51 protein-coding genes and 1 riboswitch (1 of these 52 running past the window's edge) are annotated in these 57,671 nt (G+C 63.0%); of the genes, 21 read left to right on the forward strand and 30 right to left on the reverse strand.

Annotated elements, in window-relative coordinates:
* Positions 1–1,419: hypothetical protein (locus HPY64_09960; GenBank protein ID NPV67456.1), on the reverse strand; the 1,419-nt coding region annotated here is incomplete at its 3' end.
* 274 nt (positions 1,420–1,693) lie between these two features.
* Between HPY64_09960 and HPY64_09965 the strand changes: the two genes are divergently transcribed.
* Complete coding sequence (locus HPY64_09965; GenBank protein NPV67457.1) at positions 1,694–3,547, forward strand: ATP-dependent zinc metalloprotease FtsH; 1,854 nt, start codon at positions 1,694–1,696, stop codon at positions 3,545–3,547.
* 90 nt (positions 3,548–3,637) lie between these two features.
* Here HPY64_09965 and HPY64_09970 read toward each other — a convergent pair whose 3' ends face one another.
* The gene (locus HPY64_09970) at positions 3,638–4,093 is read right to left on the reverse strand and encodes an FHA domain-containing protein (GenBank protein ID NPV67458.1); all 456 of its coding nucleotides are present in this window, start codon (positions 4,091–4,093) and stop codon (positions 3,638–3,640) included.
* Positions 4,094–4,225: 132 nt separating this feature from the next.
* On the opposite strand from HPY64_09970, the gene HPY64_09975 reads away from it, so the two are divergent.
* On the forward strand, positions 4,226–5,533 hold the full coding sequence (locus tag HPY64_09975) for a hypothetical protein (protein ID NPV67459.1): 1,308 nt from the start codon (positions 4,226–4,228) through the stop codon (positions 5,531–5,533).
* A 238-nt stretch (positions 5,534–5,771) separates the two neighbouring features.
* Entirely contained in the window at positions 5,772–6,719 is a 948-nt protein-coding gene (locus tag HPY64_09980) for a ribokinase (GenBank protein NPV67460.1), read from the forward strand.
* Positions 6,720–6,751: 32 nt separating this feature from the next.
* Here the strand turns inward: HPY64_09980 and HPY64_09985 are convergent, their stop codons facing one another.
* Positions 6,752–7,327 (reverse strand): FHA domain-containing protein, encoded by a 576-nt coding sequence (locus tag HPY64_09985; protein ID NPV67461.1) that lies wholly within the window; start codon positions 7,325–7,327, stop codon positions 6,752–6,754.
* A 17-nt stretch (positions 7,328–7,344) separates the two neighbouring features.
* Positions 7,345–8,943: a fused MFS/spermidine synthase gene (locus HPY64_09990; protein ID NPV67462.1), complete on the reverse strand. Its 1,599-nt coding sequence runs from the start codon at positions 8,941–8,943 to the stop codon at positions 7,345–7,347.
* A gap of 226 nt (positions 8,944–9,169) precedes the next feature.
* Between HPY64_09990 and HPY64_09995 the strand changes: the two genes are divergently transcribed.
* From HPY64_09995 to HPY64_10010, 4 genes are all read left to right on the forward strand, one after another.
* Positions 9,170–11,062 (forward strand): WecB/TagA/CpsF family glycosyltransferase, encoded by a 1,893-nt coding sequence (locus HPY64_09995; protein ID NPV67463.1) that lies wholly within the window; start codon positions 9,170–9,172, stop codon positions 11,060–11,062.
* An 80-nt stretch (positions 11,063–11,142) separates the two neighbouring features.
* Positions 11,143–12,033 carry an NAD-binding protein gene (locus HPY64_10000; GenBank protein NPV67464.1) on the forward strand — a complete coding sequence of 297 codons (891 nt, stop codon included), beginning with the start codon at positions 11,143–11,145 and terminating at the stop codon, positions 12,031–12,033.
* A 71-nt stretch (positions 12,034–12,104) separates the two neighbouring features.
* Positions 12,105–13,289 (forward strand): aminotransferase class I/II-fold pyridoxal phosphate-dependent enzyme, encoded by a 1,185-nt coding sequence (locus HPY64_10005; protein NPV67465.1) that lies wholly within the window; start codon positions 12,105–12,107, stop codon positions 13,287–13,289.
* Between the two features lie 108 nt (positions 13,290–13,397).
* Positions 13,398–14,876, forward strand: coding sequence for a glycosyltransferase (locus tag HPY64_10010; protein NPV67466.1), 1,479 nt, complete (start codon positions 13,398–13,400; stop codon positions 14,874–14,876).
* Between the two features lies 1 nt (position 14,877).
* Here HPY64_10010 and HPY64_10015 read toward each other — a convergent pair whose 3' ends face one another.
* Positions 14,878–15,906, reverse strand: coding sequence for a flippase-like domain-containing protein (locus tag HPY64_10015; protein NPV67467.1), 1,029 nt, complete (start codon positions 15,904–15,906; stop codon positions 14,878–14,880).
* 240 nt (positions 15,907–16,146) lie between these two features.
* Between HPY64_10015 and surE the strand changes: the two genes are divergently transcribed.
* Positions 16,147–16,977 (forward strand): 5'/3'-nucleotidase SurE, encoded by an 831-nt coding sequence (gene surE, locus HPY64_10020; GenBank protein NPV67468.1) that lies wholly within the window; start codon positions 16,147–16,149, stop codon positions 16,975–16,977.
* A 91-nt stretch (positions 16,978–17,068) separates the two neighbouring features.
* On the opposite strand, the gene HPY64_10025 is transcribed toward surE, so the two are convergent.
* A complete protein-coding gene (locus HPY64_10025; GenBank protein ID NPV67469.1) occupies positions 17,069–17,419 on the reverse strand; it encodes a hypothetical protein in 351 nt (116 codons plus the stop codon).
* 186 nt (positions 17,420–17,605) lie between these two features.
* A riboswitch (SAM riboswitch) is annotated at positions 17,606–17,720 on the forward strand.
* Between the two features lie 114 nt (positions 17,721–17,834).
* Here HPY64_10025 and HPY64_10030 point away from each other — a divergent pair.
* Complete coding sequence (locus HPY64_10030) at positions 17,835–19,034, forward strand: methionine adenosyltransferase (protein ID NPV67470.1); 1,200 nt, start codon at positions 17,835–17,837, stop codon at positions 19,032–19,034.
* A gap of 58 nt (positions 19,035–19,092) precedes the next feature.
* Here HPY64_10030 and HPY64_10035 read toward each other — a convergent pair whose 3' ends face one another.
* Positions 19,093–20,223, reverse strand: a complete 1,131-nt coding sequence (locus HPY64_10035) for a hypothetical protein (protein ID NPV67471.1) — start codon at positions 20,221–20,223, stop codon at positions 19,093–19,095.
* A 174-nt stretch (positions 20,224–20,397) separates the two neighbouring features.
* On the opposite strand from HPY64_10035, the gene HPY64_10040 reads away from it, so the two are divergent.
* The 3 genes from HPY64_10040 to HPY64_10050 are packed head-to-tail and all read left to right on the forward strand — an operon-like array spanning position 20,398 to position 24,193.
* The gene (locus HPY64_10040) at positions 20,398–21,333 is read left to right on the forward strand and encodes a MoxR family ATPase (protein ID NPV67472.1); all 936 of its coding nucleotides are present in this window, start codon (positions 20,398–20,400) and stop codon (positions 21,331–21,333) included.
* 2 nt (positions 21,334–21,335) lie between these two features.
* Positions 21,336–22,706: a DUF58 domain-containing protein gene (locus HPY64_10045; protein NPV67473.1), complete on the forward strand. Its 1,371-nt coding sequence runs from the start codon at positions 21,336–21,338 to the stop codon at positions 22,704–22,706.
* Entirely contained in the window at positions 22,703–24,193 is a 1,491-nt protein-coding gene (locus HPY64_10050) for a DUF4129 domain-containing protein (protein ID NPV67474.1), read from the forward strand. The genes HPY64_10045 and HPY64_10050 overlap by 4 nt, the downstream gene beginning before the upstream one ends.
* Positions 24,194–24,273: 80 nt before the next feature.
* Here the strand turns inward: HPY64_10050 and HPY64_10055 are convergent, their stop codons facing one another.
* The 7 genes from HPY64_10055 to HPY64_10085 all read right to left on the reverse strand — a co-directional run bounded on the left by HPY64_10055 (position 24,274) and on the right by HPY64_10085 (position 32,807).
* Positions 24,274–26,349, reverse strand: a complete 2,076-nt coding sequence (locus HPY64_10055; protein ID NPV67475.1) for a tetratricopeptide repeat protein — start codon at positions 26,347–26,349, stop codon at positions 24,274–24,276.
* A 260-nt stretch (positions 26,350–26,609) separates the two neighbouring features.
* Positions 26,610–27,050 carry a hypothetical protein gene (locus HPY64_10060; protein NPV67476.1) on the reverse strand — a complete coding sequence of 147 codons (441 nt, stop codon included), beginning with the start codon at positions 27,048–27,050 and terminating at the stop codon, positions 26,610–26,612.
* 33 nt (positions 27,051–27,083) lie between these two features.
* Entirely contained in the window at positions 27,084–28,055 is a 972-nt protein-coding gene (locus tag HPY64_10065; protein NPV67477.1) for a hydroxyacid dehydrogenase, read from the reverse strand.
* A 142-nt stretch (positions 28,056–28,197) separates the two neighbouring features.
* Entirely contained in the window at positions 28,198–28,608 is a 411-nt protein-coding gene (locus HPY64_10070) for an FHA domain-containing protein (GenBank protein NPV67478.1), read from the reverse strand.
* Between the two features lie 165 nt (positions 28,609–28,773).
* A complete protein-coding gene (locus tag HPY64_10075; protein ID NPV67479.1) occupies positions 28,774–30,549 on the reverse strand; it encodes a GTP-binding protein in 1,776 nt (591 codons plus the stop codon).
* 65 nt (positions 30,550–30,614) lie between these two features.
* Positions 30,615–32,456, reverse strand: coding sequence for a hypothetical protein (locus tag HPY64_10080; protein NPV67480.1), 1,842 nt, complete (start codon positions 32,454–32,456; stop codon positions 30,615–30,617).
* Positions 32,457–32,528: 72 nt separating this feature from the next.
* Entirely contained in the window at positions 32,529–32,807 is a 279-nt protein-coding gene (locus tag HPY64_10085; GenBank protein ID NPV67481.1) for a 4Fe-4S binding protein, read from the reverse strand.
* Between the two features lie 215 nt (positions 32,808–33,022).
* Between HPY64_10085 and HPY64_10090 the strand changes: the two genes are divergently transcribed.
* A complete protein-coding gene (locus HPY64_10090) occupies positions 33,023–34,174 on the forward strand; it encodes a phosphofructokinase (protein ID NPV67482.1) in 1,152 nt (383 codons plus the stop codon).
* Positions 34,175–34,242: 68 nt separating this feature from the next.
* On the opposite strand, the gene HPY64_10095 is transcribed toward HPY64_10090, so the two are convergent.
* The 6 genes from HPY64_10095 to HPY64_10120 all read right to left on the reverse strand — a co-directional run bounded on the left by HPY64_10095 (position 34,243) and on the right by HPY64_10120 (position 42,240).
* Positions 34,243–35,805 carry a glycosyltransferase gene (locus HPY64_10095; protein NPV67483.1) on the reverse strand — a complete coding sequence of 521 codons (1,563 nt, stop codon included), beginning with the start codon at positions 35,803–35,805 and terminating at the stop codon, positions 34,243–34,245.
* Positions 35,806–35,947: 142 nt separating this feature from the next.
* On the reverse strand, positions 35,948–37,120 hold the full coding sequence (locus tag HPY64_10100) for a hypothetical protein (GenBank protein ID NPV67484.1): 1,173 nt from the start codon (positions 37,118–37,120) through the stop codon (positions 35,948–35,950).
* Positions 37,121–37,217: 97 nt separating this feature from the next.
* Entirely contained in the window at positions 37,218–38,408 is a 1,191-nt protein-coding gene (locus HPY64_10105) for a D-alanine--D-alanine ligase (GenBank protein ID NPV67485.1), read from the reverse strand.
* Positions 38,409–38,485: 77 nt separating this feature from the next.
* Complete coding sequence (locus HPY64_10110; GenBank protein NPV67486.1) at positions 38,486–40,105, reverse strand: UDP-N-acetylmuramoyl-tripeptide--D-alanyl-D-alanine ligase; 1,620 nt, start codon at positions 40,103–40,105, stop codon at positions 38,486–38,488.
* Between the two features lie 2 nt (positions 40,106–40,107).
* Positions 40,108–40,902, reverse strand: coding sequence for an alpha/beta hydrolase (locus HPY64_10115; GenBank protein NPV67487.1), 795 nt, complete (start codon positions 40,900–40,902; stop codon positions 40,108–40,110).
* A gap of 60 nt (positions 40,903–40,962) precedes the next feature.
* The gene (locus tag HPY64_10120; protein ID NPV67488.1) at positions 40,963–42,240 is read right to left on the reverse strand and encodes a UDP-N-acetylglucosamine 1-carboxyvinyltransferase; all 1,278 of its coding nucleotides are present in this window, start codon (positions 42,238–42,240) and stop codon (positions 40,963–40,965) included.
* A 146-nt stretch (positions 42,241–42,386) separates the two neighbouring features.
* On the opposite strand from HPY64_10120, the gene HPY64_10125 reads away from it, so the two are divergent.
* The 3 genes from HPY64_10125 (at position 42,387) to HPY64_10135 (ending at position 44,885) form a co-directional block, all read left to right on the forward strand.
* Positions 42,387–43,043: a hypothetical protein gene (locus tag HPY64_10125; GenBank protein ID NPV67489.1), complete on the forward strand. Its 657-nt coding sequence runs from the start codon at positions 42,387–42,389 to the stop codon at positions 43,041–43,043.
* Complete coding sequence (locus tag HPY64_10130; protein ID NPV67490.1) at positions 43,040–44,050, forward strand: hypothetical protein; 1,011 nt, start codon at positions 43,040–43,042, stop codon at positions 44,048–44,050. The genes HPY64_10125 and HPY64_10130 overlap by 4 nt, the downstream gene beginning before the upstream one ends.
* Before the next feature lie 79 nt (positions 44,051–44,129).
* A complete protein-coding gene (locus HPY64_10135) occupies positions 44,130–44,885 on the forward strand; it encodes a hypothetical protein (protein ID NPV67491.1) in 756 nt (251 codons plus the stop codon).
* Positions 44,886–44,957: 72 nt separating this feature from the next.
* Here HPY64_10135 and HPY64_10140 read toward each other — a convergent pair whose 3' ends face one another.
* Positions 44,958–46,880, reverse strand: coding sequence for a TIGR03960 family B12-binding radical SAM protein (locus HPY64_10140; protein NPV67492.1), 1,923 nt, complete (start codon positions 46,878–46,880; stop codon positions 44,958–44,960).
* A gap of 177 nt (positions 46,881–47,057) precedes the next feature.
* On the opposite strand from HPY64_10140, the gene HPY64_10145 reads away from it, so the two are divergent.
* The 5 genes from HPY64_10145 (at position 47,058) to HPY64_10165 (ending at position 51,618) form a co-directional block, all read left to right on the forward strand.
* A complete protein-coding gene (locus tag HPY64_10145) occupies positions 47,058–47,705 on the forward strand; it encodes a hypothetical protein (protein ID NPV67493.1) in 648 nt (215 codons plus the stop codon).
* 99 nt (positions 47,706–47,804) lie between these two features.
* Complete coding sequence (locus tag HPY64_10150; GenBank protein NPV67494.1) at positions 47,805–49,235, forward strand: flotillin family protein; 1,431 nt, start codon at positions 47,805–47,807, stop codon at positions 49,233–49,235.
* 133 nt (positions 49,236–49,368) lie between these two features.
* Positions 49,369–50,247, forward strand: a complete 879-nt coding sequence (locus tag HPY64_10155; protein ID NPV67495.1) for a DUF1028 domain-containing protein — start codon at positions 49,369–49,371, stop codon at positions 50,245–50,247.
* Between the two features lie 35 nt (positions 50,248–50,282).
* On the forward strand, positions 50,283–50,903 hold the full coding sequence (locus HPY64_10160; GenBank protein ID NPV67496.1) for a hypothetical protein: 621 nt from the start codon (positions 50,283–50,285) through the stop codon (positions 50,901–50,903).
* A 7-nt stretch (positions 50,904–50,910) separates the two neighbouring features.
* A complete protein-coding gene (locus tag HPY64_10165) occupies positions 50,911–51,618 on the forward strand; it encodes a response regulator transcription factor (protein ID NPV67497.1) in 708 nt (235 codons plus the stop codon).
* Positions 51,619–51,631: 13 nt separating this feature from the next.
* Here HPY64_10165 and HPY64_10170 read toward each other — a convergent pair whose 3' ends face one another.
* From HPY64_10170 to HPY64_10210, 9 genes are all read right to left on the reverse strand, one after another.
* Entirely contained in the window at positions 51,632–52,375 is a 744-nt protein-coding gene (locus HPY64_10170; GenBank protein ID NPV67498.1) for a DUF2085 domain-containing protein, read from the reverse strand.
* A gap of 53 nt (positions 52,376–52,428) precedes the next feature.
* Positions 52,429–53,529, reverse strand: a complete 1,101-nt coding sequence (locus tag HPY64_10175) for a hypothetical protein (protein NPV67499.1) — start codon at positions 53,527–53,529, stop codon at positions 52,429–52,431.
* Positions 53,530–53,631: 102 nt separating this feature from the next.
* Positions 53,632–54,540: a hypothetical protein gene (locus HPY64_10180; GenBank protein NPV67500.1), complete on the reverse strand. Its 909-nt coding sequence runs from the start codon at positions 54,538–54,540 to the stop codon at positions 53,632–53,634.
* A complete protein-coding gene (locus tag HPY64_10185) occupies positions 54,537–54,770 on the reverse strand; it encodes a hypothetical protein (protein NPV67501.1) in 234 nt (77 codons plus the stop codon). The genes HPY64_10180 and HPY64_10185 overlap by 4 nt, the downstream gene beginning before the upstream one ends.
* Before the next feature lie 15 nt (positions 54,771–54,785).
* Positions 54,786–55,133, reverse strand: a complete 348-nt coding sequence (locus HPY64_10190) for a hypothetical protein (GenBank protein ID NPV67502.1) — start codon at positions 55,131–55,133, stop codon at positions 54,786–54,788.
* 22 nt (positions 55,134–55,155) lie between these two features.
* A complete protein-coding gene (gene mobB, locus HPY64_10195; protein NPV67503.1) occupies positions 55,156–55,659 on the reverse strand; it encodes a molybdopterin-guanine dinucleotide biosynthesis protein B in 504 nt (167 codons plus the stop codon).
* Between the two features lie 29 nt (positions 55,660–55,688).
* Entirely contained in the window at positions 55,689–56,660 is a 972-nt protein-coding gene (locus HPY64_10200; protein ID NPV67504.1) for a molybdopterin-dependent oxidoreductase, read from the reverse strand.
* Between the two features lie 12 nt (positions 56,661–56,672).
* Positions 56,673–57,137: a hypothetical protein gene (locus HPY64_10205; GenBank protein NPV67505.1), complete on the reverse strand. Its 465-nt coding sequence runs from the start codon at positions 57,135–57,137 to the stop codon at positions 56,673–56,675.
* Between the two features lie 89 nt (positions 57,138–57,226).
* On the reverse strand, positions 57,227–57,671 hold the 3' portion of the coding sequence (locus tag HPY64_10210) for a sulfurtransferase (protein NPV67506.1). The gene runs 419 nt beyond the window's last position; the window shows 445 of its 864 coding nt (coding positions 420–864); the start codon falls outside the window, past its right edge; its stop codon occupies positions 57,227–57,229.

The raw sequence follows: 57,671 nt of genomic DNA on the forward strand, positions 1-57,671 counted from the left end.
TATCTCGCCGCCAAGCGGGTCGCCATAACGCACCAGACTGGTGCAAAACGTGGCAAAGCACAGCAGTTGCGGCAGCTGGTACTTGAGATCGTCGGCAAATGGCAGACTCAGATACTCCGACTCAGTCATCGAGGTGAACGGCCAGGCCACCCAGACGGTAAACCCCTCGCCGGTCACATACATCATCTTAGAACCCGGTGCACTGCTGCGGGCCAGCGCCCGGAAAGGCGTCCCCCGCGGGATGGTGCCGATCCGCATTCGCGCACCGTGATCCAGATAGGCGTTCGGGTTAGCCGCTACGCCCGCTAGGTTGCCCAGGGCGGTTGCTACCGGGCGCGCGCCGCCCGCCTCACTCACCGCAGCCTGTCCCCCGCCGCCCACTACAGGCATCGATGCCGCCGCCAGCGCCTCCACGAAACGGCTGAGTTCCAGAACTACACGATCGCAGTAGTCCGGCGCCGAAGGCGACACACTGTCCTCGGCGCTGGTCTCCTTGCCCAGCAGCAGGACAAACGCCTGAACCTCCTCCGAACACTGGATCAACGGGTCGAAGAAGGTCCATCCATCCGGGCGCACCCCTACCCCCAGCTTAGCGTCGGCCAGCAACTCCAGATCGTGCCGGATAGCCCGCGCGATCTGCCAGTCCGTGCCGAATGTCTGCTGGCCGTACCAGCGATCTTCCGGTACCGGATTCCCGACCTGGCTGGAGGCAACCTTCAAGAGTTCCATATCCTGGCGAATGCTGAGGCTATCTTTGCCATCTGTCCAGCCAATCGGGAAGACATTCTCGCGGAAGATGCGGCGGCTGAGGGCGTTGAGATCAGCGCGGAGATCGCCGCTTGGTTGGGCCTGCTGTTGCACGGTCAGTTCCACAAACAGGGCATTCTGCTGGGCCAGCAGGGTGCAGTAGTCAATGCCGGGCTGCGGCGCTGGAAGCGAGTAGGCCAGGTTGGTGCGCTGGAACCACAACGCCAGCGCCTGTTCCTTGCGGGAGCAGCGCATCAGCGGATCGCCGCCAATCCACAGCGACGGTCGGACACCGGGGCCTAGCTGGCTATCGGCCAGCGCCTCCAGATCATGCCGGATATCGCGGGCCACCAGCCACGGCGTGCCCGCCTGAGCGCCAAACCAGTCAGCCGGCCGGCGATCCGGCCCCAGGAGCGTCCCGGCCAGCGTCTCTAGGTCCAGGCGCAGGTCCAGGGCGAAGGACTCCGCCCTAACATCAAACGAGTTCGTCCAGATGACCGGGCGGATACCCTCACCCAGGCGATCGTTGGCCAGCGTCTCCAGGTCAGTACGCGCTGCCAGCAGCAGCGCCGCGACATCACCCTGCCGGGACGGGGCAGCCAGACCCAGGCCGCTACTGGAGAGCAAGCTGCAGATCAGGACAAAGACCACCATACGGATTCGAGAAGCCACAGCACCGCTCCTTCGCCAGGCGCATAGGCCTAACCACGTCAGTGAAACCCATTATAGCATCAGCCACCATTTCGCAGGGCGAGCCGGGGCGTCCGGATTACTCATCAGCCATTCAGGTGCATCCTATACATATCTAATAGAGTTGCGGTATAGTCACGAGGTATAGTCAGTAGGCGCATATTCAAAGCCCAAAAACTGGATAACGTTTACTGCTTTCCGGAAGGATACAACTGTGGACAAGAACCCCAACGAGCCTCAGCATAGCGGGCCGATGATGTCGTCACGGATCTGGATATTCCTGGGCCTTGGCTTGCTCTTGATGTTGGGCCTGCAATTCCTGGCCAGCGGGACATCCGTGAGCAATGAAGTCTCGCTCAGCCAGCTGGCGGACGCTATCAAAAGCGGGAGTGTCACCCGTCTGGTAGTGCGGGCCGAGACCGACATTCTGGCCGAGTTGCGGGATGGCAGCGTCATCGCCAGCCGCAAGGAGCGCGCCAGCAGCATTTACGAAACGTTGCACGGCCTGGGCATCCCTGATGAGCGCATCCAGAGCCTGGATATTGCCATCCAGTCCGGCGATACGTTTGGCTCGCTACTGTTGAGCCTGATTCCTTTGCTGCTGCCAACTGCTTTGTTGGGCTTTCTGGTCTGGCGAATGGTTCGCACCGTGCGCATTGGACAGGACCAGACGCTGGGCTTTGGGCGTAGCCGGGCGCGTGTCGCCCGTGATATGGAGCGCCCCACCGTCACCTTCAACGATGTCGCCGGCGCAGATGAGGCCAAGCAGGAGCTTCAGGAGATTGTCGAATTCCTCCGGGAGCCGGATAAGTTCATCCAGCTTGGCGCACGCATTCCCAAAGGCGTCCTGATGGTTGGTCCGCCCGGCACCGGCAAGACGCTCATGGCCCGCGCTGTCGCCGGGGAGGCGGGTGTGCCATTCTTCAGCATCTCCGGCTCGGAATTTGTAGAGATGTTCGTCGGCGTGGGCGCCAGCCGGGTGCGCGACCTCTTTGACCGGGCCAAGAAAGAAGCGCCGGCCATTGTCTTCGTCGATGAGATCGATGCCGTTGGTCGCCAGCGCGGGACCGGCCTGGGCGGCGGTCACGACGAGCGCGAGCAAACGCTTAACCAGATACTGACGGAAATGGATGGCTTCGAGACAGGCACCAACGTGATTGTCATGGCTGCCACCAACCGGCCTGATGTGCTTGACCCGGCGTTGTTGCGTCCGGGCCGCTTTGACCGCAAGGTCATGCTGGACCGGCCAGACGTCAAAGGGCGCGAGGCTATCCTGCGCGTGCACACCAAAGGCAAGCCACTGGCTTCCGACGTTGACCTGGATGCGCTGGCCAGACTAACGCCAGGCTTTGCCGGGGCAGATATTGAGAATCTGGTCAACGAAGCGGCTATCCTGGCCGCCCGCCGCAACAAGCGGACCATCGGCATGCGTGAATTCCAGGAGGCCATGGAACGGATCATCGCTGGCCCGGAGCGCCGCAGCCGGGTGATCCAGCCCAAGGAACGCGAGATCGTCGCCTATCACGAGGCCGGTCATGCCGTGGTCATGCACTTCCTGCCGGAAGCTGATCCTGTGCACAAGATCACGATCATCCCGCGCGGCCAGGCGGGCGGCTATACCATGAGCCTGCCCGAAGAAGACAGCATGCTCGTCAGCCGGGAGAAGTTTGAGGATCAGATTGCCGGCCTGCTGGCTGGGCGGGCCGCGGAAGAAATCACCTTCAACCGGATCACTACTGGCGCCGCCAATGATCTGGAACGCGCTACTCAGATCGCGCGGGCGATGGTCACCCGCTACGGCATGAGCGAAAAGCTGGGTCTGCGCACCTTTGGCGAACAGGCTGGCAACATCTTCCTGGGCCGTGACCTGATGGAGCAGCGCAATTACAGCGAAGAGGCCGCGGTGCAGATCGACCAGGAAGTGCGCCGCATCCTGGATCACGCATACCTGCGTGCCAAATCCATCCTCCAGGAACACCGTGCCAAGCTGATCCGGGTCAGCCAGACCCTGCTGGAGCGCGAAACGATTGACCGCGAGGAGTTCGAGAACATCATGCGCAGCAGCCCTGAACCGGCTGCCGTGAGCACCGAGGCGGCGGTGGCCTCATAGGGTCACATGCCTCATAACAGACAAAACGCCCGTCCGGCTCAATCAGACCGGGCGGGCGTTCCTGTTTTCCCGTACCCTTGCCGCCAGCGATTAGTAGGGCGCGCGCACAAAGCGGACGATCATCCGGAGCCGCCCCAGTTCCAGTTCATCGCCGTCACGCAGGCGATACAGGCGTTCTGGTTCCAGCTGAAAGCCATTGATCCGGGTACCGTTAGTGGTGTTCAGATCTTTGACGTACAGTGCCGCCTCATCCTGCACGATAACCGCATGGCGGCGGGAAACCCCATGCTCTTTGCCACCATAAGACGTCAGATCCAGATCGGGTGTGAAACCTGCCAGGGGGTCCCGCCGACCGATGACCACATGCTCGCGGACTTCCAGCCCGATCGTTGTATGATGATCGCCGCCAAGATGCAACAGCAGACGCCATGGTGGGGCGAGTATACCGGTCCTGGGTGGCGTGCCGCTCTGTTGCAGCATCGGATGGACGCGCTCGCTCAACAGCACGGTATCGCCTTTGGTGTTCTTGGGGGGCAAGGTTAACATGGTAGTGCTCTGTAGATTGCTCGTGCGTATACGAAACCTTGAGCCTTCAGACAGGCTCAACACTACAATAGCACGTCAGGACAATCTTTCAAGTAGCCTGTAGTACCATATGTCCCGAACGCAAAGGACGGCATGATCCGGATACTCACGACCTTCCTCGCTATCCTGCTGGCAATCCTCGTTCTGATGGCTTGCCAGCCAGCGCCGCCCCCTTACCCCGGAATCGCTCCGTGGTCTGACGGGCTGCTCATTGGCCAGGCCCGCCGTCTGGACGCGCCAGCGGCAGCCTGGAACGGTCAGGCCTGGCTGGCGGCATGGGCGGATGCCAGTACGCTGTTCGCCCGCCAGGTCTGGCCAGAACAGGCATCTGCCACGCCCTCGCCGTTGCTCACCGACCGCCAGCCCTGGGCGCCGGTTCTACTCCCAGCAACTGACGGCGAGTGGCATCTGCTGTGGAACGAGGTAGACTCCTTTGAGCAAACTCACCTTTTCTCCGCTCACCTCCAGGCAGACAGTACGTTATCGCGCGGGCCAATGCCGGTGACCGCAGATGCTACCGGTTCGTCAGCAGCCGCACTGGATGGCAGCGGCGGGGTCATCATCCTGTGGGTAGCCACCGGCGGCGATCGGCCAGTCCTGTACGGCCAGCAACTTGACGCACAGAGTCGCCCCCTGGCCGGGCCAGCGCCACTTGTTGCCCCCAGCGCTGAATACCCGGCCCTGGCCCGCACGGCGGAAGGACGCTGGGTAATGGCCTGGCTGGCCCTTCCGGACAGCCCTCACAATCCGGCTGACAGCCGCGACGTGGTGATACAGATATCGGAATCGGTGTTGCCGTGGCAGGAACCAGGCAAGCCGGTGATCATTGGCCGCGCGACCTTGTCTGACCCGGCGCTGTATATCGAATCAGTCGCCCTTGGTCTGGACCGCTCGTTCGGCTACCTGTTTGTCAACCGCCGCGATGCCCGCAACTACGCGGCCCAAACAGAAGTCTACTCGTTCCCCCTTTCGGGTGGAGAAAGCAGTCTGCCCGCTAATGTTGCGCCGCTGCTGGTGCGCTTCCCGGCAGCAGCATCAGCCACATCCGGCTCCTTCACCACCGGCTTCAATACCGGCCCCGCCCTGGTGGCAGGCGATGTGGCTGATCCGGCAAATCTGCCTGCAGGCGGGGCATACCCTGTTCAGGGACAACATGAGGTGCTACCGGTCGCCTTCACTGCCGATCGGCGTCTGATCATCGGATACTTCCAGGGGGGGGTGCTGGCAGCGTACCAGAACGTAGCGACTGCCCCTGGCGCGATCGGCGGCCTGAACCTCTCCGCCGATCGCGACCGGCATCTGACCATCGCCTGGACCAGCCTGCCTCACTCGTCTGAAGATCCGGCATCTTTGCTCCTGAGTACTACCCGGCCCATCAGCGCCCCCTCGACCCGGCCATGAGCGGTAGTTTCCTCACTGGTCTGAGCACCCAGAAAGCAGGGGAACAGGCGCGTCCCCCGGCGGTGCTTATCTCGCGCTGCTTCGCTCTCCGGCGCTGCCAGCCGGCGCCGCTGCCAGGCTCTGTCTGTATCCTGAAAGGTGCCAGTCTTGGAATATCGCCGAAGTATGTTACACTGCTGAACGTACCTGTGCCGGATCCAGGCGTCGCCCGCCGCTGCAAAATCCAGGGAGTACCACCATGAGCTTCACGTTTGAACATGGCGAATACGTGCTGGTCGTTGGCTCGGCAGGCATTGATGTCAAAGGGCGACCAGACTACAACCCTGTCAGCGGCGCTTCGGTGCCCGGTCGCATTCGCAGCAGCGTCGGCGGCGTCGCACGCAACATCGCCGAGAATCTCGCCCGCCTGGAAGTACCCACCCTGCTACTTTCCGCCGTTGGCGATGATGCACCGGGCCGCCGGGTGCTGGATCGCTGCGCTGAAGCTGGCATTGACATCTCGCATGTAAAGATCGTCCCCGGTGAGAACACTGGCCACTATATGGCCATTCTGACCCCTGATGGTCAACTGAGCATGGCGGTCAACGACTACACCATCACCAGTACCATCAATGCGGCTTACCTGCTGGAACACGAAACACTGTTTCCTCCTGCCCAGATGATCATTATCGACGCTAACCTGGAGGATCGGACGCTGGTTACGCTGTTCGACCTGGCCGCCAAGTATCGCGTGCCAGTCTGCGCCGATCCCACCACCCCGTCGCTGGCGGTGCGGCTGCGGCCATTCCTGAACCGCATCATGATGATCACCCCTAACCTGATGGAAGCGGCGGTGCTCTGGGGACGCTCAAGCCTGACCTACACCCCCGAAACTGCCCTCAGCGCGGCCCAGTTCCTGCTGGAACGCGGCGTACGCATCGCAGTGGTAACGCTGGGCGTGCATGGCCTGGCTTACGCCAGCGGCAGCGACCGCGGCCTGATCCCGGCAATTCGCACCGAAGTTGTTGATGAAACCGGCGCCGGTGATGCCCTGACGGCTGGTGTGATTTTCGGACTGCTCCATGAGGTCCCGCTGGATGAAGCGTTGCGGCTGGGTGTATCAGCGGCTTCCCTGACCCTGCGCTCGCGGGAGACCGTGGTCAAGGAACTGAGCCAGGAACTGCTGTACGATCAGCTGGTCTTCTAGGACTGTCGGTGATTCCACCTGCGCAGAGGCCGCTATTCGTGATGGCCCTCCGGCTGGAGAAAATGGATCTGTAGCTTGAGCTGTCCCAGGCGGATTTCATCCCTGTCGCGTACAATGCGGGGCTGGTTGGGCATCACCCGCAGCCCGTTGAGAAACGTGCCGTTGGTGCTGCCCAGGTCGGTCACATACAGCGAATAATCCTTTAGCCCCAGCTGGAGATGCTCCCTGGAAACACCCATCTCCGCCGCCCCATACGGTGAAAGATCGAGGTGTGGCATCGGCAGGTCTGGCCCGGCCAGGCGCCCCAGGATCAACGTGCCTGTCTGCTGGACATCCAGTTTGAGCGTTTCACCGCCGGGGATCACGACCGCCACGACCTGAGTATGCTCGTCAATGCGCGCCTCGCCCCAGCGCGGTTCATTGTGAGGCGGTTCCGGAGGAACCTGGCGGGTCTTTTCGGGTGGCGTTATCCCCTCCGGCAGCACCGTCGTTGTCCGCAGGGCGTCATCCGTCCTGGCAGGCGGCAACGGTGCGGCGCAGGCCCAGCATTCCGGCGCGCCAGCGCGGTTTCGGTATCCACAGTAAGTGCACACCACACGGCCAGTCACACAGCACCCCCGCTCCGCTATCCCTGAATCTGAGATAGATTGTCCGCCCCCAGGATAAATTCCAGAATCATGGTGTTGATCATCGTTTCGACCGGTGCGCGTTCATCAGTGAAGATCGTTGTCGATGGCACGACTTCCGCCAGCGACTCGGCGGCCAGCGTCAGGGTATCCCGCAACAGTGGATGGGCGTCCGCTGGTAGAGCCTGCCGGTTGCGGATGAGATTATCAGCCGTCGTCGGGGTCTGCGTCCCCACCAGCAGCGTATTGAATGAATAAGGCACATCGATGGCCTGCACGGTCGGGTAGACCTGCAGCATGGTCGCAGCAATGGCATCGACAAAACGGCGGTCGGAAGCAGCCCGCCCGACATTGATCATCACCACGCCCTGCGGGGCCAGCTTTTCCCTGACCTCTGTGAAGAACTCCACCGTAGTCAGGTGCCAGGGAATATACGGGACCCGGTAAGCATCGATGGCGATCAGGTCATAGCCGCCGGGCAAGTGGGCCAGCCCATAACGCCCATCGCCGACGATCACATTCAGATTGGGCATGGTCATGCCAAAGAATCGCCGCCCGGCTTCTACAATGCCGGGGTCAATCTCGATGCCATCGATGGCAACTGGCCCGTACACCGCTGTGTATTGCTGAGCGATCGTACCCGCCGCCAGACCGATGATCGCGATCCGGTCGATGGTCGCCGGGTCAACACCGTCATTAAAGTAGGGCGCGGCCAGGAACATATCCCAGGTAGCGCCGGTCTGCAAATGCTCTGGATGGTAGACCGAATGCACCCCCTGCCCTTCGTTGAGCATCAACAGGCGCGTCCCGGCCGGCTGGCGGGAGACGATCATCCCCGGATTGACCTCGACAACCTGCACGTAGTTGTAAGCAGTCTCTTTCTCATAGAGCAGCGTTGTTCCGGCGGGCGCCGGTTTGACCGGCCCCCGGATGCCCGCCGCCAGTAAGATCAACAGCAGTACTGGCATCCAGGCGTGCAGCAGGGCGCGACGCGGGGAAAGGCGGTAAAGCCCCAGCAGGGCCGCCGCTAGCAGGATCAGCGCAAATAAGCCAAACGTCCAGGCTGTGCCTATTGCCGGGATCAACACCAGCGTCGGCGCAAAGGTGCCCAGCAGGCTGCCCAGGGTAGACACAGCGTAGACCTGCCCCGCTGCCCGGCCCGCCGTGGCCGTATCTGAGATGGCCAGCCTGACCACAAAAGGCGAGACGCATCCCAGCAATATCATCGGCACCGCGAACAGGATCGCCACGCTCAGCCCCACCACGATTAACACGGCAAGATCCAGGTTTGCCAGCGCAAACGCGGAGGCCATTCTGAGCATCAGGGGACGCGCTACTACCGGTACCAACCCTGCAGCCAGCGCCGTCCAGGCCAACAGCCGGAAGAATGTGACAGGCTGTGGCGAGCGATCCGCCCACCGGCCGCCAAGCACATAGCCTAGCGTCAGGTACACCAGCACCAGCGTGATCACCGCCGCCCAGACGATGTCAGCCGTGCCCAGGATCGCCCCGATCAGGCGGGTGATGGACATCTCAATGCCCAGCGTAGTCATCCCGGCGACAAATGCTGCGCCGTACAGCAATCGTCTTGAAAGCATGTGCTCGCTGATCCCGTTGTCTGTGTCTGCTGCGGTATTCTGGCGAACTCTCATGGGTACCGTACATCAGCCCCGGCCTATTGTCAAAAATGGCTGGGGTTTGTTGTAAGCGGTAGTCCGAATCTGCCGATTTCTCCGTTCATCGGGTACACTTCTCATGCAATTGTTTTTATTCTTGACTATACGAAAACTTGATCTCGATTTACAGGGGAAACGCGCCCTGACAATGGCTATCTCGCCTGCTACCTCCCACAAGTGGCTGGTGGTCAAACTGGCCGACATCGGCGACCTGCTGACTATCACGCCCGCTCTAAGCCTGCTGCGTGCAACCCGGCCCGCAGACACGGTGCACATCCTGACCACCGCTCACAGCGCCCCGATTCTACCGCCCGATCTCTATGACGAGATCATCCTGTTCGACAAGTTCGCCTTCGATCGCCCACGCGATCTGTTCCACCCGGCCAACCTGCAGGGTGCGCTGGCGCTGGCTCGCCGCCTGCGCCGCGAGCGCTATGATACCGTCCTCATCCTGCACCACCTGACGACGCCTTTTGGCGCGTTCAAGTACGCGGCACTGGTCCTGGCTAGCGCCGCGCCCCGCCGGATCGGTCTGGACAATGGCCGCGGCTGGTTCCTGACCGGGCGGGTTCCCGATCACGGATTCGGCGTGGTCCACGAAGTCGTCTGCTGGCTGCAGGTAGTCAACCTGGCGCTTGGCGCTGCGGCAACTTCGCCATTGCGTCCGCCAGATTTCCCCCTGCGCGTCCGGATCACCGCCGCTGACCGCGCCTGGGCCGCCGGGCGGCTGCCGCAAGGTAGCCGCCCCCGCATTGCCATTCACACAGGCAGCGGTGGCTATGCGCCCGCCCGCCGCTGGGACCCTCTTGCCTTTGCCGCCGTCGCCGATCAACTCCAGCAGCGACTCAACGCGCACATTGTGCTGGTCGGCGGGCACACCGACGGCGTCGAACTCACCCGTCAGGCGATGGCCCACACACCAACCGACCTCTCTGGCAGTACTACCCTACCCCAGCTGGCCGCTGCCCTAGAAGCCTGTGACCTGTTCATTGGCGCAGATAGCGGTGTGATGCACCTGGCAGCTGCCGCGGGGACACCTGTCCTGGCCCTTTTCGGGCCGAGCAACGCCGCTGCCTGGGGGCCCTGGTCGGATCGCGCCGTCATCCTGACCGGCGGGAGCCGCTGCAGCCCGTGCAGCTACATCCTCAGCGCGGTGGGGCAGCGCGAAGGTTGCCCGGCCCGCACCTGCATGCGCCTGATCACGCCTGAAGCCGTTGTGGCAACCGCTGAGAACATACTTGCCGGGCGTAACGTCGAGGGCGCGACGCTCTCCACACAGCCGGAGCATCACCGCCTGCGTATTCTGGGCGTGCCTGTGGACGCCATCACCTGGCAAGACCTGCGGCGCACTATCACCGCCTGGATCACCAGCGACCGTCCGCGCCAGATGTGCACCGTCAACCCGGAATTTGTGATGGTCGCCCAGCAGGACATCAACTTCTACAACATCCTCAACCGCGCCGATCTATGCGTCGCAGATGGTCAGGGGTTGCTGTGGGCGGCGCGATACCTCGGCTCGCCCCTGCCGGAGCGCATCACCGGCTCGGATGGCGTCCCGCTGATCGCTGGCTGGGCAGCGGAAGCGGGCTGGTCGATCTTCCTGCTGGGCGCAGCGGAAGGCGTCGCGGCGCGGGCGGCGGCTATCTTGCAGGAAACGTATCCGGGCCTGCGTATCGCCGGGACGTATGCCGGCAGCCCGGCCCCGCAGGATGAAGACGACATCGTCGCGCGGATCAATGCCAGCGGCGCGGATATCCTGTTCGTCGCCTACGGCGCACCGGCGCAGGACAAATGGATCGCCCGTAACCTGCCCCGCCTGCGTGTCAGGGTGGCCGCTGGCGTGGGAGGCGCATTCGACTTCATCGCCGGGGTACAAAAGCGCGCGCCGCTGGCCTGGCGACGCCTGGGTCTGGAATGGCTCTACCGCCTGACCCGCCAGCCCTGGCGCTGGAGGCGGATGACCCGCCTGCCCCGCTTCGTGCTGGCGGTCCTCTGGCGCGGGCGGCGCGGCCCGGCCCGCTTTGAAGGTCCGCGCCGCTGATCCGGGATGCATTTTCGCCTCCTGAGCGATAGACTTATGGCCGCTAGCCTGATCGGCATAGAACCCAAGGAGTTACACGCATGAAGACAGTCGGGTACATCGGTCTGGGGCTGATGGGTGCCTCTATGGCCCGCAACCTGATGAAGGCGGGTTACCCGCTGGTGGTGCACAACCGCAGCCGGGCGATCGTCGACCAGCTTGCCGCAGAGGGTGCAACACCCGCCTTTTCGCCCAAAGAAGTTGCAGCCCAGGTCGATGTGGTTTTCACCAATCTGCCCGATTCGCCGGATGTGGAACAGGTCGCCCTCGGCCCGGACGGGATCATCGCCGGCGCGCACCCGGGCCTGATCTTTGTTGACAACAGCACCATCAAACCGGAAACCGCCCGTCACATTGCCGCCGAGCTGGCTCGCGCCGGCATCCGGGCGCTGGATGCGCCGGTCAGCGGCGGCGACATTGGTGCGCGGGCCGGGACGCTGACGATCATGGTCGGTGGGCCGGTCGACGCCTTTGAGGAGGTATTGCCGCTGTTTCAGGCAATGGGCAAGACCATCACCCATATAGGCGAGAGCGGCGCCGGTCAGGTTGCCAAGGCCGCCAACCAGATTATGGTCGCCGCGCAGATGGCCGGCATGGCCGAAGCGCTGGTGCTGGCGCAGAAGAGCGGCGTCGATCCGCGCAAAGTCGTAGAAGCCATCAGCAAAGGCGCGGCGCAATGCTGGGCGCTTGACACCAAACCGGCGCGCATCTTCCGCCGGGAACTGACCCCCGGTTTCAAAGCCTACATGCAGCTCAAGGACCTGAACATTGTGCTGGATACCGGCGGCGCCTACGCCGTCCCGCTCCCGGTGACAGCCGCCATCCAGCAGCTCTACCGGGCCATGATCGCCGCCGGGAACGGTGACCTGGACAACAGCGCCGTGATCACGGTGTTGGAGGCGCTGGCTGGTGTGACCGTCGAATCGTCCTGACTGCGACTGACCGTGATGTGTTCTGATCGCTGTTGCGCAATCATGCAGGAACCGGGCTATGCTGTGGGGTGATGATCATGAGATTGATGGCTGAGCGGGTGAGTAAACTGGGGCCGAGTGTTTTTGCGGAAATCAATGCTCTGGCGCGTCAGCATCAGGCGGTCAACCTGGGGCAGGGCGCGCCGGATTTTGACGCGCCGCCGGAAGTCATCCAATCCGCAGTGGAAGCGTTACGCTCCGGCCAGACGGCCTGGTACGCGCCCTCCACCGGCACCCCCGCCCTGCGGCTGGCCGTCGCCGAACATGCGCGTCGTCACTACGGCCAGCTGGTCGATCCTGAGACGGATGTGCTGGTGGTCGCCGGGGCCTCGCTGGGTGTGTTCTACGCCATACTGGGCCTGGTTAACCCAGGCGATGAGGTCATCGTCTTTGAGCCATTTTTCGATACCTATGTGCCGAATATCGAGATGGCCGGGGCTGTGCCCCGCTATGTCACCCTGCGCCCCCCGCGCTGGGCATTCGACCCGGATGAACTGGCAGGGGCTTTCAATTCCCGGACGCGGGCCATCGTGGTCAATACGCCCCATAACCCCACAGGCAAGGTTTTCAGCCGGGAAGAACTGACGATCATCGCTGAGCTATGTCAGCGCTGGGATGCGGTCGCCATCGTCGATGAGGTCTACGAGCATCTGCTCTATGATGGCACGACGCATGTACGGCTGGCCACGCTGCCCGGCATGGCCGAACGCACGGTGACGCTGAGCAGCGCCGGCAAGACTTTCGGCGTGACCGGCTTCAAAATAGGCTGGTGCATCGCCCCATCAACCCTGCTGGAAGGGGTCAGGCGCGTCCACGAGTTCAGCATGTTCGCCACCGCCCATCCCTTGCAGGAGGCGGTGGCGACCGCCCTGGCTTTCCCGCAGTCGTTCTATGACGATCTGCGGGCTTTTTATGGATTGCGTCGGAATATCCTGTTGCGGATAATGCGTCAGGCCGGACTGGACGTGCTGTTGCCGGATCAACTGGGGGCATTCTACCTGGTGGCGGATTTTAGCCGCGTCTTTTCCGGGGACGACCTGGCCTTCGCCCGGCATCTGGTCACGGCGTATGGCGTCGCCTGTATCCCGCTCACGCCCTTCTATAGTCCGGAGCACCGCACGGACGGGCAAAGGCTGGTGCGCTTCACTTTCTGCAAACGTGAGGATACACTGAGGGTAGCGGAAGAACGCCTGAGTCGCCTGCAGGCACGGAGCTGATCAAAGCGCAGATAACCAGCGGTTCCAAACAGGTTGGCCTTTCATCACGTGGTAGCTGGCTGCTCGGGCCTGTTCGAGGAGGATCACACCGAGCAAGACACATCACTTATGCATATCCTCATTGGAGTCCTGGTTGGCCTCTATGTGGTTAGCGCGCTTTTGCTCTCACTTTATGCCCTGGGCGCGCTGGTGCTGCTGGTGTTATGGCGGTGGGGGCGTGCTCGCCCTATGCCGCCATCAGTAATCCCCGCCGACTGGCCACGTGTGCTGGTGCAACTACCGGTCTATAACGAACGGGCGGTTATCGCACGCCTGGTCGACGCTGTGGCGGCTCTGGATTACCCGCGCGATCGCCTGTTCGTGCAGGTGCTGGACGATTCAACGGATGAAACCAGCGAACTGATCGCCCGCCTGGTTGCTCACTACAGCGCGCTTGGCTACGCAATGGTGCACCTCCGGCGGACAGAGCGCCGGGGGTACAAAGCCGGGGCGCTGGAAGAGGGCCTCAAGCAACAGAGCGCCGACCTGGTGGCGGTGTTTGATGCGGACTTTGTCCCGCCACCTGATTTTCTACGGCGTGTAGTGCCGTTCTTCTGCGCTGATGAACAGCTGGGTATGGTGCAAACGCGCTGGGGCCACCTGAACGCGCTGGAGAACGCCCTGACACGCGCGCAGGCGTTGAGCCTGGACGGGCACTTTGCGATTGAACAGGCGGCCCGCTCACGGGGTGGACTGCTGCTGAACTTCAGCGGATCGGCGGGTGTATGGCGCCTAGCCTGTATCAAGGCAGTGGGCGGCTGGTCCGCGGCGACACTGGCTGAAGACCTGGACCTGAGCTATCGCGCCCAGCTCAATGGCTGGCGCTTTCTGTATTTACCGGATGTCGTGGTGCCCGCCGAAATCCCCCCACAGATTGCCGCATACACGCAGCAACAGAGCCGCTGGGCCAAGGGCACTACACAGAACCTGCTGCTCCACGGCCCGACGCTATGGCGCAGCCGCCTGAACCTGTTGCAGAAGTTCATGGGGACCCTACACCTGGCCCAGTACCTGACTCATCCGCTGATGCTGTTCCTCCTGCTCCTTACGGTGCCATTGTTGCTGGCCGGTAAGCTAGGCAGCCTGCCGCTGGCGTCGCTGGGGTTGCTCGGTTTTGCCCCGCCAATGCTCTACCTGGCCGGGCAGATGGCCTTGTATGATGATTGGCCTCGTCGCATCCTGATCTTCCCTGTACTGATGGGACTGGGAACCGGGCTGGCCCTGCGTAACACATTGGCTGTCCTGGCGGCACTGCGCGGTGAACCGAATGAGTTTCGCCGAACGCCCAAGTTCCGTAACCTTTCCTGGCGGCAGAGCAGCTATGCCCTGCAACAGGGCTGGTTGCTGCCAGGGGAAGTCTTCCTGACGCTGTATGCCATACTGGCAATGAGCCTGGCCCACCAGCATGTGCCGTCGCTGGCGCCGTTCATGGCCGTGTATGTCTTCGCCTTTGGGCTGGTGAGCGGCTGGAGCCTGCTGGAGGGCCTGCAACTCCACTGGCGCGCCAGGACAGAACAGGTTTCTGTGCGCAAACGGGTATCCGCGTGACTCAGCTGGCGGCGTCGGTTGAGGTTCCGGGAGAACCCACCGTGATCATGGCTCCCTGCCGGATCTGGCTGACCGACAGCCCCAGAGACAGGATGCCCACGATACCCCACAGGGTATAGGTGACGACCGCTCCGGCGTGCCAGACAACCGCGTAAGCGGCGGCTACTTCCTGGGGCGTACGAACGGTCAACAGGGCGAAGATCGCGGCGGCTTCAAATGGGCCGACACTGGCCAGCGTAAAAGGGATGATGATGCTGAATGAGGCGGCCACCACCGACAGGCTGAGCGCCGCCCGCATTTCTGCGCTCTGCGGCAGAGCGGGGAAAACCTGGGCCAACACCCATGACCCGGCGACAGAGAGCGCCCAGGCCAGGGCCGTCCACAGGATGGTCGCCAGCAGGCCGCGCCAGGTAGTCAGCGGGCGCAGGCCCGCCAGCAGGCGGGTGAGAAGATCTTGCAGCGGAGCACGGTTCAGTAATGGCAGCGGGGCGCTCAACCGCTGCAGGAAACCGAGCGTTCGCTCAGGGGTGTGAGCCAGCACAAGCAAGAAAGCAAATCCAACAACCGCCACCGCGCCCATCAGCAATCCGCCGTTGACAGCGGCACGGTCGATGGTCAGCACGGGCAGCACAGCAACCAGCAGGATGACCACTGCCAGCATGTCAATGATCCGTTCGGCGACGACGGTGCTGAGCGCCGCCCAGCCTGAGGGACCTTCCCCATCGCGGCTGACCAGATAAGCGCGGGCCAGGTCTCCTGTACGGAAAGGGAGGGTGTTGTTGATCAGAAAGCCGATGTTGAGTACATGGAAGGCGCGGCTGAAGCTAACCTGCCCTCCCAGCAGAACTCGCCAGCGTATCGCCCGTACAGCCAGACCTAGCGTCCAGATTCCAGCTGCCAGGAGCAGAAAGCCCCAGCGAGCGCTGGCCAGCGTTCGGCCCACTGCAGACCAGTCCAGGTCACGCAAAGCCAGCCATAAGAAGAGCAGGCTGAAGACCAGACCCAGCGCCAGATTTCGCCAGCGTTTCATGGAGCCGTCCTATCCACCATGCCCGGCAAGGCAGCGAAATAAGGAACCAGGGCGCGCCGGGGCGGTTCCATTGTACCGGCCCTTGCCCGCCCTGCCTACAGCCATTGCGCACCGGTTGTCCGTGCTGGCAGCTGAGGCGTCCGGTCTTAACCGGTTCTTCGGGCAATGTTCATGGGGATTTAATCGCTCAGCCGTAAAATAGATATTGCAAGTCCGCATGAATACTGAGATAGCGAGGTTATGTTGAGCGAGCAGCGTCCGTTAGTACTATTCACCAACGACGATGGAATCCAGTCACCCGGCCTGTGGGCAGCGGTGGAAGCGCTGGAAGATTGCGCCGATGTGCTGGTCGTTGCCCCCCGGGAGCAGCAATCCGGTATGGGGCGCAGTCTGCCGGTCACCAGCGAGGGGCGGATTTACGAGCAGAGTCGACGTGTCAACGGCAGGACGATCACCGTTTACGCGGTTGACGGCACACCGGCCCAGGCGGTTCAGCATGGCGTGCTGGAGCTGGCGCCGCGCCTGCCTGCGCTGGTAGTGTCGGGGATCAACTATGGGGAAAACGCCGGGAACGGTGCGACGATCTCCGGGACGGTAGGCGCTGCCCTGGAGGGAGCCAGCCTGGGCATCCCGGCGCTGGCGATGAGCCTGCAAATGCCCAAAGATCTACACCTGACATATGCTGATGTCGATTTTTCCGCGGCGGCGCATTTCACACGTCTGTTCGGGACATGGCTGCTGGAAAACCGGCGTCTGCCGGACGATGTGGACGCCCTAAAGGTGGATGTGCCGGCAGGGGCACGACCGGACACACCGTGGCGGGTGACCCGGCTTTCCCGGCGGCGCGTCTACTGGCCAACGCGCCCGGAGCGAATCGCGCTGAACGACATCGGCAAGCTCGGCTACGAGTACATGGCCGATCCTGCGCGGGCCGAGCCGAACTCGGATGTCTACGCGGTTCTGCACGAAGGGGTGGTAGCGGTAACCCCGCTCAGCCTGGATATCACCTCGCGAACCGATCTGTTCCGGTTGCAGCAACTGATCCGGGGTGAGTTGCGCTACGGTGAATAACGCCGCTGGCATAACCAGACAAAAACGGGACGTACCGGTCAGGGCGTCCCGTCAGCGGCGCAAACTTGCGGGCGCAATTTGCGGGCGCAGGTTACAGGTCATCCAGGTCGCCCCGATCCAGGGCGATCTGGAACGCGCGGCCAATGAGGACGATACTCTCTAGCCAGGTCGAGATTTCATCCTCCTCAAAGTGCTCTTCCAGCACGTCGACGATTGACTGCGGGGTCAGCCTGAGAAAGATCTCAGTGGTCAGGCAGGACATCGCCTGCCAGACCGCGTCACGCGATTCGGGTGGGTCCCCCTCCAGGAGGTTATCCAGCCAGCGCTCAACAATGGGGTGAATCTGGGTGCAGGCCGAGCCTTCGGTCAGCTTGAGGTTGGCAAGCTCTTCGAACTCCTCCAGCCATTCCAGCCGTCGGGCGTTGTCCTTGCCCTGGTCCATGCGCGCACCTCCTTGCCTGCTCAACCCAAGTGTACCCGGGGGGGCGGAAAAAGCAATACTATTTGGCTGAACTGGTGGTAGGCACGCTACCGCCAATGGGTCGGATCGGCGGGTCGAGCGGGTCGGATGGCGCTTGACAATCGCGCGGCGAGCGTGGTACCATCCGCGGCGTTTAACAACTGATATGCGTCATCCAGAGCGGTGGAGGGACCGGCCCAGTGAAACCGCGGCAACCCTTGGCCTGCACAGGCAGGCTAGGAAGGTGCCAAGTCCGGCAGGGAGACACCCTGACAGATGATGGCTTTAGTCGAACCTGTCAAGTCTCTTGTCTGCCGCAAGAGGCTTTTTTTTGCCCCCACCCAACCAGGCGATCAGCCAGTAAGGAGTAAGACCTGTGAGCAGCAACAGCACCTTCATGACATCGCCCCATTTCTTCTTTACCTCCGAAAGCGTCACGGAAGGCCACCCGGACAAGCTGTGCGACCAGATTTCCGACGCCGTCCTTGACGCGATCATCAAGGACGATCCCAACGCGCGCGTGGCCTGCGAGACAGCGGTCACCACCGGGCTGATCCTGGTGATGGGGGAAATCACGACCAGCACGTATGTCGACATCGCGACAATCGCTCGCGATACCGTGCGCGACATCGGCTACACCCGCGCCAAGTACGGCTTTGATGCGGAGACGTGTGGGGTGATCGTCTCCATCAAAGAACAAAGTCCCGACATCGCCCTCGGCGTCAACCGGGCGCTGGAGGCCCGTGAAGGCCAGATGTCCGACGCCGAGATCGAAGCAATTGGCGCGGGCGATCAGGGCATGATGATCGGTTTCGCCTGCAACGAGACACCTGAATACATGCCCCTGACCATCAGCCTGGCCAACAAGCTGGCCCGCCGGCTGGCGGAGGTGCGCCGCAACGGGCTGCTGGATTACCTGCGCCCGGATGGCAAGAGCCAGGTCACGGTTGAATACGCCTATGGCAAGCCCAAGCGCGTTGACACGGTGGTGGTCAGCACCCAGCATGCGCCCGATGTTGCCCAGGAACAGATCCGGGCCGACGTGATCGAGCATGTCATCCGGGCGGTGGTGCCGCTGGACCTGCTGGATGACCGCACCCGCATCTATGTCAACCCGACCGGGCGCTTCGTCATTGGCGGCCCAATGGGCGATGCCGGTCTGACCGGACGCAAGATCATCGTCGACACGTATGGCGGTGTCGCCCGGCATGGCGGCGGCGCTTTCAGCGGCAAGGACGCGACCAAGGTCGACCGTTCCGGCGCCTATATGGCCCGCTACATCTGCAAGAATCTGGTCGCAGCTGGCCTGGCGGAGCGGGTGGAACTGCAGGTCAGCTACGCCATTGGCGTGGCCCGGCCTACCAGCCTGGCGGTGGAAACGTTCGGCACCGGGCGCATCAGCGACGAGAAGATCGTGGAGCTGATCCGCGCCCATTTCGATATGCGTCCGGCGGCCATCATCCGCGATCTGGGCCTGCGCCGGCCGGTCTTCAAGCAGGTGGCGGCTTACGGCCACTTTGGCCGGGATGATCTTGACCTGAGCTGGGAACGCACCGATAAAGCCGAACTCCTGCGCCGGGAGGCCGGACTGGCCTAGCAGCAGGTGTTTCCGCCACTGGCAAAAGCCCCGTCACCGCTGGCGGGGCTTTTTGCGTTCACTCACGTGGTTTGCCGGGCGCAGGCGTGGGGAGACTGAGGGTGAAGGTACTGCCCGCCCCTTCTTCACTCTGGAAGCCAATGCTCCCCCCCATCGCTTCCAGTTCGACCCGGGCCAGATACAGGCTCAGGCCGTATCCTTCAACAGCAATCACCTGGGGCTGGCGCGCGCGCTGGAACGGCTGGAAAACCCGATCCTGCTCCGACTGGCGAATCCCGCAACCCTGATCGATCACGCTGATCTGGACGCTATCGCCGGTACGGCTGGGGACCGCCGTCAGGATAATGGGCGTCTCGACGGGGCTATAGCAGGCGGCATTACGCAGCACATCGCGCAGGATGTGGGTCAGGTGGGCAGGAGATGCCAGGATTTGCAGGCGATCTGGCACGGTCAAGGCCAGGCGATCGCGCAGGTCGATTGACCCCATATCAGGATCAACCAGCGATTCCTCAGCGAACTCGTCCAGCAAGTCCTCAATGAAGTTAGCCAGGTAAATCTTGCAACGCTGTTCACGGATCTGCTTCTTCAGGTCACCGGTGCGGATGGCCTCCATCCGCTCCAGCTGGGTGATCAGGCGCTGCAGCCGCGCCGTATGGGCGGCAATGATCCCGGTGAACCCCATGACCCGCCGGGCCAGCGCCTGGGTTTCCGGGTTGTCAGCATGCTTGTGCAGCAATTGCGTGACCAGTTCAGCGTGGCCCTGGGTGGCAGAGATGACCATACTGGCTTCCCGGCGGAAGATGGCCGTCAGTTGCGTGAGAGCTTCCCAGGCTGGCTGGTCAAAGCTGAACAGTGTCAGGGTCGCGCCACCGGCGCCGTAGATAACCGCTATCCAACAGGAGACGGTAGCCCCTGAAAAGTGGGCATGGAAGCGAATCGGGTTGGGTGTGCGCCGCGCCTGATCCCGCAACAGGTTCAGATCAGGCGGATTACCTTCGTAGGGGGCCTGCATCAGCGCCACCAGAGCTTCCCAGCCTCCAGCGCGGACAGCCGGCAGATGCTGCCCCAGAATCGCCCGCGCCGCCAGGTTGTCCAGCAGCAGCCGGCCATCGGCGTCAAATAACAACACGCCCTGCCCCATGCCGTCAAGAAGGGCACGGTAGTCGATCGGTGAGGATGCGTTAATCATAGGTTCTCCATCCAACGCGCCGGAGCGTAGCCCTGATTATGGCTATACCTGGCCAGCCTGCGCAACCGTCTGACGGCCAGGAAAAATGTTTGGGGGCGGGCGGTTCTGCGGGTTATACTCGTCGTGTTTACAGAGCAGCCGCTTTTGTCTCGGCATTAGATAGGATGAAGCCTCATGATTGCGGATACTGCCCGGCGGATACGTGAGAATGTGCAGCGCGTTATTGTGGGCAAGACAGACATCATCGATCTGGTGCTCACAGCCATTCTGAGCGAAGGGCATGTGCTGCTGGAAGATGTCCCTGGCACGGGCAAGACCACGCTGGCCAAAGCAATCGCCATCTCGCTGGGCGCGACCTTTCGCCGGATTCAGTTCACCCCGGATTTGCTGCCCAGCGACGTCACGGGCATCAGCTTCTTCAACCAAAAGACGCAGGAGTTCGAGTTCCGCCCCGGCCCTATCCTGAGTCAGGTGCTGCTGACCGATGAGATCAACCGCGCCACACCGCGTACTCAGAGCGCCCTGCTGGAAGCCATGCAGGAGCGACAGATCACGGTTGATCTACAAACCTACAAATTGCCCAGGCCGTTCCTGGTGCTGGCCACTCAGAATCCAATCGAACTGGAAGGGACCTTCCCGCTGCCGGAGGCGCAGATCGACCGCTTCCTCATGAAGGTCGACATTGGCTATCCAACCGAACAGGAGGAACGTGATATTCTAACGCGCTTCCGCCTGTCCGATCCGCTGGAGAGCCTGAAGCCGGTCACCGATCCTGAGACAGTATTGCGCATGATCGCCGGGGTGCGCGAAGTGCGCGTAGAGGCGAGCGTGCACAACTACATCGTGCAGGTCATCCGCACCACACGGGAGCATCCAGAAGTCGATCTGGGCGCCAGTCCGCGGGCAACCATGGCCCTGTACCGCACCAGCCAGGCCTGGGCAGCCATCCATGGCCGCGACTTTGTCCTGCCGGATGATGTCAAGAAGCTGGCCCCATACGTGATCACGCACCGCATCATGCTCAGCCCGCAGATGCGCCTGCGCGGGCGCAAGCCGGAAGAGATTGTGACTGATATCGTGAGCACAGTACCTGTGCCGGTGGAAGTGTAGCTGTGGCGCTGTTTGACTTTGAACAGGCAGAAAAGGAGCTTTTGAACGGTAGCCGCCGGGTGGCCGAAGGGGACTCCGTGCGCAGTTTGCTGGATCATCGCTGGGTGGGCATGGCCCTGCTGTTGTTTGTGGTGGGGGGGATAGTCCAGAACCTGGCTCTGGTAACCCTGACCGGGTTCATGCTGGTGGTAGTGAGCGCGGCCTGGCTGTGGAGCCGGGGGGCGCTCAACCAGGTGACGTATCGCCGCCAGTTTGAGCATCGCCGTGTCTTCCCCGGCGAGATGCTGGAAGTCCAGATCATTGTAGAAAATCGCAAGTTGCTCCCGGTGGGCTGGCTGCGCGTTGAGGATGAATGGCCGCTGGCCTGCGCACCGGCTGAGGAAGGCCGTCTGGATGAAGCGCCCACGCCGGAGATCGGCTATCTGACCAACACCTACACCCTGCGCTGGTATCAGCGGGTGCGGCGGAGGCTGCCTGTGGTGGCCCGTCAGCGCGGCATCTTCACTATCGGCCCGGCTTACGCCCTCTCCGGCGATCCATTCAACCTGTTTGAGCGTGGCCGCGAGCTGCGCCACCCGGACTACCTGATCGTCTACCCGGAGATCAAGACACTGGAAGAACTGGGCCTGCCGGTCAAAGACCCGATCGGCGACATGCGCGTCCGCCAGCGCCTGTTCGAAGACCCCAACCGGATCATGGGTGTGCGCAATCACCAGCCGGAAGATGACCTGCGCCACATTCACTGGAAAGCCACAGCGCGAACTGGCACCCTGCATACCCGGGTCTACGAGCCGACGCGCAGCGCTAATGTAGTCTTTTGCCTGAATGTGGCGACTTTTGAGCGGCACTGGCATGGCTTCTGGCCAGACATGCTGGAATATCTGGTCAGCACAACGGCATCACTGGCCTCCTGGGCGACAGAGCAGGACTATGCCGTAGGCGTGGTGGCCAACGGGACGCTGGCCCACGCTGACCAGCCCTTTCGCGTGCTACCGGGCCGCAACCGTCTGCAACTGACGCGCATCCTGGAAACTCTGGCCGGGGTCAGTTACATCGTCACGCAGGACTTTGGCGCTTTTTTGCTGGAGGAAAGCCCACACCTGCCATGGGGGGCCACACTGGTGCTGATCACGGCTTTTGTCAACGAGGCCCTGCAGATGGCCATCCTCCGCCTGCGTGACAGTGGCCGCCGGATTGTCCTCCTGACGCTGGGCAAGGATGCGCCACCAGACATCCCCGGCATCCTGATCCATCATCTGCCGATCCAAAAGGAACCGCCGGTGCTGGAATCAGAGTCCGGGGATGAAGAAGAAGCCCTGACGCCTCGCCAGCGTTTCCTGCGCGAACGCGCCCGGACGGAGGCACAGCCGTGAATCTGTTCCTTCGCCTGCACGATCCTTCCCTGCCCTACGTCCGTCCGCAGCTCCGGCAGGAAGCCACCCATCTGCTGGCCGCCCTGACCGAAGCGATGTGGCTCGCCCCTTGGTTTGTGGTAGTACTCTCCGGGGCGCAGGGCGCCGCCCCGCCACTGGTGCTGTTCTATGTAGCGGCCAACATCGTCGCCGCATTGCTGATCGTGCGGCTGCTGGATTCCCGTGGCATGTGGGAGAATCTGCGGCAAATCGTCTTCGTGGCGGCGCTGATCCTGGCGCTGCTATACACTGTGGGCGTGATGTTCCCCCCGGCCCGGCAGGCCACAACCGTGACCGCAATCAGCGACAATGTTGATCCAATCCCGATGGTGACGGTGCCACCGTTCATCCCGGCGCTGATCATGATCGGGCTACTGTGGTGGCGCGGGCTGCGTCTGGCGCTGGTGCCGCCAACACCGACGCGGCTGGCGTTTGGTATGCGGCTGGGCATCCTGTTCTTTGCCGCGGCCTCACTGGTGCCGGTCGCCCGACCGGTGATGCTCTCTGCATTACCGCCCTTCTTCTTCTTTGGTCTGCTGGGAACCAGCCTGGCCCGCGCCATCGCCCTGCGCGAGTCCGGCGGCGTGGCGGTAGCCTTTGGGCCGCGCTGGACGGCCTTCATGATCCTGGCTGTGAGCGGGATCACATTGCTGGGCGTGTTGATCACCGTGCTGGTGGGCGGCCTGGATCCAGCGACCTTCAGGCAGTTACTGGAACCGCTGCTGGCCGCCGTACTCTTTCTGTTCACATTACTGATGATGCCCGTCTTCCTGGTGCTGGGCGTGGTTGTGGAGGCAATCGTCAAGGCACTGACAGCCAGCGGCGTACTGAGCGAGGAAGAAGTGCTCGGTCTGGGATCGTTGATCGAGCAGGGCGAGCCACAGCAGACAACCCGGCTGGAGGAACTGCTCCGCCGGCTGCAGGACTTTCTGGCGGCTATCGGCGGCATCGAGACCTGTCTGAGCATTCTGGCGCTGCTGCTGATCGTGGCGGTGATCGTGCTGACCCTGCGACGGCAACAACGGGCCGCGCTACAGGAGGGCGAGGAGCGCGAAGATCTGGAAGGGGACATGCTGGGCAGCCTGCGGGATATGTTCCGGCGGGGCGTGGATGCAGTCAACCGGGCGCTCAACACGATCGGTCAGTTTGGCCTGGGGCGCGACCTGCTGGCGGCGTTGACGGTGCGCCGCGCCTATGCTCAGATGGTACGCCAGGCCAGCAAGCTTGGCTATCCACGCGGCACTTCCCAGACGCCCTACGAGTATCGCGTCGTCCTGCAAGCCGCTTTTCCGCAGGCGCAGGAGGCCATTGATGTCATCACCGAAGCCTACGTGCGCGTCCATTATGGCGAAGCGCCGGAGACTGAAGAGGCGCTGGCAGCCGTGATCCGGGCGCTGGAAGGCTTCAAGGCTGCAGCAGCGGTGGCAGCACAGGCTGGGTCTGGTTAATAACCCACGCTACCTGATCCTGAGGGGGCAACAAAATGGGGGACAGGCGCTCTGTCCCCCGCTGCGTTATCGGTACGCGCTCAACTCTGCCCTGCCAGCACTTCGAGGCGGGCGACGGCATCCGGCAGGAAGGGGTAGGCATAGATACGGCCCCAGCGTTGCACCCAGTCATATTCGCGGGCCGCTTCTTCTTCATTGCCCAGCGCCTCCTGGATACGTCCGCGCAGATAGTGGCGCGAGCCGGATTCCTGGGCAGCCAGCGCCGCATCGATATCGGCCAGGGCGCTGCGGTACTGCTGCTGTTCCAGCAGGATACGGGCGCGGTACTCCAGCGCGACTGGTCGCAGATCAGCTGCCAGCACCGTCGGGAAGCCGCCAGCCAGGATGTTCAACGCGTCGCGGAGCGCCCGGCGGTAGGCTTCCTCGTTGCGCGGGTTAGCGCCATCAACCAGAGCCTGCGCTTTTAACAAACGCAGATCGTAACGGCCCGGCGTATCTGCAAGCAGAATGTCAAGGTCCTCGATCGCTTCGCCAAAGCGCCCGGCCAGGTAAGCGGCGCGGGCACGGCCTTCCCGCGCAGCGACATCATCCGGGGCAACGTCCAGAATGGCGGTATAGTCAACATAGGCGCGCTCTGGCTGGTGCAGGCGGGCGTAAAGCGCCGCGCGGGCCATGAGCGCCGGGAATTGCTCCGCCGTGATCTGCGCAGTGTTGACGGCGCGGCTGTAAGCGTCAATCGCGAGCGTGTCGTTGCCTTCCAGTGTGCGCACTTCGCCCAGCAACGTCCAGCCCTGGATACTGCCAGGATACAGGAACAGGTAGTCCTGCAAGTGCAGCACAGCCAGCCCGTAATCGCCAAAAGCGATATCGGCACGGGCCTGGAGCAGGTAGGCTTCTTCGGCGCTGGGATCAATGTAGAGCGCCACACGTGCATTCTGCTGCGCCTCAGCGGGCTGGCCGCGCAGCAGATTCAACTCGCCACGCAGCAGCCACAGGTTAACATCCGCCGGATGGCGATCCTGAGCTTCATTGAGGAGACGGCTTGCTTCCTGGTAGTTCTCGGTAGCCAGTGCGTTCCGAACCAGCGTATAGTATGGCTGAACCAGGGCCGGATCACCGGTCAGGGCCAGGTCTGCTTCCTCGTTGGAGGCTCTGTAGTTCCCCCTGGCCGCGTAGACATAGGCTAGGCCGGCATGCAACAGCCCCGTATTAGCGCCCAGGCGCTCCAGCCGCTCGATGCCTTCCTGAAGCACGCGCTCGGCGCGTTCGGTATCGCCCAGGTTGGTCAGTGCGATCGCCTCATAGTAGAACGGGTTGGGGTTGTTGCTGGTTTCCAGAAGCGTTTCCCGCAGCGCGGAAAGCGTGGGCAGGGCGACACTGTCACGCCCGGCGTCGATGAGCATCACGGCTTCCTGAATGACACGCCCTTCCAGAAAACGCGGATAAACTGGCGTGATGGTCATCCCAACGGATAGATCGCCTCTGGGCAGGCTGGGATCGATCGCCGGGCTGGGGGTATACGTCAGGCGCGGTGTGGGTGAAGGCGTCGGCGTGAAGCCCGGCGTGGGCGTGGGCGTGACGGTTGGCGTGTGGCTGGGCGTCCAGGTAGGAGCCAGGGCAATCGCGCTGGGATTGGTACTGACGAAGTACGCGCCAGCGGCCAGCAGGCCGACAACCAGCAACACCGGAACGACGCGAATGGCGATGGTGAACAGGGTAGCCGCCCGCTCGCCGGCGCGGTTGCGCCGCTTGTGTACCCACTGGATCTGGCTGTAGGGGTCTTCCCGTTCTGTGGCAGCCTGAATGATCGGGCCGAGCGCACGCTGCGCCGCCTTGATTCGTTCCGGCGTCGGGCGGGGAACGTTGGAAGTGACAGGTCTGGCGGCTGCCTGAGGCTGGTCACCGGTGGCAATGCCCAGCGCCTGTAGCCCTTTGATAGCTAGCTCGTTCTGTGGATTGATCTGCAAAATCTGGCGCAGGCAAAAGATGCGTTCCTGGTTATCCTTGGCTACGCTGGCCAGCCACAACCAGGCTGTCTCGTTTTCAGGATCGAGGCGGATGGCGGTCTGTAGCAGACGCCGCGCTTCTTCCGTCTTCTTGGCTTTGGCAGCGGCGATTCCCTGTTGCAGGTATTGAATGGCTTGTTCCCCGGACATGCGGCCATCCCTGTCCTTTGTGCGCCAGGCTCAAGCGTATGCTTCAGCGCTTACGCTGCAGCCATTGTACACTAACGCCCGCACAGCCCACAATTGCCCGTATTCTTTCACGCAAAATGTTACCGAGGGGGTACGGTTCACTCAAAAGAAAACGTCACCGAGGGAGAACATTTCCTGCTGGTGTGCCAGGCAGAACGGGTCCACAGGAAACACCCCGCCCGTGACCAGCGCGGGCAAAGCGACCGGGCGCTTACCAGCCGCTAGGACAACTCCGTGTCGTCAAAGTAGGCGTCCATCTCATCGTCGTAGTCGTCAAGCCCGCGGCGGAAGCGACGGCGCGCTGATGCTGCCCGTCCTTTTCCGGGTACAGGGTCATCAAACCCTTCATCGGCAGCGCGGGCATACCGGCTGGCGGGCACAACGTTCGCATCCGGGATGAACGCCGAAGGATCCCCGCTCAGGCGGGCGTCAAACTCCTGATCCAGTTGTGTCCGAATCTGATCCGCCCTGGTGCGCAGCGGGCGCCTGACGGCCCGGCGCGGCACTGGCGCTTCGTCTTCAGTCTCAAGCTGGCCGACCAGACGGGCCACCAGACCGGAGCGCACGATTACAAAGCCGATGCCGCCAGCGAAGATAAGCAGACCACAGGCCAGCGCGCAGAGCAGGGTGATCGTCGGGCTAGCTTGTTGCAGGGAATCCATCGGTCGCGTCCCCGGTGTCGGGCTTGTCCGCGCCTAACCGCCAGTGGTTGGCGCAGGCAACACGTCAACATTGACGACGTTGCGAAAGTCGCCGTACAACAACCCGTCACGAATCTGCTCTGCCGCCTGAACCGCCACAGCAATCTGGGCTTCGTGAGTGCTGGCCCCCAGGTGGGGCGTATGGATGACACCGGACAACCCGATCAGCGGATAATCCGCCGCCGGAGGCTCTTGCGGGTATACATCGAGCGCCACCCCGGCCACCTTGCCCGCGCGAATCGCCGCCGCCAGCGCCTCCGCATCGATCAGCACCCCGCGGGCCGTGTTGATGATCCGCACGCCGTCTTTCATCCGGGCGATGCTTCCGGCGTTAATCATCTGGCGCGTACTTTCATTGGCCGGAGCATGCAGCGAAATGACATCGCTCTGCGCCAGCAGTTCCTCCAGGGTGACAGAAAGAGTGCCTTCCTGCTCCTCGCCGATCTGCAGGCGGGGATCGTACGCCAGCACCCGCATGTCAAAAGCCACCGCACGCCGGGCGACCGCCCGCCCGATCCGTCCCAGACCGATGATGCCCAGCGTCTTACCCTTCAATTCAGTCCCCATCAGGCCGCGTTCCCAGCGCCCTTCCAGCAAAGCCTGGTGCCCCTGCGGGATGTGCCGGACCAGCGCCAGCAGCAGACCGAAGGTGTGTTCCGCCGCAGCAATAGTATTGCCCCCGGGAGTATTCATCACCGGGATACCCCGCGCCGTCGCCGCCGCCAGGTCGACGTTATCCACCCCGGCGCCAGCGCGGGCGATAGCCTTGAGGCGCGGCGCAGCAGCCAGAAATTCAGCGTCCACCCGCGTAGCGCTGCGGATAATCAACGCATCTGCGTCAGCCGCCGCGGCCAGCGCCTCGGCGCGGGAAAGCGAACCCGCCGTCAGATGAAAGCCATCAACCGCCTGCAAAACCTCAAGGCCCTCACGGCTGAGTTTATCCGGAATAAGGACATGAAATGACATACCTAGCTCCATGAAGCCAAGCCCGCGCGATCCCTAGCCGCGCAGAAGTTTACCACCTGCCCAATAAACAACAAGCAGTTGGGATAAGCAGGAGGGTACACCGGAAAGGAAGCAGGGTGCAACCAGCGTCGCGGGTCAGGGGTCAGGAAAGTTTGATGCGCGCTTCCAATCCGCCAAAACGGACAACATCATCCGTATACAGCAGATGGCGGTGTTGTGGTTCCAGCCGGCGACCGTTGAGAAAGGTTCCGTTGGTGCTGGCCAGATCGATCAGATACGCGGAATGCCCTTCCACCTTGACCATAGCATGTTTGCGGGAAACGCCCCGCTCGCTGCCGTTGACGGCGGTCAGGTCAAGCGTGGCGACATTCGGCGCAGTGCCAAAGATGCTACGTCCGATCAGGATTTCGTCCCCGTTCTGTACGGGGAAATCATAGGTAACGTTGTCCACCTCAAAGGTGATCGTCCTCAACCGGTCGGTGGTCTGCTTGCGCTCCCGTTCAGGGATCAACCCGCCGCTGACTTTAAGGCGCCGAGTTTCCTCGGGAACCATCAACATCTGCCCGCACACATGGCAGATCAATTCCCCTTCCCGGTTGACCGCCCCACAGTGCCCGCAGATCATTTCACTTACCCGTCCAAACGCGATCCTTAAACCAGTGTAAACCGCAACGGTAGGCCTGTCCAGCAAAATTTATTCTGATTTCAGAACCGCGCTTCAAACGGTTGGCGCTTCTTCCGGCGCTTCGGGGATCGCGTCCAGCTCCTGCTGCAACCCGGCCACCTGTCCGGCCAGTTCCTCCAGAACAGCCAGATCGCGTTGCGTGTTTTCCGCCAGAACTGCAAAGTGGCTGAGCACTGGCTCCAGAATCTGCCGTCCGTACTGCAGCAAACGGTTACGCTCGCGGTCGGTCAGTTCGGCCATCGCCCGGCGGTAACCCCTTTCCAGCAGATCAAGCTGGTTGGTGAAATCCGCCTTCACATCGCGGCGCAGCCGCCGCCAGTAGTACACAGCAAAAGCCCCACCGCCGATAGCTACCGGGATGCCGATCACCGCGCCCAGCAGGGCGAAGGCATGTACGGTCAGCGCCCCCGGCGTAGCGATGCCCAGCGCCGCCGCCAGCGCCCCCAGCACGCTCAGCCCGGCGCTGGAGCTAAAGCCGGTCAGGTTCGCCTGAAATCGTTCCTGCATGACAGCCAGCATCTCGGCGTTGGAGTAAGCGCCCATCTCCGCATCAGCAATGGCAATGGCCTCCTGCAGGGCGATCCGCTGCTCGGTATAAACGCTGCCATCCACGCCGTGAACCTGCGCCTGAACCAGGTCCTGTAACTGGCTCAGCCGGGCGATAATACCCTGCCAGTAACGACGGTTGCTGTCAACCTGAGCGTTGACATAGTCACTGGCAAGGTCAGCGATCTGATCCAGCGAGCGCCCGATCACCTCCTCCACAAACTCCTGCTGCATGGCCGCGGCATCCGGCGCCCGACCTCTGATCCGTACCTTGAAGTGCCGGTCTACAAAGCTCATTCCGCGCTGGCGGACCCCCTCGAAGATGCGCGCCAGTTCATCCGTGCTGGTGCGCAGACGGGAGTCCATGCTCTGGGCATAGGTCTCCAGTTCCTGCTGAATCCGGTCGGTCTGCTCGCGGTTACGTCCGACCAGCGCCAGCCGGTCGCGCAGGGCCTGCTGGCCATCCGCAATGCTGCGCGCCGCGAATTCCAGTTGCGTGCGCAGTTTCTGCCGGGCTGGCGAGACCTGGGCAAAGGTCGCCCGCAAGTGTGCCCGCACCGCCTCCAGCCCGCTATCCGTCTGCCCCTCCAGCGCGCGCCGCGCCGAGACCATGAAGATTAACGGCTTGAGGTTCAGGCGCTGTTCGATCTGTGCCTGCACAAAGCGGCGTACATCCGCCTGCTCCCGCGGAGCGAGCAGGTCGATCTGATTCACGACCACGACCAGCTTCTTCCCGTAATTGCGCAGCAATTCCATGTACAGCCGGTCGGTCTCAGCAAAGGCATGCTTGGCCGAGAGCACGAAGATCACCAGATCGCTGCGATGCAGAAAACCGCGGGCGGTCTGCTCATGCCGGACGAAGACTGAGCCGGTACCCGGCGTATCGACCAGCACGATCCCCGGCCCGCCGACATTCGGATGTTCCCAGACACGCACACCATCCGGGCGCACCTCTGGCCGGCGGGTCACCGTCTCGGCGTACCGGATCAACTCGATGACCTCGGTGGTCGGCGTGATCCCGGTCGGCAACAGGTCATCCTGCAACAATGCGTTGATAAACGACGATTTGCCGGAGTTGAATTCGCCGACGACGACTACCATAAAGAACAGATCGCGCAGATCATCCGCCACATCGCGCAGACGCCGACGGGCCTCCTCACCATCGGGCAGGACACGTGCCAGCGCATCACCAATCTCATGCAACAGTCGAATCTCGCGCTCGCGGAGCGCCGCCAGCGGGCCATCCAGCTTCAGATCATTCACCACCATTCACACTCCACCGCAATCCGTTCGTCCCCCCCGGCAACCAGCATAAACATCCCCTCCGCTCAGGCCGGGCGCTCCCAGACGCCGCCAATCTCCCCGGCAATAGCGGAGAGTTCGCCTTCCAACCGGCGCAGGTCTGCCGCCAGTTCGCTCTGGCGGGTAACCTGGGCATCGATCAACCGGGTGAAGGGCGCGGTGACATCCTGACGCAATTTGACGCCCTGGGCAATCTGCTCCTCAGCCGCTTCCCGCAAGGTCGCCTGATACTGCCGGGACAGATCGACCATCCGCTCACTGAAGCGCCGGGCAAGTTGATGGCCGCGGAAGGACATCAGGGCCACGCCCAGGAACATCAGCGCCAGCGCCCCCATGACCAGCAACAAAGGTGTCAGCACATCCGACCAGTCGACAGACAGCGTCCCCAGCAGAATCAAGGCCACAACAATCGCCAGTTCCCAGCCCGCCAGGAGCACCAGCGCATTGCGCACGGCCCGATCCAGTTGCTCCGGCTCGACATGGCGGGCGCTGGCTGCGATCTCTTCCAGCTGCCCCCGCACCCGGCGGAGCGGCTCGCGATCGTAAGCAGCCGGCGCGCGCACTTCGCCGATCACCCGCGAACGCAGAACATCCGGCAGGTCGGCCAGCGCCCTGTTGGTGTACACCACCAGATCGTCGATGTCCTGCATATCGCGCCCCTCCAGGCGCGGCCCCAGTTCTTCGACCAGTCCCGGCAGGTCATCCAGCGGGGCCAGCACTTCGCGCGCCGCAAAGGCCGCTTCTGCATGGCTGCGCGCGCCCAGCCGCCGCGCCAGCCCGCCCAGCCCGATCAATTCGCCCAGCCCGGCGGTCACCTGCGCCAGAGCGCGAGTTGGCTGGAATAGCTCACGGATGGCATCCTCGCCCCGCTGAGCGGACTCGGCGAAGATTGCCGCCACGTCGTCAAGCACCCCATCGACGAGGCGGCGCTGTTGCCCCCGCCCGGCTTCGATCTGCGCGTCGATGTTCTCCTGCACGCTGCGGTAGCGATCGAGTGCCCGCTGCTGAACCTGCACCTGTTGCTCGGCTTCGGTCAGCACATGCCGGGCGATCTGAAGCGGCGTCTGGAGCTTCTGCCGGAGCCGCTCCCGATCATCCAACGCCCTCGTCAGGAAGTCTTCCAGCGCGGCCATGCCGCTGGCTCGCCAGCCGGCAACATCCGGCGGTTGCGCCTGGCGGCTTGCCAGGCCCTGCCGGGCCGACAGCAGGAACACCTGCGGCTCCCCACCAAGGTGAAGCGCACACTGGTCATGCACAAACGTCTGCACCGTCCGGCGCTGCTCTTCTTCCAGCAGGTCAATCTGGTTGACCAGCACCAGCACATTCTTGCCATAACGCTTGAGGGCCGTGAGGTATTCCAGATTGCCAGCGGTGAGCACGCGGGTGGCCAGCATCACCATCACCACCCAGTCGCTGCGATGCAGGAAGGAATCAGTGCGGGCGCTGTGCTGGGCAAAAACCGATTCCAGGCCGGGGGTATCGACCAGGCTGATAGTCTTGAGCAGATCTGCCGGGTAGAACACGGTCTCAATCCCGTCCTGGCTGGTGATACGTTCCAGGCTGGCCCCATGCCGCAGGATGGTGACATGATCGGTAGTGGGCACCGGCCCGGTGGGCAACACTTCAGCGCCCAGCAGGGCGTTGACGATCGTCGATTTCCCTGCCCCAAAAGGCCCGATCAGCGTCAGCAGAAACGGATGATCGGTGTGGAAGACCGCGTCACGCGCCTGATCGATCACCACTGACGATAGACCATCAACGCGAGGCAGGGTATCCAGCAACCGCAGCAAGACCTCATTCTCGCGGCGGCGCAGACTATCATAGGCCAGCAGAATGTCCGGCGTTGCGGCGAACAACCGGGAGATCACGGTTCAGCACTCCAATCCAGACGGCGCAAAGCTCAGCATACCGCGTTTGAGACCGGGCGACAATAAGCGGTATCAGGCATCTGAGCGGCGCCCGCCGTACCCCGGCCCCAGTCGAAAGTAGTCGTAGTTGGCCTGGATATCGGCTTTCAAGAAATCGGGGACGCTCGCCTCTGGCCAGATGGCATTATAGGGACAGGCAGTCACACAGGCGCCGCAATCGATGCAGGTCTCCGGGTCGATGTAGTAGTACGGCCACTGCTCAGGCGGCTGACCGGGAACGATGCAATCTACCGGACATACCCGGACACAACCGCCAGAGCGATTGCACAGGCCGGTGATCACATGGGTCATGACTCCTCCCTGACGTCCTGCTCCGCCGCCGGTTGCCGTTAGGCTTGCCTGATGCCTTCGCCAGTCCAACACTCACAAACTGCCCAGCAGGAGATCACAATTTCAGTGTGAGTTTGAGCAGCTTTGTGGTAACATCTTTCCGGTGTTTTCCAGTGCAAAGCCAACTGTCACAGGCCACCACAATCCAGGTGTGGATGCAATAAGGAGAACCGTCTATGCGTATCGCCGTACTGACCGGCGGGGGTGATGTGCCGGGACTCAACCCCGCCATCAAAGCCATTGTAAACCGTGCTATTGACAACGGCTACGAAGTCCTCGGCATCCGGCGGGGCTGGGCCGGCCTGCTGGAATATAACCTCGAGGATGACCGCGAAAACTGGCGCTGCGTCATCCCGCTCGACCGCCAGGCCGTGCGCCGCGTGGACCGCACCGGTGGCACCTTCCTGCATACTTCCCGGACCAACCCCGCCCGCGTCAAGCCCAACGCCATCCCGGAATTCCTGCGGGAAGAAGGCAAGGTGTACGAAGGCCCCCAGGACTTCACGCCACATGTACTGAAGGTGATTGAGGCGCTGGGGATTGACTGCCTGATCCCGATCGGCGGCGATGACACGCTGAGCTATGGCGAGCGGCTGCACAACGAAGGCGTGCGCGTGATCGCCATCCCCAAGACGATGGATAACGACGTCTATGGGACCGACTATTGCATTGGCTTCTCCACTGCCGTGACCCGCAGCGTGCAATTCATCCACAACCTGCGCACCGCCGCCGGTTCGCACGAACGGATCGCCATTGTCGAGTTGTTTGGCCGCAATTCCGGCGAAACCTCGCTGATCTCTGCCTACCTGGCCGGCGTCGACCGCGCCCTGATCTCCGAAGTACCCTTCAATATCGAGCGTGTCGCCGAACTGATCCTCAAAGACAAGCGCGACAACCCCAGCAATTACGCCATGCTGACCATCTCTGAGGGCGCGCACCAGCAGGGTGGCATCCCTGTTGAATACGGCGAGGAAGACGCCTACGGCCACCGTAAGCTCGGCGGCATTGGCGAGATCGTCGGCGAGGAAATCAAGGCTCTGACCGGCGAAAACATCCTCTACCAGAAGATCGGCTATCTAATGCGCTCCGGCGCCCCGGATTCGCTTGATCTGATGGTCGCAGCCAACTATGCCCAGATGGCCATGGGGCTGGTGGAACGCGGCGAATCGGGCCGTCTGGTTTGCCTGCAGCGCGGGGTCTACAGTGACATCCCGATCTCGACTCTCTCACAGGGCACCAAGCGGGTCAACGTACCGGAACTGTACGACATTGAGGAATACCGTCCCAAGATCCGGCACGTCTTCGGCATGCCGATGTTCCTGACCTAAACTGCCGCAACTGCTTCACCTGCCTGGTCAATCACACGCCGGGGCGCTCCTCAGCGCCCCGGCTTTGCTCAGACCTTCTTGGTCACTCTGAACTGGATCGGCATACCCAGCAGCAACAGCGTCTGCGCCTGGATGGTCGGGATGGCCAGCACTACCAGCGTCAACAGGGGTAACAGCGGGAAGCTCAGGAGCGTTGCCAGGACATCCCGCAACGTCCAGGGACGTGGGCGCGGCGGGCGTTGAAGAATATCCAGGATCATCACCACCGCGCCCAGAATCGAGACAATGGCCAGTGAAATCTGCAGCAGCAGAAAGAACGGCGTATTCCATTCAGCGAAGAAAAGCTCCGGGTACAGCACAAAGACCAGTTGCGGCCCCACTGTCATGATCACCCAGCCCGCCCCGGCCAGGATAATGTCGTGGGCGACGCGGAAGAACAGCCGCAACCCTGTCCACAGGGGAATCTCCGGATACTCGATGATCCGGGCCAGCGTATAGCCGACCTCTTTTGATCCCCAGGCGTGGCGCACTGACTGCTGGTAGCGGTTCTTGAGGCTCTCCCATAGAGTTTCGCCCGCGGTTGCTTCTCCGGAAAATGGCAGGAAGACCCGCTCCAGCCTGACCAGTCCTTCCCGCTGAAAGAAGGCTTTAATGAACATATGCCATTCGTCGGCGATGACATCGCCATCCCAGTACCCGACCCCATCCAGCAGGCGCAGGCTGAGCGAGTAGGACGACATCGGCAACGGAATCCAGCCCGGTGCGGAAAGGTAGGCCAGCTCCCAGGCGGAAGAATACGCGTGCACCAGCGCGATCGACGCGCTGATGTTCCAGATGTTGTTATGGTAGCGGATCGGCGCCTGCCAGAAGCGCAGATGACGCTGGGGATTCAGCGCAAACAGCGTGGTCAGGCAGGCAAAGTGCCGGGGATGCCAGATGGTATCGGCGTCCATCGTCGTGACCAGAATATGATCGATGTTGTAGCCTTCCTCGTCTACCAGGCGGCGTTTGATCCAGCGTGCTGCCCAGGCTTCGTTGGCCGATTTGCACTGCATCTCGCCGGGCAGCCCCTTGGGGTGAATCGTGTAATAGACATTGGCAAAGCGGGAACGATACTGCTCCTGCAGCGCCCTGGCCTTGCTGGCCGCCTCTGGGTCTGCTCCTTCCATCGCCAGGACAACCGTCATACGGGTCGTGGCATCTTCCTGGAGGGACAGAGCATCGAGGGTCCGGCATAACACCTTCAGCGGCTCTTTGTAGTTGGGGATGATCACCACATGGTGAACAAGCTCGCGGGGGATGCTGCCCGGCCCGGCCCGACGCTGGTATTCCGCCACCCAGTCGATCTGCTCCCACCGGTGGATACGCCGCAGCCCGATCACATTGGCCGCTGCCCCGACCACAAAGCGCAATGCCGTATAGAAGCCAAGCACCGCTGCCAGGCCCACCACCACCCGCGGGCGGAGGACTGCCCCGGCTACCGTCAGCAACAGGGCCAGCCAGGCCAGAAAACCGGGAATGCCATCCAGCACCTGCTCCGGGATGGCCGGAGGCGGTGAACCAGTCCAGATGGAACGCCCCACGCCAAACTGGACGCTATTTCGCCGGGTACCACTCGAACGATATGGCATGACTGCCGCCTATCCTGCCCTGCAGCGGGCGCGCGAACAGCAATACCGCTGGCCGCTGTATTCGCGCCCCGGAAACGTACCACCGTCAAACAAGGCGGCGATTATAGCAGAAGACTTGCAACATCGGGCAACGGCCCTGTCGCTATTCCCGCGACTCCAGCAGCAGTGTCAACGCATACGCGCCGCTGGTCATCCCCTGTGTTTCCTGGAAACGAGTCGCCAGGATGATATATTCGCCGGATGCCGGAAGCCGGAAGCCGCTGATCTGCGCGTTAGTCGTTGTCGGGTCAGCCGGACTGGGCGCGTCATCGTTGGCGGCCAGCTCGTGCCCGGCCACATCCATCAGCCGCAGGTATGGATCCAGGCTATCAGCCGGATTCAGGCGGGTCAGGCTGATCCTGACAACATCGCCCTGTTGCCCGCTGAAAGTATAGGCGACGACGGGTGAGCTATTGTTGATTGCGCCGACAACGGTTTGCGCGTAGGCGATCCGCTGCGGCCCTGCCGACGTCGGCGTTGCGCCAATCGGCATCTCAATGCGCCTGAGTGTTAACAGGAACTCCCCGCTGGTTGTCCCGGCGCCGCGCTGGAAGCGCGTGGCGACAATGGTGTACACCCCGCTCGCCGGCAGCCGGAGCTGTTCGATTCGCGAATCAGAAGGCACCGGTCCCGGCGCGTCATCATTCATCGCTAGTTCATGGCCAGCAGAATCTAGCAGCACCAGGATGGTATCCAGGTCGCCGCTTTGCCGCTCCAGCCGGATTGTGATGACATCCCCCCGCCCCCCTGTAAACGTAAAGATACGCTCCGGCTGCACATCGGAGATGATACCGGTCATCACATCCCCATAGGCGATCGCCTGCGGGCCGATCAGGGTTGGTATGGCCGTCGGCAGCGGCATCGGGGTGGCTGTGGGCGATGCCGTCCAGGTGGGCGATGGTGTATCCGTCGGCGTGACCGCCTGCGTGGGCGGTTCGGTCGGCAGCGGTATGGCAGTTAGAGCAGGAGGTATGGTTGGCAGCGGCAACGGCGTATTGGTCGGGACAGGGGGCATGGTTGGCAACGGCGATGGTGTACTGGCTGGCGGGACAGGGGATAACGGCGGGCGTGTGGGCGGCAGGGTCGGCTCCAGGGTAGCGGTCTCAGCTGGCACAACCGTCGCCAGCAGCGTTGGAGAAGGCCCCGCCGTCACCGGGACTCGCGTTGGCAGCATTGCACCGCTGCGCAGCGCCGGCGCGTTGACCAGCGTGCAGCCTGCCAACAGGCAGACTGCCCCTCCGTAGATAAGCGCCATGCGCCCCGGCAGCCCTTTCATCTCGTCCCTCACCTTTTCATGCCGTGCGACGATCCAGGCTACCCTGATTGTATAGTAAGCTGGCAAGCGGCGGCGAGTCGCCGCACACCACAGCGCCCTAGCTCTTGATCCCTTTGACGCCCTTCAGCCCCCTGGCAGCGGCATGAGCCACCAGCCCGGTCTTGTAGTTGTAGCGAGTCTGGCGCTTCTGCGCATGCGCCTCAAAGGCCAGCCGGATCAGTTCATCAACCAGGTTGCGCGGCGAAAGCCCCTCCGCTTCCCACAGGTAAAAGGCCAGCGAGCCAGGCATAGTATTGATCTCGTTGACGACTACCTGCCCGTCCTTTTCCCGCACCAGGAAGTCGACACGCGCGGTTCCCCGTCCGCTGATCGCTTTGAACGCCGCCACTGCTGTCTGCTGAATGTGGCGGGTCAATTCCTCGCTGATTGGCGCGGGAATCCTGCGCTCGGCGCCCTTCATCCCGCCGCCTTCCCGCATGTACTTCTCTTCGTAGGTCAGGAACTCTTCCCAGGTAATCGGTTGCTCACACACCGACGGGCGCACCTCATCGTCATTGCCCAGCACTGCGCAGTTGACTTCCATCGCGCCTTCCAGCGCCGGCTCGATCAGGATGCGCTGGTCAAAGTTAGCTGCCACATCGATGTAGTTGCCCAGTGCCTCGCGGTCGGTCACACGGGCAATGCCGATGCTGGAGCCAAGCGTCGCCGGTTTGACAAACACCGGATAGGCGAAGCGCCCTTCCAGGCGATCGAGAACAGCCTCCCGCGCCCGGACCCACTCCGAACGGCGCACTACCTCCCATGGCAGCACGGCGATCCCGTGTGCGGAAAGCACAGTCTTGGTCATCGCCTTGTCAATGGCGATGGCTGAGGCCAGCACACCGCAGCCAACATAAGGCAGGTCTACCAGCTCAATCAGGCCCTGCAGGGTACCGTCTTCCCCGTGTGAGCCATGCACCACCGGGAAGAGGACATCCAGTTTGCGCAGCGTATTGCGGCCTACCAGCCCGGAGATCGGCGGGATGATCAGGCCCTTGAAATCCGTGCTGCAGCTCAGCACGGCTTCCTTAATACCCAGCATCTCAGCCACGCGGTCGCCTTCAAAGCTGCTGATATCGCGCAGCGGATCGCCGACCAGCCAGCCGCCTTCCCGCGTGATGTAGACCGGCACAACGCTATACCGATCGGGGTCCAGCGCCCGCATGACCTGCTGCGCCGTCACGATCGACACATCGTGTTCTACCGACCGGCTGCCAAAGATCACCCCAACCGTCAATTTCGTGGTCATGGTCAAGCTCCTGTGGCCAAACGCTCTTCGGCTCAGGCGGCGTCAGCATTGCCAGCCAACCCGGCTGTCAGTGCGCCTTAGAGATAAGTATCTGGCAAATCGTTCAAGAACAGGACGGCATCGCCCGGTCGGGCCTGCTCGCGCAACCAGGCCACCGCCCCGGCATGGGTTTCAAAGACATGCAGGCGCGAGCGATCGAATGTCGTTGCCAGAACCCCTTCATAGATCGGACGTGTCTGCTCCACACCCACTAGCAGAATATCCGTCGCCACACTCGCAGCCGCTTCCCCCAGGCGGCGGTTCTCTTCCTCCTGGCGCTCTCCCAGCTCCACCATACCCGGCGTGATCAGGATGCGCCGCCCCTCCTGATGCAGCCCCAGGACGTGTAGAGCGCTCCGTGCGCCGACCGGGTTGGCGCTGTAGGCATCATCCAGCACAATCAGCCCGCCGGGTTGCACCCGGCGCTGCAGGCGATGCTCAAACGCTTCCAGACCGGCCACCCGCAGGGCGATCTCCCCCAGCGGCAGGCCAAGTTGTCGCGCCGCCGCCGTCGCCAGCAACAGGTTAGTCACATTGTGGATGCCATAGAGCGGCGCGTGAAAATGGCGCGATTCCCCGCTGGCCGTCTCAACCACATCGAAACTCAGGCCATCGAGCGTCTCTTTGACATTGCGGGCCACCAGAGCGGCGTCAGCTGCCCCTTCCTGGCTAACCAGCACAGTGCGACCAACCTGCGCCCATTCAGCCATCTGGCGCACGCGGGGATCGTCGCCGTTGAGAATCGCCACGCCGTCAGGGGGCAGCGCGGCTACGATTTCATACTTGGCCCTGGCAATCGCCTCCAGGGAACCGAAGCGCTCCAGATGCTGCGGCCCCACCGCCGTCACGATGCTGATCCGGGGGCGCGCCAGGCGGCAAATCTCGGCAATCTCGCCCTCAACGTAAGCGCCCATCTCAACGATGAAGTAATCCAGCGCAGTTTCCTGCTGCAGCACGGTGTTAATCGCCAGGGAGACGCCCATCAACGTGTTATAGCTGCGGGGCGTAGCGACCGCCCGATAACGTCCGTTGAGAATGTGAGCCAGATAATGCTTGGTACTGGTCTTGCCGTAGCTGCCGGTGATACCGATCACCGTTGGCTCCAGCCGGCGCAGCACCCGCCGCGCCCGCGCCAGGTACAGCCGCCGCAGGGCAGCTTCTACCGGTGCCGCCAGCCAGTTACCGGGGATCAGGGCCAGGGGCGCCAGCAGGAACAGGATCACGCCAGCCAGCGCCGCCAGCAGGTAGCCGGACAGGGGCAGCGCTGGCACCGCCCAGACGGCGGCCAGCCGCTGCAGCAGGATCGTCGCCCCACCAAAGATGAGCGCTGACGCGATCAGCAGACGCAATGCCCGTGGCGTCCGGACAAACCGCTTCTTGATTTCCTTCTCGCGGGCAGGCCAGATGGCGGCCAGCGCCGCCAGGCCGAAGATCGCCAGCGCGAGGATATCCGTTGCCTGTTCCAGCAGGAAGAACCCAAGTATCAGCGCCACTGACCAGGCCAGCAGCGGACGCTGCCATCCCCAACGCTGGGGCATCCGCAGCAGCCAGCGGAAGTAACGGCGGTTCTGATACTCCTCAATTTGAAAGAAGCGGGCAAAGTGGTAGATACGAACCAGCCCGCCCAAAAACCACAGGATGGCTACCAGTGCAGACATGCTTATGCCATCTCTCCCGGTTCGGTGGTGAGGAAATGATCCACCAGGCGCACATACTCCGGCAGGCGTTCCAGGTAGCTGAAATGCCCAGCCCCTTCGAAAACCACCAGCCCGGCGCCGGGGATCGTCTGTTCCAGCTTCCGTCCCTGCCAGAGAGGGGTATCCCTGTCCTGATCGCCCCAGATTAGCAGCGTTGGACGGCTGACCCGCGCCGCCTGTGGTAGCAGGTCCTGCCCCACCACACGCAGAAAAGTCTCCCGCAGAGGCCCGGCCTCCAGATAATCGGTCGCTCCAAGCTGCTCATAAGCGCGGCGGCGAGCCGGTTCGTACAGTCGCCGCAGACCGGGCAGGCTCAGGACAGCTTTGGCAGCCTGCACGACTCCATCGCGTAGCGGGTTGCCCGGATTGGGCACACCGGCGCTGTTGGCCAGCACCAGTTTGTCGATCCGCCCGGCGTAATCCGCGCCGAGGACCAGCCCGATCCGCCCGCCAAAAGAATGCCCCAGCACATGCGCCCTTTCCAGACCGCGCGCCGTCATATAAGCCACCACGAGCGCGGCATAGGCAGGCACATCCCAGGCAACCGGCGGGAGATCACTCTCGCCAAAGCCGGGCAGATCGAGGAGATGGATGCTGTAGCGGCCCGACCGGTTGAGTTGCAGCGCCACCGGCCAGAAGCTTTCAATGCTGCCGCCCCAGCCGTGCAGGGCCACGATCGCCGTCGGCCCGTTGCCATGAATGGTACAGGCTATCTTCAGGCCGTTGACGGCCAGCATTTCCCGCTTCGGTTCAAGCATGGCACCTACCAGTCCGTCCGAACCACGTGCTGTCGCAACGGGCGAGTATAGCACACCCGCCTACCGGCTCAGCACCCTGATCTGTGCGCCGATCACCTCCAGACGGCGCAACACATCGCCGAAATTCCACTCGAACATCTCCGCGCCATCGATGATTGTCTCGCCTTCGGCGCATAGCGCCGCGCCCAGCAGCCCCAGCCCGGTGCGCACATCGGGTGTGTCCAGGTAGTCGGCCCGCAGGCGGGTGCGCCCCACGACCACTGCCCGATGTGGATCGCACAGCACGATCTGCGCCCCGAACCCTTTGAGCTTATCCACAAACAGCATCCGGTCGCGGAAGAGCTTCTCGTGGATCAGGATCGTGCCCTGGGCCTGGGTAGCGATCAGTGTGGCGACAGCCACCAGGTCGGAGGGAAAGCCGGGCCAGGGTGCCGTCTCGATGCTGACATCTACTTCCTCGTCACGGCTGGAAATGGCAAAATCCTCATGGCGTGGCACGTACAGATGGCCGTCATCCAGGTCAAGGCGCAACCCCAGCCGGGCGTACACCTTGGCGATCATGCGCAGGTCAGCGGAACGCACACCGTCGACGGTCAGTCGCCCGCCGGTCAGGGCGGCAAATGCAGCCACGCTGGCCACCTCAATATGATCCGGCGCGATGGTCTGCTCGGTCCCGCCCAGCCCAGCCGGGCAGCCGCGAATGCGCAACAGGTTGGAGCCAAGGCCTTCCACTGTCGCCCCCATGGCGCTCAGCATCGTCAGCAGGTCACACACATGCGGTTCCGTAGCCGCATTGTGGATCACGGTCTGGCCGGGCTGGGCAGCTGCCAGCATGGCGATCAGCGCCGTCGCCGTCACGCTGGCCTGCATCAGGATGATCTCGCGGTATTCCCAGGGCACAAAGCGCAGTTCCAGCGAGCCGCCGTCGATCGTCACCCCGCAGCCCAGATCGCGCAGGGCCGTCAGGTGAGTGTGCAGGCGGCTGACCGGGTAATCGACTTCCAGATGCACATGCTGACGGCGGACCAACAGAGCAGGCAGGAACAGGATCACTCCGACTTTGGCCGCGGTCATGGCCCGGCTCAGGCTGCGAGTGGTAATCGCCGGCGTGCGTAGTCTGACGGTGGCCGGGGTCTCCGGTTCGCGTTCTACCTGCGCGCCCAGCATCGCCGCCACATCCAGCATCACCGCCACGCTGGTTGTTTCCGGCACGCCGCGCAGGACCACTGTCTGGTCCGTCAGCAACGACGCGGCGATCATCGCCATGGTCGCATTGCTGTTCCCGCCGGGTATGTACGTCCCGCGCAGGGGTTGATTGCCTGTGACGCCAATGCGCATCCGATCACCTCATCTACAGGCTGGCGCAAGTCCCGCGCTGATTATACCAGCAAGCCCTGCGGACTGAAGGGCCAGCCCCTGCCCTTGATCAAAGCGCCCGGCTGGGCAATGATAGGAATAAGAATCGTTACTCAGCAGAGTTGCGTGTGACCATGACTGTCCTGGATGTCATTGTCGCCTTCCTGACTGGCCGGACCGCTCCCCTGGAGGCTATTCTGGCCAGCCCTGGTCTGCCGGTGATCCCCCTCCAGATCGTCGCCCTGGCCGGGCTATCTGAATCGATCGGGCAGAGCGCCATCCTGTTCGCCAACCGGGTGACTCCCCGCCGCTTCATCATCAGCCTGTTTGTCTCAGCGCTGATCTATGTCGGCGGATTTTTCATGTGGGTCTTCTCCATCACGGTTGTCGCCGGCGTCCTGTTCCAGCGCACGGGGATGCTCAGCGCGGTCGCCGGGGCTGTCAGCCTCAGCTATGTGCCGTTGCTTTTCGGCTTCCTCACCTTCCTGCCTTACCTGGGCAGCCCGATCATCAAGGGCCTCTACCTGTGGGCATTTCTGGCCCAGGTGGCCGAGTTGCGGTTCGCGCTGGGCCTCAACCACGCCCAGGCTGTCCTGTGCAGCATGGGCGGGGCGCTGTTCATCCTGATCATCCGCGCCACAGTCGGGCGGCCAGTCATCTGGCTGGAAAACCGCGTGCGCAACTGGGTAGCAGGCAAGCGCCTGGAGTTTGATCTGAAGACCCTGCTCGATCCCGCCCGTTACCAGCGCCGATCAGAAGATCGTGACAGGGACAGACGGCTATGACGATCAGTCCGGAGTGGATTATCGGTCTTATGCTGGCCTGGCTGCTGATCGCCGCCCTGCTCTCCCCGCTGGAGGCGCTGGGCTGGTGGGCGGGCTGGTTCCGCGGCCTGGAAGATGCGCCACCGGTCGCTGAAGCGTCGCCTCCGGCGGCGCCTGCGCCGGACACCCGGCGTTACGTGGCCTATCTCACCGGCATCGCCAGCGCCGCCGAAGGTGTCCACCTGCCCCGCGAGCAGCGCTTCCTAGAAGCGCTGGCTGCCCGCCTGCCGGATACTGTGCTGATCGGGGATATCTTCCCTTACTCGATCACGCATCGCGCCCTGACCGGGCAACGGGTCTTCGCCTGGTTCTGGCGCTATATCTTCAGCCGCAAGACTCAGGGCAGCCCGGTCGGCTTCCTGATCAACCTGCGCAATCTCTTTCAGGTGCTGGTCTCCGCCGACAGCCGTTACGGGCCGATCTACAACCAGGGCGGCGCGGCGCTGATCATCAACGCCCTGCGCCGGCATGGTTACCCCTTTGGCAGCGGGACGCCGGTCACGCTGATCGGCTACAGCGGCGGCGGGCAGATCTGCCTGGGAGCAGCACCTTACCTCAAAGCCATGCTGAAAGCGCCCATCACCCTGATCTCGCTCGGTGGTGTGTTGTGCTCCGATCCCGGCATCACTGCGGTAGAGCGCCTGTATCACATCCAGGGTAGCCGGGATTGGGTGCAGCGGATTGGCGAGGTGGTCTTTCCCGGTCGCTGGCCGCTGCTGCCCAACTCCACCTGGAACCGGGCCAGGACACAGGGCCGCATCGAGATCATCCATCCTGGCCCGTTCAGCCATACCGGCAAGGGCGGTTATCTGGATGATGAAACGCGCTTGCCTGATGGCCGGACCTGTCTTGAAGTCACCCTGGATACACTGGTTGGCCTGATTCAGCGTTGCCCCTCGCCCCCGGCCAAACCACGACGCCGCCGGTCACTGCGGCGCTCCAGGCATTCTGTCCACACGCCCATGTGATCGATCTTGGAAAACGCTGCGCCACGCATTGCCATAACGGTAGAGGCACAGCTTGAGTCTCAGCATCAGGATGGAGCCTATGACCCAGTCACTCGCTGCCCAGTACCAGACTCAGGTGCATTGTACTGAGGAAACCATCGACCCGGAATTCTGGCAGAATCCGCATGGGGTCGAGGTTCCTCACGACAATCTCAAGTTCCTGTACGTCCCCGATCACGTGTCAGCCTACATAGCCGCGCAGGTCGCCCGTAAGGTCTACCGCTATCAGATCGACAACATCTGCACCAAAGAGCAGATCACCCATGCGGTGATGATCACCATGGGCGGGCTGCTGCCGGGCGTGCTGCTCCACGATCATCTGGCCTGGACGCTCAACAAGAACATCCCGCCGATCGAGTTTGGCACGCTGGGAGTCCGGTATTATGCCGGGCCAGGCCAACCGCTGGACCGCCCGACCATCATCCACCCGCTGTCGATCGAGGTTGAGGGCAAAGTGATCGGCGTCGTCGAAGACCTGGTCGACATGGGTGGGACGGCCCGCTTTGTGGCTAATTACTTGACTGACGAGCGCAAGGCCCGCAAGGTCGTCCTGATCGCCCCGTACCTCAAGAGCACCGGTCTGTTGAACGAGATGGATGTGATCTACTACGGTCACGTCCCCAAAGATACCTGGATCATCACCCCGCGCGAACGGGTCGAGACGTTGATCAAGCGCGTGCCCTACTGGCGCGATCGCGGCGCCACACTCCAGGAATGCGAGCAGAGCCTGCGGGAGATCGGCTACCCGCCCTACCTGCTGGAGATTTACCTGCGGGCAACTTACGAGCGCGGTTGATCCCCGCTGCAAACAACACGAGAGCGACCGGGGTGTCGCTCTCGTGCTTCCCAGCGCCATCCTTCCGCCGGCTTACAGCGGCTCCAGCGGGATGATCGCCTCCGCCCGGCGGCCCCGCCGTTCGCGGGGCACGACCGGCGGGCATTCCCAGGCGTCGGCGGTCGTTTCTGCCCGCATGTCCTTGAAACGGGGGAGGATACCGCAGGCGAAGCAATGGTTGCGGCAGTCCACACGCGTCTCGCCCTGCAACGACATCAGGTAGTCTTCCTGCAGGTATTTCTTCCTGACGGCGATGCTCAGGTGGTCCCAGGGGAAGACCTCATCCAGGCTGCGCGGGCGATGAGTATAGAAGCGCATGTCAAGGTCACAATCCACAAATGCCTGCCGCCAGGCGTCCGCCCGGTAGTGATCCTGCCAGGCGTCGAAGCGGGTCCCCAGTTCCCAGGCGCGGCGGATCACCGCCCCCAGGCGGCGATCGCCCCGGCTCAGGAAGGCCTCCAGCAGCGTTTCTTCCACGTCATTCCAGCGCAGATGCAGCCCGTGCCCGCGCAGCGTCTGCTGCAACAGCGCTTGCTTGGCCCGGATGTTCTCTGGCGTGTCCAGCGACACCCACTGGAAGGGCGTGTGTGGCTTGGGAACGAAGGTACTGACGCCAACGTTGACATTGGCCTTATTGCCGTGCACCCGGCGCCCTTCGGCCAGAACCGCCTTCACGAGATCGGCGATGGCCTGCACATCTTCCAGTGTCTCTTCCGGATGCCCGATCATAAAGTAGAGCTTGATCGTGCGCCAGCCGCGGTTGTAAATCTCGCGGGCGGTGTCCAGTACCTGCTGGTGCGGAACGAACTTGTTGATGATCCGGCGCATTTTCTCCGTCGCTGCCTCCGGCGCCAGAGTGAACCCGCCGCGACGGGTATCCTTGAGCGCGTCCAGCAGGTCAACGCTCATCGATTCGATGCGCAGGCTGGGCAGGCTGATGCTCAGCCCCCGGCTCCCGTACTTCTCGCCGATGACCTGCACCAGTTCGCGCACGTGGGTGTAATCGGAGGACGACAGGCTGAGCAGACCGATCTCCTCGAAGCCAGTATTGCGGACGATCTCATCCACCGCCGCGACGATCTCCTCAACTGTGCGTTCACGCACCGGGCGGGTGACCATCCCGGCGTGACAGAAGCGGCACCCCCGCGTGCAGCCACGCATGATCTCGACCGGTGCGCGGTTGTGCACCGTGCTCACATTGGGCACCAGGAAGCGCGTGAACGGCTTCGGCAGCACGGGGACAATCCGCTTGGTGACGGTCGCCGGGATGCCGGGACGGTTGGGCGTGACCGCGGCGATCGTGCCATCCGGGTGGTAGGCAACGTCATAGAACCGCGGCACGTAAAAGCCTTCCAGCCGGGCCAGCGCCATGAGTTGCGCGTCGCGTGACTGCCCCTTTGTCTCCAGCAGCACCCGCCCGATCTCGACAATGATCTCCTCGCCCTCGCCGATGACAAAGCCATCGATGAAATCGGTCATCGGTTCCGGGTTGTAGCAGGCGTGCCCACCGGCAATCACCAGCGGATAGGAAGAATCGCGCTCGCGGGCCAGCAGGGGCATCCCCGCCAGATCGAGCAACGTCAGCACGTTAGTGTAAAGCTGCTCGTAGGGCAGGCTGATGGCAAATACATCAAAGTCGCGGACAGCGTGCTTGGTCTCCAGGCTATAGAGCGGGATTCCTTCCCGGCGCATCAGCGCCTCCATGTCCGTCCAGGGGTTAAAGACGCGCTCAGCCAGCATATCCGGCTGGCGATTGACGGCATCATAAAGCAGCATCACCCCCAGGTTGGACATACCCAGGTCGTAGATATCCGGGAAGGTCATCGCTACCCGCAGGGGAACCCGCGCCCAGTCCTTGACGACGCTGTTGTACTCCCCGCCGACATAGCGGCCAGGCCGGTCAACCTGCAACAGGATACGGTCAAGGGTGCGCTCGATCTGCTCTGGAGTCATCATGGCACGCCACCTGAATTTTTCTGACGAAAGGTTAATAAATTCAAATTATAGCTGCCGCGCTGGTGCATGTAAAGCGCGCAGCGATTCGCCCGGCACCCCTAAATTGGGGGATGCAGGGAAGCTGACTTCCGGCGATAATGAGGATAACCGGCACGATGGCGACCAGGATGGTGCCTCATGATGGACACGCTCTTCGGCGGCAGTGCCCTCAACTGTATTTATGGCGCCGCCCTGCTGATCGGCTTCCTGTACGCCCTGTTCCTGATCTTCTTTCAGGGCGTCGGGCATGCTTTTGAACTGGGCCATGTGGACATTTTTGGCCACGATATTGATCTGGGCGGCCTGTTTGACCTGCCCGGCCAGGATGTGGACCTGCACGCCGGGCACGAGGTGATGGCCGGGCATGACGGCCACGAGGCCGGTGGGTTGAGCATGCTGGCGATCAGCGGCTTCACGGCAGCCTTTGGCGCATTCGGGCTGGCCACGGCGACGCTGTTGGATGCTCCGCCGTTGCTCAGCCTGCTGGCGGCGGTAGCTGGCGGGGTTGTCATCGGCGGCCTGGCCCAGATTCTGTTCATTCAGGTGCTTTCCCCTTCCACCAGCAGCAACATCCAGCTCAGCGCCATCAAAGGCGCTTCCGCCAGGGTGACCGTCCCCATCCCTGCCCGCGGCATGGGCCAGATCGCCATTGTACTTGGCGGCCAGCGCATGACGCTCGGCGCACGCTCTTCAGCAGAGGTGGACATCCCGCGCGGTGTGGATGTGCTGGTGGACGGCGTACGCGATGGCGTCGCTTACGTCTCGCTGGAAGCACCTGAAGAGTGACGGCCACCGGAGTTGTGGGCTGCCCATCTCCGGTGCTATGCTGACCGAAAATCCGCGCCGCGCACTGCTACCGGTAGCTAACGCTTTAAGGAGGAAGCCATGTCACCTGCAGTAGGGGGCCTCGCCCTGCTCATCCTGTTCTTTGTATTGATCACCGTCTTGATCGTCTACCTCAGCCGCATCCGGACGGTTGGCCCCAACGAGGTGTTGATCATCTCCGGTCGCAGGCGAACGGTCGTCAACCCGCTGACCGGCAAACCGGAGGAGCGCAGCTACCGGATCGTCAAAGCCGGGCGCGCTTTCATCTGGCCCGTGATCGAGCGCGTTGACGTGCTATCGCTGGAACTGCTGACCATAGAAGTCAGCATCGACGACGTATACACCTCGCAGGGGGTGGCTATCAGCCTGGACGGCGTGGCCCAGATCAAGATCGCCAGCGATGATGTCAGCATCGGCACCGCCGCCGAGCGCTTCCTCTCCAAGAGCCGCGCCGAACTGCAGAATGTCGCCCACGAAACCCTGGCCGGTCACCTGCGGGCCATTGTTGGCACGCTCACCGTCGAGGAGATCTACCGCGAGCGCGACAAGTTCGCCCAGAGTGTGCAGGAAGTCTCCGCCGATGACCTCAAGAACATGGGTCTGGCCATCGATAGCTTCGTGATCAAGGACATCCGCGACAGCGAGGGCTACCTGAATGCCCTGGGTCGCCCGCGCATTGCCGATGTCAAGCGCAACGCCGTGATCGCTGAGCAGTCTGCCGCCGCCGAGGAAGAAGCGGCTCGCCGCGACTATGGCATCAAGAAAGCCGAGTACGACCGGGAGGTCGCCCGCCAGCGCGCTGAATCCGATCTGGCCTACAAACTGCAGGAAAGCATCACCAGCCAGAAGGTCCGCGCTGAGGAAGTCCAGGTCGAGATCGTCGCCAAGGCCAAGCAGATCGAGCTGCAGGAGCAGGAAGCCCTGCGCATGGAGCGTGAGCTGGAGGCGACCGTCCGCAAGCCAGCTGAGGCTGAGCAATACCGCATCCAGACCATCGCCAACGCCCGAAAGTACCAGCTTGAAGCGGAAGCCGCCGGCGAAGCAGAAGCTATCCGTGCCAGAGGTCTGGCCGAAGCGGAAGTCGTCAAGCAGCGCGGCCTGGCCCAGGCGGAAGTCGTCCGCCAGCAGGGTCTGGCAGAAGCCGAGGCCATGAGCAAGAAGGCCGCGGCCTGGCAGGAGTACAACCAGGCGGCCATTATTCAGCAGTTGATCGACGCACTGCCGCAGATCGCGGCAGCCATCGCCGCCCCGCTGGCCAAGACTGAACGCATCGTCGTCATCAGCAATGGCGGCGACGGCCAGTCCGGCGCGGGAGCGTCGCGAGTCTCGGCGGATATCACCAGCATCATCGCCCAGATTCCCGCTACGGTAGAGGCCCTGACCGGCGTCAACCTGATCGAAACACTCAAGAACCTGCCCGGCGTGGTGGCCACGCCCCCCGCCCAGCCAGAAGCGCCCGCCGAGTCTGGCCCGGTGAATATCGAGCAGTAACCCGCAACCCTTCCCTGCGGACAGGGCGGCCTGCCTACCCTGTCCGCAGCATCACCCCGGCTGCTGATGCGCCTGGCAGCCGGAGCCTTGCATTCTACCGGCAACTATCGCCCTGCCAGAACTGGAGAGACGCATGAAACGCCTGAACACCTTTTCCATCGTGGCTTACGATCCCGCTGAAGAAGCCTGGGGAGTAGCGGTTGCCAGCAAATTCCTGGCCGCTGGCGCGGTGGTCAGCTGGGCCAGGGCCGGGGCCGGCGCGGTGGCGACCCAGGCGCTGGCGAGAGTCAGCTTCGGAACGGATGGCCTGGCCATGCTGGCCGCCGGCAAGAGCGCCAGCGAGACTCTGGCGGCACTGCTGGCTGCCGATCCGGGCCGCGAGGATCGCCAGGTCGGGATTGTAGACGCTCACGGCGGCGCTGCCGCCCATACCGGCGCAAGCTGTTTCGCCTGGGCCGGGCATCGCGTCGGCGAAGGCTTCACCTGCCAGGGTAACATCCTCACCGGCCCGGAAACGCTGGATGCGATGGCTGAGACCTTTCAGACTGCCACAGGCGAACTGGCCGACCGGCTGGTAGCTGCTTTGCTGGCGGGCGATACCGCCGGCGGCGATCGGCGGGGCAAGCAGGCTGCCGGCGTGCTGGTCGTGCGCCACAACGGCGGCTATGGCGGCGATAACGACCGCTACCTGGATCTGCGCGTTGATGACGACCCGGAACCAGTCAAACGCCTGCAGGAACTGGTGGCTATGCACCACCTTTTCTTTGGCAAGCCCAGACCGGAAGACCAGTTGCCCATTGACGAATCCCTGGCCCGCGAATTGCAGGCGCTGCTACTGCGAGCAGGCTATGCAGTTCCTATCACCGGCGTCTGGGATACGGCATCACAACAGGCCTTCTGGGCGCTGGTCAGCAACGAGAACCTGGAAGAGCGCTGGGCCATTGACCGGCAGCCCGATCGGATCGACCAGGTAGCCATGGCGTACCTGCGGCGGCGCTTTCCCGGTGGCTGATTGCCTCGTAGTCATCACCTCAGTACAATACAGGTATGGCGAGACTGTTCAATAAACTCAACACCCTGCTAAGGGCCAGCATTGAAGGCTTTCTGGAGGATGACCTGCGCCTGTCACGGGGCCATCGGGATACGCCACGCGGCAAGGCGCTTGACCGCGAGATTGAGGCCCTGCGCCGGGAAATCAGTGCCGCCCTGGATTACGAAGACGATCTGCAAACCCGCATTGATGCCCTGCGCCAGGACGCCTCCGATCTCGATCTCCAGGCCGACAACGCCCTGCTGACCCACCAGCAGGAGGTCGCCCGTCAGGCGTTGGCGCAACTCAAGCGCACTGAACAACAGATCGCCATGCTGGAAGCCGATCTGGCCCAGCACCGGCAGCATGTCGCCGCGTTGATGGATCGCGTGAACGTGCTGGAAGGACTGGCTGCTGAGGCAACGGCACGCCAGCGGGCCGCGCCTGCGGACAGTGCAAACGTCGAACCTGCGCCAGCAGAGCAAACGTCCTCGCCTGTCGCTGTACAGGTAACGGCCAGCGGTCCTGGGGAAACCGCCGAGACGAGTTCCGCCGGATTGCCGCCCTCGCCAGTCACTGACGAAGAACTCGCCGCCCGGCGCCGGCGGCTGACAGGCGGAACCAATCAAAAGGAGTAGTCACTGCATGAGTGCCTATATCCTGACCGTCGATGACGAACACCAGATGCGGATGCTGCTGATGGATGCGCTCCGTAGCGCCGGGTACGAGACCGGCCAGGCCAGTTCAGCCAGAGAAGCCCTGGCCATGATCGCCAACCGCCGCCCTGATTTGCTTGTCCTCGATGTAGGGATGCCGGAGATGAACGGCCTGGCGCTGTGCCGCAGATTGCGTGAAGACCCGCGCTATGTCACCCTGCCCATCCTGTTCCTGACCGCCTATACCCAGCCGGAGGATATCATCCGTGGTCTGGATGCCGGCGCGGATGACTACACCACCAAGCCTATCAACCTGGCGGTTTTTCTGGCGCGGGTGCGCGCCCTGCTCCGCCGGGCCGAACTGAGCACGGCCACTTCAGCGGAGAACGAACAGCCGATCCTCACCGTTGGCGACCTGACCCTCAACTCCAATACGTACCAGGTGCAGGTGAACGACCGCACGATCCCTCTAACAGCAACTGAACACCGCTTGCTGCGCTACATGATGGAGCACAGCAACCAGCCGCTTTCCCCCCAGCACTTACTGGAAGCCGTCTGGGAATACCCACCCTTCACTGGCGACCCGGACCTGGTCCGCGTGCATGTGCGCAACCTGCGCGCCAAGCTGGAAGAGGATACCCGCCAGCCCCGATACATCCAGACGGTGCACGGCGTCGGCTATATGATCAAGGGTTGAGCGGTTCCGCCCATCAGAGCGCGCCAATGCGACGCAGCTTGGTCACCAGTTCGCGCCGCGTCTCGCGCATCGATTCTTCGAGGTAAGGCAAAGCTAGCCAGCCATTCATCAAACCAAACAGCGCGCCGGTCACCGTCCGGAAGAGCGGCGTGCTTTCCCGTGCCGGCCACAGGCTCAGCGGCGGCTGGCTGAGGAGTTGGCTGAAGCCGTCCAGGCCGATCGGCCCCAGCCCCAGCACAAGATATAACCACAGCGGCGCAGGCCGCAGCCGGTTGCGGATCAGGGCAAAAAGCAGGGTGAACAGGAACAACGCCCCGTAAATGGCAATGTCCCGTTCGCACAGGGCAACCTTGTAACCCATCACCGGGTTGCCGATAAAGCTACGCGACAGAAGCTGCAGATCAGCCGTCCAGGCGTGTAGATCGGGCACAGCAGCGAAGAATTCATCCTGGGCCACAAACGACTCGTACGGCTCCAGCCCGGCAACCCCGGCATCAGCGCGCGGATACGCCGGCTGCGCCCCGAACAGGAACCACGATCGGAAGGCAAACTGGTGGCACAGCGGGCTGTAGATCGTGTACAGCGCGCGAGCGGGGCCGGTCGCCCCGACGTGCATCAATACCGGCGCCAGTAGCGCCAGTCCCACATACAACCCGAAGAAAAGCGCAACCAGCCATAACCAGTGGCGGCTAAGCCATAACACCCCGCGCTGCATACGGATGGCCCGGCGGCGAGCAGCTTCGTCACGGACAACCATAGGGGGCCCCCTTCACTCATTCTGACGCTATCGACAAAGCCTCCGGCCAGCGATCACCCGACCGGCGCAGGGAGCAAACCCGTCTCCGTCCCAAAGGACGGTCCCTCCTGCAGGCATGGCCCCAGCTCACCCAGCCCGATCCGCCCCTGGAACAACTCGGTCGCGCAGTATTCCAGGTTATAGGAGAAGTCCCCGGTTGACCCCAGCTGGCTCAACACGGCCAGTTGCCCGCTCATCACCAACACCCCGATCACCATCAGGAACATACCGCTGACCAGTTCAATGGTGCGCATGTGTCGCTGCAGACGGCGCAGCAAGCCCTGCATACGGTCCATCGCCAGCGCTGTCAGCAGGAATGGGACGCCCAACCCCAGCGAATAAGCCATGAGCAACATCCCGGCCTGACTGAGCGACCCGCCATTGGCGGCCATCGTCAGCACCGCCCCGTACACCGGGCCGATGCAGGGCGTCCATCCCGCCGAAAACACCACACCCATCAGCGCCGAACCGAAATAGCCCCGATCGTGGTGCGGCTGCATCTGCTGACGGGTATCCGCGTACAGCGCCAACTGCAACCGGCTCAGGGCGCGATCCCAGAAGTCGCCCGGACGGGTGAACGCCCCACCCCACAGGAGCCATAACAGGTACAACCCGGCGCCGCCGATCATCACCACTGGCGTGACCAGCGCCCAGGCCAGAATCGCTGCCACGCCCAACTGGGCGATGACTGTGATTAGCCGCCCCATCCCGCTGTTCATCGTTGCCCGCTGACCCAGCACCCAGCTGATAAAACGCGGCAGCACGCCCATCACATGCAGCCCAAACAGGATGATGATCAGCCCGCCCAGCCGCGCCAGAATCACCTGCACTTCCACCACTGAACCGCGCAGGGCGAATGATCCAGCTGTCGTCAGCAGTCCGAAGATGACAAAAACGGCGCTGAAGCCCATTACAAAGAACAGCCCATGCAGCAATGTGACAAAGCGGCCCGACCGGACAACGGTTCTGCTGCCCCGGCCCGCGCCAGCTGCCACGGTGACCGTCAATTGCCCACCCATATAGCCGACATATGCGGGCACCAGCGGTAGGACACAGGGCGAAACAAAGGACACCAGTCCCGCAATGAAAGCCAGTCCGATCGTGATATCTGTCATACCTTGCTCCCGATCCGCAGTATCGCGCCGCGATTCCGATTCTACCCTTTAGACGCTGCAATCGGGGCCACTGTCACCTGAATATTCGATGAAAACATGCGCTCAAATCACCTCGATAGACGCATCCACCGGCAGCCAGCCGTACAGCCAGCGAGCCGCCCAGGGCGCCACTTCCCAGCCAGGCCCCTCGCCAGTCTCGCCGAAACGGTGGTGCCAGTACACGCCATAGAGTAGCATGCCATTGCCTGACAGCACCCATGCAGCACCATACCAGGGGTTGATCCGGGTGGCTGGTTGGCGGAGCAACCCGCCACCTGTTCCCGGACGCCCTGCCCGCATCCTCGGCGGGACGGCCGCCGAAAGGCGCAACACATCGCGCCCGTCCTCCTGCGCGATAATCGCAGCGCGGGCGCGATCCAGCAGCAACCTTCTGGCTCGTGTCGTCCGGGCCGGCTCAGGCTCTGTGCAGATGCTCCAGCGGGTCGCTGGCGTCCAGCCCAACGGAGTCGAGTCCGGGTGCTCGCTGAGGGCGTACCAGCCGCCATCGTCGCCCGGCAGTGCGTCCACAACCGCCAGGACGCCGCCATGGCCGATCCGCGTCACCAGCGGCGCAGCAGCGGATGCCCACCGGCGCACGGGGGCGACTGCCGCCACAACCACCGCCCATGCCGGCAATGCCGCCGGATGTGCCATATCCCCGGGTGCAGAGGATAGCATCGGCTGGATATCGTAACGGTGAACATAGCCATCCGGCACAGCATACCAACCGCCTTTAAGTCCCAGCAAAGGGGTAGTGCTATCCGGCCACAGATGGCGCACCATCGGAGCCGCACCATCCGGCGCCGATCGCACCACCACCGCTTTCAGCGCCCGCCCGGTCACCGGCTCAGGCAGGGGCGCATCCAGGCCCTCCACCGGCAGGGCCGCCGCCAGCAGAGTCGCGCCTGACAGGGACAGGAACGTTCGCCGGGTCAATGGCACACCCAAAACGCCTCGATCAATCGGTTTCACGGTTCGCTCCCCACCAGGCGCGCCACCACCGCCCGGAGTTGTTCTTCCGGCTGGTAGCCAAACAACTCCTGCACAACCTCGCCTTCCGCATCCAGCAAGACAATGTGCGGGATAGCTGAGACGCCATACTGTATTGTCAGATCGCGCGTCGAAATGAGATCGACGTTCAGGATGTGAAAATCCACCTGCCCGCTGTAGTCTTCCTCAAGCCGTCGCACGGACGGGCGCATCGCGTTGCAGGCGCTTCACCACCACGCCTGAAACTCGATGAAATGCGGCAGGCCGCGGAGAATGATGGCATACGGCGTTGCCAGCTGATCCTGCGTTGGCAGCAAACCAGCGAGCGCGGTCAGCGTCGCCAGTGGTCCGATCGGCGTTGGTGCGGCAGTGGGAAAGCTGATCCGGCTGGGAGCCGGGGTAGCCGTAGCTACTGCTTGAGGAGCAGGCGTGGGCAGTGCCGCTACCGCGCCACCCAGCGGCCCCTGATCCTGTGGCAGGACGGCCACCAGCGTCTGCACCACCCGGCCTGCCGGCGCGCAGGCCGTTAGCCCCAGCAGCGCGATACCTGCCAGCAAGAACACCAATCGCTTCATGGTGAACTGCTCCTCCCCGCCGTCAGCGTTGAACGCGGGTCACCAGACGGCTGATCAGGAAGTCCGCCAGCCCACTGGTGTCGTCCAGGGCAAAGCAGGGCGCGCCATCCAGCGGCAGATCGCTGACGTAGGCCAGCACCTCCCCCGGTGCATTGAGCGGCTCCAGGCTGCGCGAGGCGCGTACCACCTCGATCCTGGGAAAGGCTGAATCGCGGTTGAAGCCCTCAGTCAGGATGATGTCCACATCCTGCACCTGCCCGGCCAGTTCCGCCAGGGAAAGTTCCCGCGCTAGGCGGCGGACGATCGCCATCTTGATCGGCGATACAATCATCACCGCTTCGGCCCCGGCCTCGTAATGCCGCCAGGTATCCTTGCCGGGCTGGTCGATCGTGAAGTCCGGGTGAGCATGATGCTTGATGGTGGCCACCCGCAATCCGCGCGCCCGCAACGCCGGAATCAGCTTTTCCAGCAGCGTCGTCCGGCCTGAGCCAGACCGACCCACAATTCTGACCAGCGGTATCGTCATGTACTATCGCCCCTGATCCTTGTGTGCTGTCAGCCTATCACCCGTACCACAATCCAGTGCATGGGATCGACATCCCTGGAACCGCCTGCATTATGCTCCACACTATCGTTTAATCCTAATCCGGCCAGGCGATCCTGCGTCCGCCCTGTCCGATCGGTGGCCCGCACCACCAGCCGGTACTCGCCCGGCACCTCCGGAGTCCACAGGGTGTACCACTGTGTCCAGGCCAGCGGCGACTCCGGCGGGCGCAGGGTGACCGGCATCCAGTCACCGCCGTCCACGCTGAGCCCCACCGCCGCGATCCCCCGCAAGCCGGCAAACGCCACACCCTGGACTGCGACAGGCTGGCCAACCTGAAGAACAGTATAGGGGCGCGGAGTCATGATCTGTGCGCCCGTCCTGACCGGCGGGATGCCCGCGCCAGAAGCCTGTCGCGCCTCGATCGCAGTGATTCGGGTCAGCCACTTGACCGACGCCCCGCCATACAGATCGGGCACCAGTGCCCGCAGCGGGCCGCCGTGCTCCGGCGGCAACAGCGCGCCATTCATGTCATAAGCCAGGAGTGCCTGTGGCAAACCAGGTTCATCCAGCGCCACTGTCGCTGAATAGCCATCCGCCGCTTCAAACCGGAGATGAGTCGCTTCCGGCAGCAGATCGGCTTGCAGAAGGAGATCGGCCAGGCGGCAACCGCGCCAAGCTGCATTGCCGATCAGCCCGCCGCCCGGCGGATTCATGGCGCTCACCAGCGTGAACACATCCCCGGCAGCGGGCTGCCTTCTGAGCGCCTCATAGCCCAGCTTGAGCGGACGGCGAACCAGACCGTCAAATACCAGCGCCCACGCCCGGCGATCGATGACCGGCAACCTACCGGTCACAGACTGTCGATAAAAGCGACCAATTGGCGTGATCACCGGCGAATCAAAGGTGATCCCGTCCGAGGCGGGTGGCTGCGGCCTGCGGCTGCCCGGCAACCGGCGCAAGAACGCGCGCCGCGATAGCATCTCCGGCACCTGTCACTCCCTGTCCCGTGGCACCTGTCGCGCCGCCAGGCGCTGTTGAGCCGCCGCGCGAACCCTGGCCACAATGCCCATCAGCCCCTGGCCCTTGCCCATGGCGATGTTCCGACCAAAGATATCCAGCACGATGTCATCCGGGACGTGAGCCACCTGCTCCAGTGGCTGGCCGGAGAGCGTTTCGTCGAGGATCGCGGCTATTGCCCTGGCGGAAAGCCCCTGTGGATTTTCCACAGCGAAGTAGAACTGCAGCGTACCGTCCTCCCGGTCTTCCGCCCACACATAGGCATCTGACTCGCAGTAGTCGACATGGTTTTCCGACGGGTACGGTCTGGTCGCGATGTGCTCCGGCACCGGCTGCAGGCGGTCGGCCAGTTCGATCAGATACTCTGCCCGCTCCGCGCGATCGGTCATCCAGCGGAAGTCTTCCAGCAGTTGCCTTAGCTTGTCAGGATACTCTGTCATAGCTGCCCGTACGCTATGCAAGCGGTCTCGATGCACTGGACTCACCCGGCATCCGGCCAGGCGCAGCGCCGACTATAATCGACTTCGGCCTACTTTTCAATCGGCACACCTACCAGGTTGCCCCATTCTGTCCAGCTGCCGTCATAGTTACGCACCTCATTGAAGCCAAGCAGGTACCTGAGGACAAACCAGGTGTGGCTGCTGCGCTCGCCGATCCGGCAGTAGGCAATAGTAGGTCTGGCCGGGTCCAGCCCCTGCTCCTCCAGGTAGATTGCCCGCAGGGCATCCGCTGGCTTAAAGGTGCCATCCTCCGCGTTAGCCGCCCGACTCCAGGGGATATTGCGGGCGCCGGGGATGTGACCGCCGCGCAGGGCACCCTCATTGGGGTAGCCTTCCATGTGCAACCGTTCGCCGGTGAATTCCGCTGGACTGCGCACATCGACCAGCTGGCCGTGCGCCCGTACATGCTCCAGCACCTGATCGCGGAAAGCGCGGAAAAGGCTGTCGTCGCGTTCCGGCGCACGGTAGATGGTC

The organism is Anaerolineae bacterium (assembly GCA_013178165.1).
Taxonomy (GTDB): domain Bacteria; phylum Chloroflexota; class Anaerolineae; order Aggregatilineales; family Ch27; genus Ch27.

Excerpts from the sequence above, each read along its gene's own strand:
- HPY64_09965 (NPV67457.1), top strand. The coding sequence starts at position 1,694 with ATGTCGTCACGGATCTGGATATTCCTGGGCCTTGGCTTGCTCTTGATG.
- HPY64_09970 (NPV67458.1), bottom strand. The coding sequence starts at position 4,093 with ATGTTAACCTTGCCCCCCAAGAACACCAAAGGCGATACCGTGCTGTTG.
- HPY64_09975 (NPV67459.1), top strand. The coding sequence starts at position 4,226 with ATGATCCGGATACTCACGACCTTCCTCGCTATCCTGCTGGCAATCCTC.
- HPY64_09980 (NPV67460.1), top strand. The coding sequence starts at position 5,772 with ATGAGCTTCACGTTTGAACATGGCGAATACGTGCTGGTCGTTGGCTCG.
- HPY64_09990 (NPV67462.1), bottom strand. The coding sequence starts at position 8,943 with ATGCTTTCAAGACGATTGCTGTACGGCGCAGCATTTGTCGCCGGGATG.
- HPY64_09995 (NPV67463.1), top strand. The coding sequence starts at position 9,170 with ATGGCTATCTCGCCTGCTACCTCCCACAAGTGGCTGGTGGTCAAACTG.
- HPY64_10000 (NPV67464.1), top strand. The coding sequence starts at position 11,143 with ATGAAGACAGTCGGGTACATCGGTCTGGGGCTGATGGGTGCCTCTATG.
- HPY64_10005 (NPV67465.1), top strand. The coding sequence starts at position 12,105 with ATGATCATGAGATTGATGGCTGAGCGGGTGAGTAAACTGGGGCCGAGT.
- HPY64_10010 (NPV67466.1), top strand. The coding sequence starts at position 13,398 with ATGCATATCCTCATTGGAGTCCTGGTTGGCCTCTATGTGGTTAGCGCG.
- HPY64_10015 (NPV67467.1), bottom strand. The coding sequence starts at position 15,906 with ATGAAACGCTGGCGAAATCTGGCGCTGGGTCTGGTCTTCAGCCTGCTC.
- surE (NPV67468.1), top strand. The coding sequence starts at position 16,147 with ATGTTGAGCGAGCAGCGTCCGTTAGTACTATTCACCAACGACGATGGA.
- HPY64_10025 (NPV67469.1), bottom strand. The coding sequence starts at position 17,419 with ATGGACCAGGGCAAGGACAACGCCCGACGGCTGGAATGGCTGGAGGAG.
- HPY64_10030 (NPV67470.1), top strand. The coding sequence starts at position 17,835 with ATGACATCGCCCCATTTCTTCTTTACCTCCGAAAGCGTCACGGAAGGC.
- HPY64_10035 (NPV67471.1), bottom strand. The coding sequence starts at position 20,223 with ATGATTAACGCATCCTCACCGATCGACTACCGTGCCCTTCTTGACGGC.
- HPY64_10040 (NPV67472.1), top strand. The coding sequence starts at position 20,398 with ATGATTGCGGATACTGCCCGGCGGATACGTGAGAATGTGCAGCGCGTT.
- HPY64_10055 (NPV67475.1), bottom strand. The coding sequence starts at position 26,349 with ATGTCCGGGGAACAAGCCATTCAATACCTGCAACAGGGAATCGCCGCT.
- HPY64_10060 (NPV67476.1), bottom strand. The coding sequence starts at position 27,050 with ATGGATTCCCTGCAACAAGCTAGCCCGACGATCACCCTGCTCTGCGCG.
- HPY64_10065 (NPV67477.1), bottom strand. The coding sequence starts at position 28,055 with ATGTCATTTCATGTCCTTATTCCGGATAAACTCAGCCGTGAGGGCCTT.
- HPY64_10070 (NPV67478.1), bottom strand. The coding sequence starts at position 28,608 with ATGGTTCCCGAGGAAACTCGGCGCCTTAAAGTCAGCGGCGGGTTGATC.
- HPY64_10085 (NPV67481.1), bottom strand. The coding sequence starts at position 32,807 with ATGACCCATGTGATCACCGGCCTGTGCAATCGCTCTGGCGGTTGTGTC.
- HPY64_10090 (NPV67482.1), top strand. The coding sequence starts at position 33,023 with ATGCGTATCGCCGTACTGACCGGCGGGGGTGATGTGCCGGGACTCAAC.
- HPY64_10095 (NPV67483.1), bottom strand. The coding sequence starts at position 35,805 with ATGCCATATCGTTCGAGTGGTACCCGGCGAAATAGCGTCCAGTTTGGC.
- HPY64_10100 (NPV67484.1), bottom strand. The coding sequence starts at position 37,120 with ATGAAAGGGCTGCCGGGGCGCATGGCGCTTATCTACGGAGGGGCAGTC.
- HPY64_10105 (NPV67485.1), bottom strand. The coding sequence starts at position 38,408 with ATGACCACGAAATTGACGGTTGGGGTGATCTTTGGCAGCCGGTCGGTA.
- HPY64_10110 (NPV67486.1), bottom strand. The coding sequence starts at position 40,105 with ATGTCTGCACTGGTAGCCATCCTGTGGTTTTTGGGCGGGCTGGTTCGT.
- HPY64_10115 (NPV67487.1), bottom strand. The coding sequence starts at position 40,902 with ATGCTTGAACCGAAGCGGGAAATGCTGGCCGTCAACGGCCTGAAGATA.
- HPY64_10120 (NPV67488.1), bottom strand. The coding sequence starts at position 42,240 with ATGCGCATTGGCGTCACAGGCAATCAACCCCTGCGCGGGACGTACATA.
- HPY64_10130 (NPV67490.1), top strand. The coding sequence starts at position 43,040 with ATGACGATCAGTCCGGAGTGGATTATCGGTCTTATGCTGGCCTGGCTG.
- HPY64_10135 (NPV67491.1), top strand. The coding sequence starts at position 44,130 with ATGACCCAGTCACTCGCTGCCCAGTACCAGACTCAGGTGCATTGTACT.
- HPY64_10140 (NPV67492.1), bottom strand. The coding sequence starts at position 46,880 with ATGATGACTCCAGAGCAGATCGAGCGCACCCTTGACCGTATCCTGTTG.
- HPY64_10145 (NPV67493.1), top strand. The coding sequence starts at position 47,058 with ATGATGGACACGCTCTTCGGCGGCAGTGCCCTCAACTGTATTTATGGC.
- HPY64_10150 (NPV67494.1), top strand. The coding sequence starts at position 47,805 with ATGTCACCTGCAGTAGGGGGCCTCGCCCTGCTCATCCTGTTCTTTGTA.
- HPY64_10155 (NPV67495.1), top strand. The coding sequence starts at position 49,369 with ATGAAACGCCTGAACACCTTTTCCATCGTGGCTTACGATCCCGCTGAA.
- HPY64_10160 (NPV67496.1), top strand. The coding sequence starts at position 50,283 with ATGGCGAGACTGTTCAATAAACTCAACACCCTGCTAAGGGCCAGCATT.
- HPY64_10165 (NPV67497.1), top strand. The coding sequence starts at position 50,911 with ATGAGTGCCTATATCCTGACCGTCGATGACGAACACCAGATGCGGATG.
- HPY64_10170 (NPV67498.1), bottom strand. The coding sequence starts at position 52,375 with ATGGTTGTCCGTGACGAAGCTGCTCGCCGCCGGGCCATCCGTATGCAG.
- HPY64_10175 (NPV67499.1), bottom strand. The coding sequence starts at position 53,529 with ATGACAGATATCACGATCGGACTGGCTTTCATTGCGGGACTGGTGTCC.
- HPY64_10185 (NPV67501.1), bottom strand. The coding sequence starts at position 54,770 with ATGCGCCCGTCCGTGCGACGGCTTGAGGAAGACTACAGCGGGCAGGTG.
- HPY64_10190 (NPV67502.1), bottom strand. The coding sequence starts at position 55,133 with ATGAAGCGATTGGTGTTCTTGCTGGCAGGTATCGCGCTGCTGGGGCTA.
- mobB (NPV67503.1), bottom strand. The coding sequence starts at position 55,659 with ATGACGATACCGCTGGTCAGAATTGTGGGTCGGTCTGGCTCAGGCCGG.
- HPY64_10200 (NPV67504.1), bottom strand. The coding sequence starts at position 56,660 with ATGCTATCGCGGCGCGCGTTCTTGCGCCGGTTGCCGGGCAGCCGCAGG.
- HPY64_10205 (NPV67505.1), bottom strand. The coding sequence starts at position 57,137 with ATGACAGAGTATCCTGACAAGCTAAGGCAACTGCTGGAAGACTTCCGC.